The following is a 57,671-nucleotide window of genomic DNA, read 5'->3' as shown; positions in this document are numbered from 1 at the left end:
CGCGGCATCTTCTCGGCGATCACGCGTGACCTCTTGCCGCTGCGTGATCGGCAGGGCGAGGTCGGCGACATCGTGGCGAGCGCGATGCGGCACGTGACGGCGGCGTCGGAGACGATGGCGGACCTCGCGCGGCTCGGCGCGTGCCCGATCGGCGAGCTGCCGCGGCACGTGGACATCGCGGAGGCGCTGCGGGACGTGGTGCGCGACGACATGGGGCGCGCGGCGCGGCACGACGTGCGCGTGAAGCTGAACGCGCCGCAGAGCGCGTACGAGGTGGCGCAGATCGGAGCGCTGACGGTGCTGATGCATGCGCTGCTCGATCATGCGATCAGCGCGTCGCCGCCGGGCACGGAGGTGGTGCTGACGCTGTCGGAGCATGCGAGTGGCGGGTATGCGCTGACGGTCGACGACGCCGGGCACCCGCTGCCCGAGGCGGCGAGGACCGGCGTGCTGAGCCGTGATTTCGAGGTGCTCGCGGCAGGTCGTCCGGCGGGGATCTCGCTCATCGCCGCGACGGCGATCGCGGCGCACGTGCGCATGCAGCTCGAGATCGAAGATGCCCCGACCAGCGGCGCGCGCGTGCGCCTGATCATTCCGAAGATGAGCGCCTAGAGCAGCGACTCGTTCGCTGCTCTGCGAGGTCGCGAAGCGAGCTCGCCTCGGGGGGTGAATCGGCCGGGCTTCGCCTGGCCGAGAGGGGGACGCGAGGCGTCCCCCTCGGGACTAACGACCCCGTCCGCCGGCCGCACCGAGCAGCGCGAGCGCGCGCTGGAGGTCGGCCGGCGTCACGAGGCCGACGACGTGCTCGCCCTCGTCGAGCACGAGCACCGCTTCCGCGTCCCCATTCACCAGCGCGTCGAGCGTGGCCGCGGCGTCGTCGCGCGTGTGCACGCGTGGCACGTCCGTCCGCATGGCCTTGCCCACGGTCGCGTCGGGCGCGCGGTGAAGCTCGGGTCGCGCGAGGTCCCACGCCGTCACCACGCCGAGCACGTGATCCGGATCGAGCTCGGCATGCTCGTGCTCGCCGTCGACCACGAGCGCGCCCGCGAGGTTCTGCCGGAAGAGCCGCCGCGCGACCTCGCCCGCGCGTTCGTCCGCGTGCGCCTCGCCGAGCCGGTGGTTCATCACCTCGGCCACGGGCAAACCTTCGAGGACCTGCCTCCACTGGCTACGCCCTTGCTCGCCCGCCGCGCCCATGTACACGAACACCGCGATGAGCACGAGCAGCACGTTGAACGAGAGCAAGCCGAAGAGGCCGAAGAGAACGGCCATGCCCTTGCCGATCGTCGCGGCCACGCTCGTCGCGCGCCGGGGGCCGAGCCGCGTGGACAAGAGGCCGCGGAGCACGCGGCCGCCGTCCATGGGGAAGGCCGGCAGGAGGTTGAACGCGCCGAGCACCAGGTTTGCGAGCGCAAGCGCGAGGAAGGCGACGCGCACTTCGGCGAGGAGCGGCAAGAGCGAGACGAGCCAGCAGACGACTGCGATGCCGAAGCTCGACAGCGGGCCGGCGAAGGCCATCCACGCCTCGCGCTCCGGCCGCACGTCGCGCTCCATCCGCGAGACGCCGCCGAGCATCATGAGCGTGATGGATCGGACGCGGACGCCGTTCGAAAGCGCGACGAGGCAGTGCGCGAGCTCGTGCAGCAGGATGGAGACGAAGAGCCCGATCGCGAGGATCACGCCCCACACGAGCGGCGGCAGGTGGAGCTCGCTTCGCGGGAGGCCCACGGCCTCGGCGATCGCCCTGAACTGGGAAGACGTGACGAACGCGACGTACGGGAGAAACAGGACGAGCGTGATGTGCAGCTTCACCGGGATGCCGCGAATGCGGAAGATCGTCCAGCCTCGGTCCAACATGGTGCTTCCTCCGGTGGCAGCGCGCGCGCCGGGCCGAGCTGCTCGCCCCGACAGGGGCAACACGCGTGCCCCGAGGTCGCTCGACGCGCGGCAAGCTTCGGGGCGGGTTACGCGGCCTCGTCGACCACGTCGCTGTCGATGTGGAAGCCTTCGCCATCGGGCGTGCTGATGAAGCGCAGCGCGCCCGATGCTTCGAGCGCGTCACAGAGCTCCTCGGCTTCGAGCTGCGAGATGCCGAATCGCTCGCAGAGCGCGTCGCGCATCGCCGTCTTGCCGGGAAGGTAGTCGGCGCCGACGAACGTGCCGAAGCGCGCGCGCAGCGCTCGCCCCGCGCTCGCAGGCCCGAGCACGAAGGTCTCCTCGGGCTCTTCCTGGTGTTGCATCGAAAGGCTCCCCCCGGGGTTCATGGAGACGCGCTGCCGAGGCACAAGGCCCCCTCCCGCGCGAGCGATCAACGGGGGTTCGTCGGAGCGGATCGGACGAGCGGGTGTTCGAGCTGCAGGGCGAGGTCCAGGCCGAGCCAGAGTCCACGGACGGCGCCGCTGAGGCCGTCCGCGGTCTCGAAGCGCGTGGGCCGGAGGATGGCGCCCGGGCTCAGGTGAAGGCCGAGCCAAGCCGGGCCGAACGCGCGCACGTCGACGCCGAGGAGGCCGCCCGCGCGGCCGGACCACGCGTCACGCGCGCTCGGGATGCCGTCCGTCGCACGCACGTCGCTGAGGTGCAAGAAGCCGAGCGCGGCGTCGGCGCCGAGCATCAGGCGGACCGACGAGGCGAGGTAGACGCGGTAGTCGACCGCGAGCCCGACCTCGAACCAGCGCGTCGAGCCAGCGCTCGTGGGGCCCGTGAGCCAGCGGGCGGTGGCGCGTTCGCTCACGCCGGCGCCGCGGAAGCCGAGCGAGGCGCCTGCGCCCCACAAGGTGCCGGACGAACCGGGCAGGAAGGCGAAGCTCGGCGCGGCCGACCAGACAATCGCAGGCGCGCGCCGCGCGGCGAGCTCGAGCTCCTTCGGCGTGGGCGTGCGCGGGGCCGGGGCCTTGCGCGGGCGGATGGGGCGCGCCTGCGCGCGGACGAGCTCGTTCGCGGCGATGGCCACGAGGCGCGCGGCGACGTCGGGGTTGAGGCCGCCGATCAGGATGAACCGTCGCCCGGCGGCGCGCTCGGCGAGCCTCGCTTCGATGAGGACCTCGGACGGACTCGGGAGATCGATCCAGACGTGGGCCACGTCGTCGCCGAGCGGGCCGCTCGGACCGGGCGCGAGCGTGCCCGTGTCGTCGAGCTCGATCTCCAGCAAGCGCCGCACGCGAGCTTCGCCGCCGAGCGCCTCGGCTGCGGCGCGCGCGAGCGAGAGGCGCACCTCGACGCGGCGCGGGGCCGTCGCGGCCGGAGCGGCGGCGGGCGTGGTCGTGGCGGGCGCAGGCCCTTCGGCGCGCGCGGCGCTCGGGCCGAGGGCGAACGTCACGAGGGCGGCGAGGGCCGCGCGCGGGGTAAGCGAGCGCCACGCGCGACGTGCTTCAGGGCGCGCTTGCGTCGCCGGCTCCCGCGTCCGGTGCAGCTTGGGGCTCCTCCTGCGCGGGCTCCTCGCCCGAGAGAATTCGCTCCACGTCCTCCTTGCACCGGCCATCGGGGTACTTGTTCAAATACTCCGTGCCCATGCGCTGCGCCTCATCCTTCCGACCGGCGCGGTGCTCGGCGCGCATCTGCTTGCAGAGGGCATCCTCTGCGAGGACACCTTTGAGGCTCCGCGCACGCTCGAAGTACTTTTGTGCTTGATCGGCCTGTCCCATCTTCTCGTACATGCCGCCGAGCGTGTAGGCCGCGATCTCCGCGTAAGGATCGTTCGGGAAGTGCTCGACGACGCGCTGGAGCGCGAGCAGCGCGGCGGAAGGATCTCCGCCTTTGGCGCGGGCGATGTCGCCGATCACCACGAGTTCCGCGGCGCTCCTCGACGATGCGATGGCGCCTTCGATGCCGCCGGGCTGCTGGCGCAGGAGCTCGAGGGCCTGGGCGAGCTCGCCTGCGTTGTACTTGGCGCGCCAATCGGGCGCGGCGATCGCGACCGCCTCCGTCTCGGCGCGCAGCGGCAGCGGCAGCGCGAGCGGACGCGAAGAGATGTCGATGTCGCGCGGCATCGGCGCGGTCGCGCGGCGCGGGCGCGGGACGGGGTTCGTCGGATCGTCGTGCGGGGCCTCGGCGAGCGCGATCATCGGCACGGCTTCGAGGCCGTCGCCACCCGAGAGCTCGCGCGAGCCGGCGGGCCAGGAGACGCGTGCCGATCCGCTCGCCACGCGCACGTCGATGTCCGCCTCGTTTCGCCGGACGAACACCACGCTGCCCGCGCGGGCGAAGAGGGTCGCGCTCTCGGCGACGAGCGCGATCTCCGAGGCCTTGGGCGCGCCGGCCGTGTCCATCGACGCCTCGCCGCGCAGGAGGCGCAGCGTGACGGCCTCGCCCTCGCCGCGCTCGACCTCCACGGTGGCGCCGGGCGAGAGGGTCAACGTGCCGCCGCCGGGCAGCGGATAACTCGCCTGCCGGGTGCCTGCGGCGAGCACGCTCGGCGACGTGTTGTTCTCGGCCGCGATCGCGCGGACCTCCGTCGGACCAAAGTCCTTGCTCGTGCTCGTCCCGACATAGAGACCCGTGCAGAAGGCGGCGACCGCTGCGGCAGCGACGGCGATCAGCGTGCCCGTCATGCGGGAGCGATCGGGCTCGCGGCGCCCGGGCAGATCGTGCTCGAGCCGCTCCCAGACGCGATCGATCCGCGCCGGATCAGCGTGGTCCCGCAGGTCTTGCGGGCGCAGGGGAGGCACCACGCGGCGGGTCATTGGTCAACCTCTTTGCTCACCGGTTCTTCCTTGCCGGTCGGGTCGACGAAGTGTTCGTCGAGGAAACGCTGCGCGCGCGTGATACGACGTTTCACGGTGGCAAGCGAGCACCGCGTGAGCCCCGCGACCGCTTCGAGCTCGTGCCCCTCGATGCAGCGGAGCGTCCAGGCGATGCGCTCGTCCGAGGGGAGCGTCCGCAGGAGCGCGTAGATCTGGGCGAGCTGCGCGCGCACGTGCGGCGAGGCCTCGGGGCTCGCGAGGGCGTCGAGGTCCACGGGCTCGCTCGCGCGACCGAGCCCGAGGAGGTTCAGGAGCTTGCCGCGGCGCATGCGCGAGCGCACCGCGTGCACGACGATCGATCCGAGCCAGCCGCGGAACGCCGAGCGATCCGTGAGATCCCGCAGGCGCTCGAAGGCGCGGAGGAATGCGTCGTGGACGATGTCCTCCACGTCGCGCGGCGAGCCCTCGATCCGCGTGGCGAGGTTGATCGCGAAGGCCGCGTGACGCCGGTAGAGGATCTCGAGGGCCTGCACGTCGCCCTCCGCGCCGAGGCCGACGAGCTGCGCGTCGGGCAGGTCGGCGAGCGCGGAGCGGCTGCCTTTGGGGACACGCGAGGTCTCGGGCGGACGCTTGGCCTCGGCGCGATCGTCGGGGGCCGGCGTCGCGGCCACCCCGTCGCCCTCGTTTGTGGGGCGGGGGGATGGCTCGACGAGCCGCAACCGACCGCGCTGAAGCCTGGGCGCCATTTTCGATAATCCTACGTGTCTAAGGACGCTCAGGGTGTGGCAGGTGGCTCACGGCGGCCACAAAGATTTTTTTGGGAGCTCGCGTGAGCCGTTCCGGTGACCTCAGGCGTCGAGGGAAGTGCCGCAGGTCGGACGTCTGCGGGAGCTCTTTAGCTAGTACGGAGGATCACAACATGATCAAGCACATCATCCTCGCCCTCTCGGTCTCCCTCCTCGCGGTCGCTTGCGGCGGCGGCACGCCGGAGCCGGCGGCGCCCGAGGGGGCCCCCGCGGACAAGCCGGCCGAGGGTGCTCCGGCGGACAAGCCGGCCGAGGGTGCCGCTCCGGCCGCTCCGGCGGACCAGGCTGCTCCGGCGCCCGCCGGTGGCGACCAGGCCGCCCCGAAGTGAAACGACTTACACCCCGGCGATCCGCTTTTTGCGGGTCGCCGGGGTGTCCTTTTTTGTGTGCCTGAAAGACGGCCGCGTGGACGCAGCGCGGGAAAGCCTCGTCGGGTAGGATCGAAGCTCGCTCGCTTCGATTTTCTTCGACAGGTGGATCCATGCAGAGCTCGCGGCGCTTCGTGCAGAGGTCGTTCGTCGGGGTGATGTTGCTCGGCGCGCTCGGCGCGCTCTTCCCCTTCGCCGGATGCGGCCGCACGAGCATCACGCCTGCGGAAGGGCAGAGCACCGGCGGCGACGGCGCGTGCGGCGACGGGACGTGTGATCCCGAGGAGACGTGCGCGAGCTGCGCCGAGGACTGCGGGTTCTGTGCGGGGTGCGGCGACGGCGCGTGCACCGGGATCGAGGCCTGCGAGAACTGCCCCGTCGACTGCGGCGTCTGCGCGAGCTGCGGCAACGGGACGTGCGGCGACGGGGAAAGCTGCGCGACGTGCGTGCTCGACTGCGGCGCGTGCCAGAGCTGCGGCAACAAGACGTGTGATCCGAGCGAGAGCTGCGCGACGTGCCCCCTCGATTGCGGCCTCTGCCAGACGTGCGGCAACGGCGCGTGTGATCCGAGCGAGACGTGCGCGTCGTGCCCCGGCGACTGCGGCGCGTGTTCGAGCTGCGGCGACGGGTTTTGCACGGCGCCCGAGGACTGCCTTTCCTGCGCCCCCGACTGCGACGCGTGCCCGAGCTGCGGCGACGGCGACTGCGACGCGGGCACCGAGAGCTGCTTCACGTGCCCCGGCGACTGCGGAAAGTGCCCGGGCTGCGGCGACGGGATCTGCACCGGGACCGAGACGTGCGCTTCGTGCCAGACGGACTGCGGCGTGTGCTCGGTGTGCCCGAACGGCAAGTGCGAGGCGTTCGAGACGTGCTCGATCTGCCCCCAGGACTGCGGGACGTGCCAGGCGAAGGGATGCCTCGAGGTGGTCAGTTGCGCCCTCGGGTGCATCGATCTCGGCGCAAATCCCCCGAAATTCAGCGTGACGTGCGTGGCGAACTGCGTGGCCCAGGGCTGCGCCGACGTGCAGTTCTTCGTGGATCAAGTGCTCACGTGCGCCGTCGACGTGCTTCCCGTCTGTGGCGGAGACTTCGGGTGCATCCAGACCGAATGTGGTGAGGAATTCGCGGCCTGCATCGGCGCGAAGTGCAACTGACGCCCGTCCCCGGGTGAACGACGGTCCTCCGCTGCCCAGGGCTTGCTCGATCGACGGGCAAGCCGTGTAGCATCGAAGCGTGGCCGAGAACGACGAGCGCCCCGACGAGCCGAAGGCCGAGGACAAACCCGCCCCGCAGGCAAGGCCCGCCATGATGTCCGTGGACGCGGGTTGGGACGTGGCAGACAAGGGCAAGCCCGCTGCGCCCCCGAAGCCCGCCCCGCCCGCGCAAGCCGCGCAGCCGCCGCAAGGCGTGTCCGCGCCGAAGCCCGCGCCGCCCGGCAAGATCGTGCCCGCGGGGGGGCCGCTGCCGCCGAAGCCCACGACAACCGTGGTGCGCGCAGCATCGGAGCCTGCCGTCGCGCCCGCGCCGCTGCCGCCGATGTCGCCGCCGCCGCTACCGCCGATGGCGCCGCCGCCGGTCCCCGGACGTCCCGCGCCGCCACGTCGCGCGACCACGGTGGCGACGGGAGCCGCGCCCGCCGCCGCGCCTGCGGCTGCGCCCGCCGCGCCCGCCGCGCCTGCTGCGTCACCCGCTGCAGCGCCCGCCGAGGCGGCTCCCAACGAGCCGATCACGCTGGGCGTCGAGCTCACGCGGCGCGCCGAGCGCATCACGAGCGCCGATCCGGTGGCCGCAGCGCGCGCCCTCGTCGAGCGGGGTCTCGTCGAGCAGCGCGTCGAGCACGATCGAATCGCGGCGCGGCGCTCGTTCGCGGCAGCACGCGCGATCACGCGTTCGCTTGGTCCGGTGCTGTCGCGGCTCCGGCACCTGTTTGAGCCCGAGGATCGGCTGGAGCGGATCTCGGTGGTCGACGACGAACTCGTGGTCGCCGAGAGCGACGCCGAGCGCGCGGATCTGCTCTTCGAGCGCGCGCGGGCCACGGCCGAGCTCGGGCGCTGGCCCGAGGCGCGCGCGGCCTACGGGAAGGCGCTCGAGCTCGTGCCCGCGCATCCGCACGCGCTGCGTGGCCTCGAGGCCGTGCTCCGTCGCGAGCTCGAGCGCGGCAAGGGGCGTGATCTCGCCGAGTCGCTCGCGAAGCACCTCGAACGCATGGCCGACGCATATGCCCCCGAGGCCGGTAAGCCCGATGGGGACGCGAGGCTCGCCGCGTGGCTCCACGTCGAGCGCGCGGCGGTGCTCGACGACATGCTCCAGCAACCGGCGCTCGCGACCGCGGCCCTCGAACGGGCCGTGAGCTTCGAGCCCGCGCCCGGGCCGGTTCGCGCGGCGCTCGCGCGGCATCACGTGCGCCACGACGATCCGCGCGCGTTCTGCGAATCGCTCTCCGCCGAGGCCGAGCACGAGCTCGACGACGATCGCGCCTCGCGGCTGCTCTACACGGCGGCGCGAATCCAGTATGAGCGGCTCAAGGATCCGCACGAGGCAATCGCGCTGCTCGGGCGCGCCACGGCGCGTGCGCCCGCGGGGACGCCGACCTCGCGGCGGATCCTCGCCGAGCTGAGCCGGCTGCAGGAGCAAGAAGGGGCGCTCGATCAGGCGTCGATCACGCGCAAGCGCGAGCTCGCGATGCTGACGGGGCAGGAGGCGATCGCGCACGCGCACGTGCGGCTGTCGGAGATTTACGACGCGCTCGGGCAAGCAGAGAACGCGGCCGTGCATGCCGAGCAGGCGCTCCTGCATGATCCCGTGGACGAGTCGACGCGGGAGCGGCTCGACCGCGCGCTGCAGCGCCTCGGCCGTCACGAGCGCCGCGTCGAGGTCTGGGCCGCCGAGGGCAACGCCGAGCGGCCCGCGCACCATCGCGTCGCCTCGCTCATGCGCGCGGCCGACATCTGCGAGCGGCACCTGCGCAAGCGCGAGGACGCCATCGTCTACCTGAAGGCCGCGTGGACCGTGAACCCCGGCGACGCCGCGGTCTTCGACGGGCTCACCGCGCTCCTCGAGAAGCCCGCGCGCGAGCCGGACGCGGGCGTGCGCGCGCGCATCGATCTCTACGCGCAGTCCGCGCAGGCCCAGGTCGAGGCGCCGCGCAAGATCGCGCTGCTCGAAAAACTCGTGAGCATCTGGGAGGACGAGCTCGGACAGCCCGAGCGCGCGATGGAGGTGCTCGACCAGATCCTCGCGCTCGATCCCGTGCGGCGTACCGCGTTCCTCGCGATGCAACGGAACGCGCAGCGCGCCAGCGATTACCGCAGGCTCTGGCAGGCGCTCGTGGCCGAGTCCGAGCTGACCGAGGATTCGGCGCTCAAGCGCAGGCTCCTGCTCCGCGCCGCGGACGTGGTCGGCGAGCGCGTGGGCGATCGGGATCGAGCGCTCGAGCTCGTGGATCGAGCGCTCGCCGTGAAGGCGACGGATCCGGACGCGCTGCGCGCGCGCTTCCGCCTGCTCACCCGCGCGGGCCGGAACGAGGAGGCGAAACAAGCGCTCCTCGGGCTCATTCGGAACGATCCCGCGGCGGCGTTCGGCCTCTGGATCGAGGTCGCGCGCTTCGACGAGCTTCGCCTGAAGCGCCCGCAGGACGCGGTGAAGGCGTACGAGGAAGCCGCGCGCCTACGCCCGGATCACCCGATGCCGGGGCTCGAAATCATGCGCCTGCTCCGCGCCACGGGGGATCATCGCCGCCTCGTCGCCTCGCTGAAGAAGCTCGCCGAGGGCGCCTCCGGGCCCATCGCACGCGCGAGCTTTCTGTTCCTCGCCGCCGAGGTCGAGGAGCTCTTGCTCGGCGATGATCAAGCCGCGCTCGCGACCCTCTCCGCCGCCGACGCGCTCTCCGCCTCTCCGGAGGGCGCCTTCGATCCAGCCGTCGTCGAGGCGATGGAGCGCATCCTCGTGCGGCGTCGCGCGACCGACGAGCTCGCCTCCCTCTACGCGGGTTGGCTCGCGCGCCACCCGCCTCCGTCCGTCGATTACGCGCTCCGCATCGCCTTCGCCGACGTGCTCTGCCGCAAGGATCGGCGCGAGGCCGTCGGGCTGCTCGAAGGGCTCATCGCCGTCGTGCCCGATCACGTCCCGGCGCTGCGCATGCTCGAACATCTGCACCGGAGCGCGCAGGCCGTCGCGCTCGCCGACGTGCTCCGCGGGCAGGCCGCCGCCGCGCGATCGGTCGTCGCGCGCACGGGCGCGCTCGCGCACCTCGTCACGCTGGAGGAGCGCATCCCGAGCGAAACGCTCCTCGACGCGCTCGGCCGTGTCGTCGCCGAGCGCCCGGCCGACAGCAGCGTGCACGACGCGATCATCCGCATCGCCGGTCGCCTCGTCGAAGGCGCCGTCTCGCCCGCCTCCACGGGCCCCGCGGGCGCGCTCCTCCTCGCGTCGATCACGGCCCGCAAATCCCTCGCGCGCGAGCCCGTCGCCCGCGGCTTCTTCCAGCTCGAAGAGGCGATCCTCATCGAGGGCAAGGCCCGCGGCGACGCCTCGCTCGCCCGCGCCTCGCTCGCTGGCTACCGCGACACGCTCACGCTCTTCCCCGACAGCTTGCTTGCCGCGCGGGGCCTCGATCGACTCGCCGGCGAGCTCGGCGATCGCTCGGCGCTCATCACGGCGAACCGCTCGCTCGCCCGCATCGTCGAGGGCGCTGCTCGCCGCGCTGGACACCTCGTCCGCGCCGCGCAGCTCACCGCCGAGGAGCCCGGCCTCATGGGCGAGGCGCTCGAGCTCTACGAGAACGCGCTTCGCGAGGATCCCGACTGCGACGCGGCTGCCCGCGCGCTCGCCCGCGGCCTCGCGCCCGATCCTGCGCGCCTCGCAGATCGCCTCGGCGCCGCCCTCGAACGCGCTGCCTCCTCCGCGCAGATCGTCCTCCTCGGCACCGAGATCGGCCGCGCCGTCCTTCGCCATCACGAGACCGGCGGCGCCTCGCCTGATCCGAGCATCGGCGTCGCGGCCATGCGCCGCGTCCTCGTCGAGACGCCCGACGACGTCCCCGCGCTCATGCTCACCGCGCGCCTCTACACCGCGCAGCGCCTCCCGGCCGAGGCTCGCGACGCCTGGCAACGCATCGTCTCGATCGCGGCCGTCCCCGAGGCGCGCACGGCTGCGTACTTCGAGCTCGCGGCCCTCTACGAAGGCCCGCTCGCCGACCTCCCGCGCGCCGAGCAGTGCGTGCAGGCCGTCCTCGCGATGGAACCCTCGCACGCCTTCGCGCTCGATCGCCTCTACCAGATCGCCGCCAAGCGCGGGGATCACGCGCTCGCCGTGCATGCGCTCACGCGCCTCGCCGACGCATCGCCCGACGCGCGCACCCGTGTCGACGTTTGCCTTCGCCTCGCCGAAGCGCAACGCGAGGCCGGCGATCGTGCCGGCATCGTGCGCGCGCTCTGCGACGCCGTCGCGCATGGCCCGACCGACATGCGCCCCTGGACCGCCCTCGCGCGCCTCTACCGCGTCGAGACGCCCGACGGCGCCGCCCAGTATGTCGCGGCGATCGGCCAGGTCCTCGAGATCGCCTCGGCGCGCCGCCTGCCCATCGATCCTCGATGGCTCACCACGATCGGCCTCCTCGAGGTCACCGTCCTCGTGCGCCCGCGCGACGGCGTCGCGCACCTCCAGCAGGCCGTCGGGCTCCCGAGCGCCGGCCCCGAGGCTCGCGCCGCGCTCGGCCGTGGCCTCGACGCGGCCAACCGCAACGGCGAGGCCGTCCAGGTCTTGCGTGACGTCCTCGCGACCGACATCGACGCCCTCGCGAAAACCGGCGAGCTCTCCGCGGCCCTCGCCGCGCTCGAATCTGCGCTTGCCAAGGATGGCCGCGCCGAAGAGCGCCTCACCGTCGAGGAGGCGCGCGCTTGCCTCGGCGACGTCAAACCCGAGCGCATCACGCGCCTCCGCGCGCGCCGCATGCCCCCGGACGCGCTCCACCCCGGCGTCTTCGCGGGCCCCGAGCTCCACCGCCTCCTCCTCGCCGAGGCGCAGAGCCCCATGCTCCTCGCTTCTGCGGCCATCGCCCCCATCGCGCACAAGGCCCTGCGCTTCGAGCTCTCGAGCCTCGGTGTCTCCTCGCGCGACCGCATCGGCTCGCGTGACAACAGCTTCACGTACCGCCTCGCCGATCGCATCGCCAAGAGCCTCGGCGTCGAGGGCTTCGAGCTCTACCTCTCGCAGACCTGGCAGGGCATGCCGCGCGTGTATCCCGGCGATCCTCCGGCCATCGTCGGCCCTGTCGCGTTCGCCGAGCTCCCCGAGCCCGAGCAAGCCTTTGCCCTCGGCCGCCTCTTCGTGCGCATCGCGCTCGGCCCCACCTGGCTCGACGAGCTCGCCCTCGAATCGTGCGACGCTCTCCTCATCGCGGCCCTGCGCACCGTTGATCCCGCCTTCGGCGCGCGTGAGATCGGCCCCGTGCGCGAGCAAGCCGCCCAGGCCTTCGGCGTGCACGTGCAGCGCGCCATCGGCCGCAGGCAACGCAAGCTCCTCGAAGAGATCCTTCCCTCGGCGGCGCCCGGCTACGACATCCGCCTCCTCGCGGCCGGCGTTCGTCGCAGCGAAAACCGCCTCGGTTATCTGCTCTCCGGCGACCTCGTCGCCGCGATCGATCACCTCTGCCGCATCGATCGGGACGTTGCGCGCGCGGCCGAGGATCCTCGCATCGTCGTGCTGCACCCGGTCACGGGCGACCTCCTCCGCTACGCGCTCAGCTCGCCCTCGTATGCCGAGCGCCGCCGCGCGGGCACGGTCTGGACGAACGCGTAACGTTCTCGATCAGCGCCGACGCCAGAGCTCCGACGCGTCGCCGTCCGAGCTCGGCGGCGGCGTGCTCGGCATGCTCGGCGTGCGCGGCTCGGCGGGCAGCGTCGAGATGCGCGCGGGCGTCACGCCGCTTGCCGGCGGGTTCGTCTTCGTCTCGGTCCTCCATGCCGACAGCAATTCTTGCTTCGACGAGGACGCGGGCGGCGGCGGCACCGACGACATGTCCCCGCGATCCCCGAACAGCGCGTTCTTCAGCGCCGATCGACCCATCGCGGGCGGCGTGAGCCTCCGCGCGAGCCCTTGCGCGCGCTCCGTGAGCTGCGTCGTTCGTTCGAGCTTGACGGCCATCTCGCACGTCGGCGCGCCTGCGAGCATGCACCGGTTCTCGTCGACGAGCACCGGCTGCTCCAGGTTCGCGCCGAGCCCGCGCACGACGCCTTTGATCAGCGCGCAGCCCTTCAGGTGCGACTGGTACACCAGGACCACCTCGCCATCGCGACCCCAGCGCGCGGTCACCGGTGAATGTGGCGCGAGGTCGCCGCTTCGTTGCGCCATCCGCTCGATGAGTTCTTCGCTGTGCACGAGCACGTCGAGCACCCGCCAGCGCGGATCGACGAGGTTGCCGTAGACCCTCAAGAGCTCCGACGCGAGCTTGTCGCCGAAGCTCTCGAGCACGAGGGCGGGCGACATCCCTGTCAGCCGCGACATGCTCGTCGCGAGCGCGTGCAGTTCTTCGCCCGGGTACGTCTGGGAGGGCAGGTACACCCGTTCGGCGACGCCGGCTTCGTTCCGGATCGTTCGCCAGAGCTCCTCGCCGAGCCGCTCGCGTACGTAATTTTGGAACCCGAGGAGAATGACGCCCAGCACCACGTCCCCCTGCCTCGCGCGTTACGGTCGCGCGAGGCCTGAATAGGTCAAGTATGCAAGATCAGCGCCGTAACCGTCTCGAACGTTCCTTGCAGTGTTCTTCCCGATCCCGGCTTCTTCGTCAGCTGCCCGTGGGGCGAAGGCCCACGTTTTTGCGCCCATTTCTGCAACCGATGGATTGCGACTTTGCAATGCAAGGGCGCGCTACTTGTCCCAGTTGACCTTGTCCCAGTTGCGCTTTTTGCTCTTTTTTGATGACTCGGTGCCCGTCGTCGGCGCGCCCGATCCGGCGTTCGCCTTCGTCGAGCTCGTGCTCGCGCCGGCCCCGGATTCGGTCGAGGGCTCGTCGTGCCCGCGGAACACCGCGATGCCGACGAACAGGAGGATCAAACACACGAGCGCCCCGATGAGCGCCGGGATCAGCGGGATTTTTCGCGGCTCCGAGGGCGCCGCGGGGGCCATCCCGATCAGGCTCTTCGCCATCGGCGGCGGCGTGTGCGCGGGCGATGCGGGCGCGGGCGTCGGCTCCGAGGCGCGCTGCGGCGGGGCCGCTGGCGCGCCCGTCGGCGTCGACGGGAGCGATGCGCGTGACGGGTTTGTCGCCGGCGGCGGCGTCGGCTCCGACAAACCCAGGCTCGCCACGCTCGCCATCACCGTCGGCCCGTACAGGATCGACGCGTTTGCCTGCGCGGCCGTCGCCGATCGTGGCCCCGTCCCAGTCGGGTTGCTCGGCGGCGACACCGACGTCACTGCACTCACTGCGGTCGGCGCCGAGATCGCGCCGGGCATCACGATACCGATCCCGGCCGCGGTCGGCGCGTCTGCACCCATCGGCGGCGGCGGCACCGTCGGTGCTTCGCCGAGATCGACGTTCGTCGGCGCGGCGGCGGGCGTCGTGATCAGCGCCGTCGGCAGCTCCCCTGCGGCGAGCTTTTCTAGCGCGTACGGCGGCGGCTCTCCGCGCAGAAGCGCGCGCACGTCGCGTTGCATCGTCGCGGCGTCCGGGTATCGCCGATCGGTCCGGAACGCGAGCGCGCGATCGACCACCATGCACACCTGCGGCGACACGTCCTTCACGAGCGTCGCGAGCGGCGGCGCTGGCTCCGTCGACATCTTCACGAGGATCTCGGCCTCGGTCGTTCCCTCGTGGATGCGCCGCTTCGCGAGCAGCCGGAACATCGTCGAGCCGAGCGCGAACAGGTCCGCGCGCCCGTCGATCTCGACGCCGCGGATCTGCTCGGGCGGCATGTACGGCAAGGTCCCGAGCATCGAGCCGATCTTCGTCTGCACCGCGTGCTGGGAGTTTCGGAGCCTCGCGATGCCGAAGTCGAGCACCTTCACGTGCCCGGTGTTCAGCACGAACACGTTGTCGAGCTTGATGTCGCGGTGAACGATGTTCTGCGCGTGCGCGGCGCCGAGCACCGACAGCACCTCGTCGACGTACTTGAGCATCTCGTCGACGGGAATCGAGCCGAGCCGCTTGAAGCGCGCGGCGAGCGACTCGCCTTCGAGCAGCTCCATCACGATGAAGGGCAGCCCGTCCTCGGTCGTGCCCATGTACAGCACCTCGACCGCGCCCGGGTGACGGAAGCTCGAAAGCACGCGCGCTTCCTGCTCGAAGCGGGCCCGCAAGTCCTTCTGCCGCGCCACCTCCGGGTGGAGGATCTTCACCGCGTCGCGCCGGCCGATCTGCTGCGCGCCGACGTACACGGCGGCCATCCCGCCGACGCCGATGAGGCTCTCGAGCCGCCACGTGTCGCGCAGCGTCGTCCCGATTCGCCGCTCCCAGAGCTCTCGATCCTCCATGCCAGCGCCTCCGATATGACCGTTTCCCGGCGACCTGGTCAAGCGGGGCTTTCGCGTGGGGGTGGTCTCCGCGCTTCCCGCTCGCGCCGAGCGCAGGGAGGCCCGCAAAGCTCCAGCCGCAACCGAAAAACCACGATCCTACGGCAGACGCCGCGAGAATCCAACCATTCGTGAACGGAACCGGGTAGGATACGTCCCAACCGGCTTGCTTGACGCTGGCTGAAATGCTTGGAGGTGTGGACGTGCGGATGCAATCGAATTCGCGGGGGCTCGTGGCGCTGGTGGCGCTCGCTGGGCTCGCCTTGATGGCACCTGTTGCAGGGTGTGGTGGGGACGAAAGTCCGATCACGCCGACCGGCTCGGGTGGGGCGGGCGGCACGGGCGGAGAGGGCGGAGGCGGCGGCGCCACGTGCGGCAACGGCGTCCTCGAGGGCAACGAGGCGTGCGACGACGGCAATAAGGCCGCCGGCGACGGCTGTGAACTCGATTGTTCCTTTACCTGCGACAACACGAACCCCGACACGGGCGACGCGAAATGCGACGACGGCAACCCCTGCAACGGCGCCGAGACCTGTAGCGACAAGCACACCTGCGATCCCGGGCCGAACGCGGCCGACGGCACGACCTGCGGCGCGAGCAAGATCTGCAATGCGGGCGTCTGCGTCGACGACATCTGCGGCGACGGCTTCGTCAGCCCGAGCGAGGAGTGCGACGACGGCAACACCGCGGACGGCGACGGCTGCGACACCTGCAAATTCAGTTGCGTATCGGACGACCCGACGCGCGACTGCTCGGGCCTCGACCCGTGCGTTGCCACCGCGTGCGACGAGGCCACGCATACCTGCGGCAATCCCGTCGGCGACGGCCAGGTCTGCGCGATGGCCTCCGTTTGCGTGAATGGCGCCTGCGCCCCCATCGTGTGCGGCGACGGCATCGTCCATCCCGGTGAAGAGTGCGACGACGGCAACGTCGTCGACGGTGACGGCTGCCAGGCCGATTGCACGCTTCCTTCGGCGTCGGTCTGCGGCAATGGCGTCCGCGAGACCGGCGAGCAATGCGACGACAGCAACACGAAAAACCTCGACGGCTGCGATTCCGCGTGCAAATTCGAGCAGGTCCAGCGCGCGACCTGGCTCAAGATGCAGTTCGCCGTCGACGCGGCCTTCTGCCCCGCGAACCACCTCGGCGGCGCCATCGCTGCCGCTGCGCAGGGGCAGCTCCAGACCTCGCTCGACCAGGGCGTCCAGAACGGCTCGATCAACATCCTGCTCAAGACGCTCGGCCTCGGCGACCTCAGCGGCACCGAAGACCCGGCGATCGAGATCGGCGTCATCAAGGGCAATCCCGTCATCCCGATGGGCGCCATGTACAATGGCACGGCTGATCTCGATTGGTGGTACACGATCGACCCGACCTCGATCAACGCGAATCGCGAACCGCTCGACAAGCTCACGGGTTTCATCAGCGCGAGCACACTCACTGCGGGCCCGGGCAACCTCACGATCGGCATCAATTTCGCGGGCGCGCCTGCGGCGCTCAAGATGAGCAGCGCGCGGCTCACGATGTCCGTCGGCGCTGTGAGCACACCCCTCGCGTCGACCGGCAATACGCCGGGCCACCTCGCCTCGGAAAACCTCGACCCGGCGCTCCAGACGTTTGCGAGCACGGGGCAACCGGACGACAGCGGCGCTGGCAAGCTCTGCGGCAACGTCAGCGCCACCTCGCTCGACCAGGTCCCGGTCCCGGCCGACCTCGCCGCGGGCGGATCCATCGCGTGCGGCCAGGGATATACGACGCAGAACTCCTTGCTCGACGTCATCGTCGGCGGATGCACCGTCTTCAACATCGTCACGGTCATCACCCCGAGCCAGCCTGATCAGACCGACCCGAACGCGCCGGTCGCGGGCGCTGGCGGACCCTACACGCTCACGACGAACGCCATGACGAAGCAGGTCAACGGCTGCCGCGACAAGGACAACCAGACCGTCGACTTCAATACCTGCCTCAACGCCGCGGCGTACTCGTCGTTCTTCAAGTTCGCGACCGGCCGCGTGATCGCGAAATAAGGAAGCTCCCCTCTTCCCCCCTTCCGCGGTTTCGACTAACCGACCTCCCATGGAGCTCGGGACCGCGGTTCGTCACGACGTCACTCGCCTCACGGAAGAGGATTTTTACCTCTTCGCCGAGGGCACGCACACCCGCCTCTACGACAAGCTCGGCGCCCATCCGATGGTCGTGGACGGCGCCGCGGGCACCTGCTTCGGCGTCTGGGCCCCGGACGCCGAGCGTGTCTCCGTCGTCGGCGATTTCAATGGCTGGGATCGTGATTCCCACCCCCTCGCGCGCCGTGGCGGCTCTGGCATCTGGGAAGGGTTCGTCCCGGGCGTCGGCAAGGGCACGGTCTACAAGTACTTCATCGCCTCCCGCTTCCACGGCTACGTCGTCGAGAAGGCCGATCCCTTCGGCTTTTTGCACGAGATCCCGCCGAAGACCGCGTCCATCGTCTGGGACCTCGCCTCGCTCGACAAGGAGCCCAAAAAGCCCCGCCAGAAGCGCACGAGCCCCGACAAACCCGTTTCGATCTACGAGGTCCACCTCGGCTCCTTCCGCCGCGCCGTCGAGGACGGGAACCGCCCGCTCACCTACCGCGAGCTCGCCGCCGAGCTGCCCGAGTATGCCGCGCGCATGGGCTTCACCCATGTCGAGCTCCTCCCCGTCATGGAGCACCCGTTCGGCGGCTCGTGGGGATATCAGATCACCGGCTATTACGCGCCCACCTCGCGTTTCGGCGTCCCCGATGATTTCCGGTACCTCGTCGATGCGCTCCACGACGCCGGCCTCGGCGTCATCCTCGACTGGGTCCCCTCGCATTTCCCCTCCGACGAGCACGGCCTCGGCTATTTCGACGGCACCTACCTTTTCGAGCACGCCGACCCGCGCAAGGGCTATCACCCCGACTGGAAGAGCCTCATCTTCAACTATGGCCGCAACGAGGTGATGAGCTTCCTCCTCTCGAACGCCCATTTCTGGCTCGATCGGTACCGCGCCGACAGCCTGCGCGTCGACGCCGTCGCCTCGATGCTCTACCTCGATTACTCCCGCAAGCACGGCGAGTGGATCCCGAATCGCTATGGCGGCCGCGAGAACCTCGAGGCGATCGATTTCCTTCGCCGCCTCAACGAATCGATATCCCGCGCCTTCCCGGACGTCCAGACCATCGCCGAGGAGTCTACCTCCTGGCCCATGGTCTCCCGCCCCGCGTACGTCGGCGGCCTCGGGTTCGGCTACAAATGGGACATGGGGTGGATGAACGACACGCTCAAGTACATGCAGAGCGACCCCGTCTATCGCAAGTTCGTCCACAACCAGCTCACGTTCCGCATGATGTATGCGTTCAGCGAGAGCTTCGTCCTGCCGCTCTCGCACGACGAGGTCGTCCACGGCAAGGGCTCGCTGCTCGGCAAGATGCCTGGTGACGAGTGGCAGAAATTCGCGAACCTGCGCATTCTCTTCGCGTACATGTGGGCCCAGCCGGGGAAAAAGTTGCTCTTCATGGGCGGCGAGATCGCCCAGCGGCGCGAGTGGAACCACGAATCGAGCCTCGACTGGCACCTGCTCGACGAGGGGCCCTACCATGCCGGCATGAAGCGGTTCGTCCAGGCGATGAACCGCCTCTACCGCGACTATCCCGCCCTGCACGAGCTCGACACGAGCCCCGAGGGCTTCCAGTGGATCGATTGCAACGACGCCGACAACAGCGTCGTCGTCTTCTACCGCCGTGCCCGCTCCACCGACGCCCTCGTCCTCGTCGCCCTGAACTTCACGCCCATGCCGCGCCAGCGTTATCGTGTCGGCCTGCCGCGCGGCGGCCGCTGGAAGGAGCTCGTCTCCAGCGACGCCCTGGAGTTCGGCGGCAGCGGCATGGGCGGCGGCGGCGACGTCGTCGCGGAAAACATCGAATGGCATAGCCGGAAAACCTCCGTCGAGATCACGCTCCCGCCGCTCGGCGCCGTCTTTTTCGTGCACGAGGGCCTCGCTGTCTCCGAGCGCCCGCTCGGCGCCGTCCACCTCGGCGAGGACCGCGCCCGCTTCCGCGTGTGGGCTCCGAACGCGGACAAGGTCGAGCTCGTCCTCCAGGGCAAACTCGAGCGCAGGATCCCCCTCGAACCCGAGGCGAGCGGCTATCACCAGGCCCTCGTCGACGGCGTCGCTCCCGGCGCGCGTTACCATTACGACCTTGGCGGCGGCAAGCTCCGCCCCGATCCAGCTTCACGCCTCCAGCCCGAAGGCGTCCACGGCCCGAGCGAGGTCGTGCGGAGTTTTTCCGACCACACCCCTGGCTGGACCGGCCGCCCGCTCGACGAATACGTCATTTACGAGCTCCACGTCGGCACCTTCACCCCCGAGGGCACGTTCGACGCCGCCATCTCGCGCCTCTCGCACCTCCGCGAGCTCGGCATCACGGCCGTCGAGCTCATGCCCGTCGCCGCGTTCCCCGGCGAGCGCAACTGGGGCTACGACGGCGCGTATCCCTTCGCCGTCCAGGCCTCCTACGGCGGCCCCGAGGGCCTGCGCCGCTTCGTCGACGCTTGCCATGCCGAGGGCATCGCCGTCATCCTCGACGTCGTCTACAACCACCTCGGCCCCGAGGGCACCTACCTCGCCGATTTCGGCCCCTACTTCGCCTCGTATTACCGAACGCGCTGGGGCGACGCCCTCAATTTCGACGGCCCGCATTCGGACGAGGTCCGCAAGTTCTTCATCGAGAGCGCGCTCCATTTCGTCACGCAGATGGGCATCGACGCCCTCCGCCTCGACGCCGTCAATGCGATCGTCGACAACTCGCCCCTCTCGTTCTTCGAGGAGCTCGGCGAGGCCGTCCATCGCCGCGCCTCCGAGCTCGGCCGCCTCGTCCACCTCATTGCCGAGAGCGACGACAACGACCCGCGCCTCGTCACGCCCTCGTCCCAGGGTGGCCACGGCCTCGATGGCCTCTGGAACGACGACGTCCATTACGCGCTCCTTGCCCTCCTCACGAACGAACGCATCGGCTACCTCCAGGACTTCGGCCTCGTCGAGCAGCTCGCCAAGACGTTTCGCGAGAACTTTGCGTTCGCCGGAGAATACTCCAAATACCGCCAGCGCCGCCGCGGCCGCCCGGCGGCGAGCGTCGACCCGCGGCGCCTCGTCACGTTTGTCCAGAACCACGACCAGGTCGGCAATCGCCCGCGTGGCGAGCGCCTCTCCGCGCGGGTCTCCTTCGACAAGCAGAAGCTCGCGGCCGCCGTCGTCCTGCTCTCGCCGTTCCTGCCCCTGCTCTTCATGGGCGAGGAATACGGCGAGATCGCGCCGTTCCCGTATTTCACGAGCCACGGCGATCCCACGCTCGTCGAGAATGTCCGCAAGGGCCGGGCTGCGGAGATGGCCAAGCTCGGATATTCCGAAAAACCGTTCGATCCGCAGGACGAGGCCACGTTCCGCCGCGCCAAGCTCGATTTCAAGCTTCGCACCACGGGGGATCACGGAAGGCTCCTCGCGTGGTACAAAGAGCTCATCCGGGCGCGGCGTGAGCTTTTCGCCTTCGCCGCGGAGGGCGGACGGCAGGCCGTCGCCTTCGAGGACGAGCGCCTCCTTTACGTGCGGCGCTGGAACCGTGACTCCGAGGTATTCGTGATTTACCATTTCGGCGACCACCCCGTCACCGTCACCTTGCCCGTGCCTTCGGGCACCTTCCGCCGCTCGCTCGCCTCGTCCGAGGCCCGCTTCGGCGGCAAGGGAGACGTCTCTGCGCCGGAGGAGATCACGTCGACCGGCCTCGTCCGCGTCACCCTCGGCCCGTCCGAGGCCGCGCTTTACGTGAGGGCTCGATGAAGGCTCCCGAGCGGTACGTCTGCGTCCACGGCCATTTTTATCAACCCCCGCGGGAAAACCCCTGGCTCGAAGCGATCGAGCAGCAGGACTCGGCCGCGCCCTGGCACGACTGGAACGCGCGCATCACGGCCGAGTGTTACGCGCCAAACGCCGCCGCGCGTGTCCTCGACGGCGAGGACCGCATCACGCGCATCGTCAACAACTACTCGCGCATCAGCTTCAATTTCGGCCCCACGCTCCTCGGCTGGATGGAGCACCACGCGAAGGAGACCTACCGGGCCATTCTCGCAGCGGACGAGGCGAGCGCGCGCCGCTTCGGTGGTCACGGCTCGGCCATGGCCCAGGCCTACAACCACCTCATCATGCCGCTCGCGAACCAGCGGGACAAACTCACGCAGGTTCGCTGGGGCATCGCCGATTTCGCAGCGCGGTTCCGCCGCAAACCCGAGGGCATGTGGCTCCCCGAGACGGCCGTCGACACCGAGACGCTCGAGGTCCTCGCGGCCGAAGGCATCGCCTTCACCGTCCTCGCGCCTCGCCAGGCCGCGCGTGTCCGCCGCATCGGCGGCAAGGAATGGATCGACGTCCGCGGCGGCCGCGTCGACCCCTCGATGGTCTATCGCGTCGAGCTCCCTTCCGGCCGCTCCATGGCCGTCTTCTTTTACGACGGCCCCGTCTCCCAGGCCGTCGCCTTCGAGCGCCTCCTCGCGAATGGCGAGCATTTCGCTGGACGGCTCGCCTCCGCCTTCGACAGCAAGCGCACCTTCCCGCAGATGGTCCACATCGCCACGGACGGCGAGACCTACGGCCACCACCACCGCTATGGCGAAATGGCCCTCGCCTGGGCCCTCGGCCACATCGAGGCGCATGGTTTGGCCAAATTGACCAATTACGGCGAGTTCCTGGAACGCCACCCGCCGACGCACGAGGCCGAGATCCTGGAGCGCACCTCCTGGAGCTGCGCCCACGGCGTCGAGCGCTGGCGCGCCGATTGCGGCTGCCGTTCCGGCTCCCCGCACGGATGGAACCAGTCCTGGCGCAAGCCCCTCCGTGATGCCCTCGACGCCCTCCGCGACGAGGTCGCGGGCCCCTTCGAGCGCGCGGCCGAGCGCCTCTTCCACGACCCCTGGGCCGCCCGTGACGCTTACATCGAGATCGTCCTCGAGCGCTCCCCGGCCACCCTCGCGCGCTTCTTCTCCGCGCACGCGACGCACGCGCTCTCGGCCGAAGAGCAAAGCGAGGCCCTCGCGCTCCTCGAGCTCCAGCGCAACGCGATGCTCATGTACACGAGCTGCGGCTGGTTCTTCGACGACCTCTCGGGCATCGAGACCGTGCAATGCCTCCAGTATGCCGGCCGTGTCGTCGAGCTCGGCGAGGCACTCTTCGGCAAGAGCCTCGAAGGCCCGTTTCTGGAAAAACTCGAAAAGGCCCGCTCGAACCTCCCCGAAATGGGCGACGGCCGCCGCGTCTGGGATCGCTTCGTCACCCGGGCGCGCGTCGATCTCCCGGCCGTCACCGCCCATTTCGCAACGAGCCTCGTCCAGGACGCCCCCCCGAGCACCTATTGTTACGACGTCCACGTCGAGGACCTCGAGACCCACGAGCGTAATGGCGCCAAGCTCCTCCTTGGCCGCACCCGCGTCACGAGCCGCCTCACGCTCGCCTCCGAATGCCACGACTTCAGCGTCCTCCACCTCGGCGATCACCGCGTCGCCGGAGGCGTCTTGCGTGATCCCGAGGGCGACGAGCACGTCGAGCGCCGCGCCGAGCTCGTCCGCACCTTCGAATCGGGCGACATGGAGGGCACGATGCGCCTTTTCTATCGCCGCTGCGACCGCACGATCGACTCGCTCGACTCCGTCTTCCGCGACGATCAGCGCCGCATCGTCGAGCGCCTCCTCGCCTCCACGCTCGCCGAGGTCGAGGCGGCCCAGCGCGCCCTTTTCGAGCGATATGCGCCGCTCCTCCGCCGCCTCGCCCCCTTACGCAGTCCCACGCCGCGCTCCTTGCTCGTCGCGGGCGAGCTCGTCCTCGGCGCCGACCTTTTGCGCGCCGCCGAGCGCACCCCGCCCGACGTCCTCTCCATGCGTCGCCTCCTCGCGCAGGCCAAGGAGCAAGACCTCCACGTCGACCGAGCCGCCGTGACCTTCACCCTCGGCCAGAGCCTCTCCGCGCTCGCCGAGCGCCTGCGCGAACGCGTTGTCGACGATCGGGGGCTCCGCTCCGGCGAGCGGAGCTCCGCCCCCGAACCCCCGCTGGATCCGCTCCTCCTCGCGGATCTCGACATGGCCGTCGAATTCGCGCATCGCGCCGGGTTTTCCGTCGACCTCTGGAAAACACAAAACGTGTTTTACCGACTCGCACATACCATCTACCCCGAGATGCGCACCCGCGCCGACGAGGGCGACGCCGCGGCGCATTCGATGTGCCTCGCGTTCCAGAGCCTCGCCGAGCGGCTCCGCGTCCGCTTGCCCGAGGGCGCCGCGCTGCCGCGCCTCCGCTCCCTGCGCGGGGAAGAAATCGAGGAGATCCCGTGAGCGCCCGCGGCGCGACGTCGAAATCGAAAAAAAAGCCGGCGAAAAAGGCCACGAGAACGCCCCTGAAGACGCGGGCTCGGATCTCGCGCGCCGAGCCCGACGACGCCGTCGAGCCGGTTTCCTGGTGGCAAGACTTCTACCGCGTCGTCCGCCGCATCCCCCGCGGCCGCGTCACCACCTATGGCGTGATCGCCGCCCTCGCCGGGCACCCGCGTTCCGCACGCCACGTCGGATTCGCCCTCGCCGCGCTGAAGGACCCCGACGGCGGCAGCACCGTCCCGTGGCAGCGGGTCCTCGGCAGCCGTCCTCGCAATCGCGCGGCCGTCACGATCAAGGACCCTGTCGGCGGCGCCCTCCAGCGCGCGCTCCTCGAATCCGAGGGCGTCACGTTCGATGCGCGCGGAAATGTCTCCCTCGATCGTTTCGGCTGGGCCGGCCCCGGCGCAAAAAAGCCCGCTGCCGCGCCTCGCAAACGCACGCGCGCCTGAGCCGCTCGTCCCCGGCCCGAATCTTGCGATCCTGCGTCGCCTGGATGCAGCCATTGCGTCCCCATCCCGCGTGGCCTCTGCGCCACCGCGACCTTCGATGCATCGAGGCAGGCACAACATGACCCACGCGAAACATCCTTCTCCTCTCTCCGTTGCGCTTTTCACGCGAATCCTGCGGGCCGCGGGGCTCACCGCGGGCGCGACCCTCGCCGTCGCGGCGGCTGCGTGTGGCGGCAACGTGGTCATCGATGCGGGCACAGGCGAAACGGGCGGCACGGGCGGCACGGGCGCTACGGGCGGCTCGGGCGGCGGCACCGGCGGCGTCCTCGGCAGCGCCGTCAGCGTCGTCAGCACCAGCGTCGGCGTCGGCGGGACGGGCGCGGGCGGCTCGCTCCCGTGTGAGAACCCGCCGCCCCCGGATGCCGAATATCGTCTCCTGTGCCTCGAAGGCTCCGTCGGCGGCAATTGCCCTCCACTCGCCGACGTCCAGGCCGAGCTCATGAAGCAGGTCCACGGCACCGACGAATGCGTCGGCTCGGGGACCTGCTGCTACGACCTCCCCGGCCTCGGCTGCCAAGAACTCGCGATCAGCGCCCAGTGCTGCTACTACGTGCCCATCGTCTTCGAGTCCTGCGAAGGCCGGCCCTTCGTCGTGGATGGCGAAGCGCGCACCGCCGACCCCGAAGCCCGCGCCGATTGGCTCCTGCAATCCGGGCAAGGTTTGGCCGAGCCACCCAATCTCTCGAACCTCGACCCCGCTACGCGCCGCGCCCTCGCCGACCATTTTACGCGCTCGGGCCTCTACGAGCACGCCTCCATCGCCTCCTTCGCGCGGTTCGTCCTGGAGCTGCTCGGCGCCGGCGCCCCGGCCTCGCTCGTCTCCGCCGCGCAAGAGGCCTTGTCCGACGAGGTGCGGCACGCCAAACTCTGTTTCGGCCTCGCCAGCGCCTACGCAGGCGCGCCGGTGGGTCCGGGCACGCTCCCCATGCCCGAGCTCTCGATCCGGCGGACCCTCGCCGACATCGCGCTCGCCACGGCCCTCGAAGGCGCCGTCAACGAGACGCTCTCCGCGCTCGTCGCGGGCGAAGAGGCCCTGCGCGCGACCGATCCCGCGGTGAAGGCCACGCTGGTCTGGATCGCCGAGGACGAGGCCACGCACGCCGAGCTCGCGTGGCGCACGCTCGCGTGGGCGCTCGAAGCGGGCGGCCCCGAGGTCGCGCGCGCCCTCGAAAAGGCATTTTCCGTCGCCGTTTGCCCCGAGCCCGAGGACCTCGCCGCCCCCGGCGCGGACCCCGACAAACTCGCCGACCATGGCTGCCTCTCGGCCGCGGAAAAACGCGACGTCATGCGCCGCGCCATGGCCGACGTCATCCTTCCCGCCGCGCGCACGCTCCTCCGCGCGCCGCGCGCCCGCCGATCAGTGCGAGATGACGCGCACGAGCTGGACAATCTCGCGTAACGCCTCCGCGACGCCCTCCGTCTCCGGGTGGCGGACCAGCACATACCCTTCGCCCTCGTAACTCGCCGACCGCGGCTCGCCGACCTTGGGCCATTTCACGTCCGTGATCATCCCGCCGAGCTTGCGCTCCGCCTCCTCGATTCCCCACACCTCGCGCACCACGCCCGGCGCCTGCCCGCGCAGGAACGCCGCGCCCGTCGCGTACTTCCGCTCGCGCGGCGCCTCGAACGTATCGAACGTGATGAGCCGCGCGACCTGCTGATACATGTCGAAATCGTGGGCGCGCGCGTTCAGGTTCATGAGCTGCGCGCCGCCCGGTCGCGCGGCGACCTCGGAGAGCACGATCCGCCCGTCCTTTTGCCGGAACCACTCCATGTGGCAAATGCCCGTTTCCAGCCCGAGCACCGAAAGCGCCCGGAACCCGAGCTCCCTGATCGGAGCGAACTCAGGCCCGCTGATGTCGCGCGGCAGAAGCACGCACCACTGGATCCACGGGTTTTCCACGACCTCGATCGGATTCGGCAGGTACCGCGAGATCGAGTACCAGACGGGCTTGCCGCCGATCACCACCGCGTCGAACGTGTGCTCGGCCCCGCGCACGAACTCCTCGAGCAGCACGGGCGACGCCGGGGTCGGGGAGCTCTGCGCGAGCACGCGATCGAGCTCGGCCGCGTCCTTCACGACGAACGTGCTCGCCGAGCCCACGCCGGCCGGCGGCTTCGCGACCAGCGGAAAACCCACCTCGTTTGCGAAGCGCCGCGCCTCGGCCTCGTCCGGGGCGAGGTGGTGACGCGCGCAGGGCAATCCCGCCGCGCGGAGCACGTCTTTCATGCGCGGTTTGTCGCGGAAGTTCCGGATCACCTCCGCGCCCGGCCCCGGCAGCCTCAGCACGTCCCGCGCCTCGGCGACCGCGACCTGTACGAACTCGCTCACGGCGAGCAGCCGGTCGACGGGCGCGACGTTCGCGTCGATCCAGCGCGTCGCCGCCACGAGCTCCGCCGCGTCCTGCACGTTGCTCACGCGAAAATGCTTCACGACCCGTTCGAGGAGCACCGCCGGCAGGTTCTCCTCGACGTCCTGGCTCACGACCGCGAGCCCGAGCTCCGGCACGTCGAGCAGGGCGGCGATGAATCGGATGGCGCTCTCGTTGAAAAAAGGCGTGACGAAGACGGCGAATCGCATGGCGGGCGCCACCATACTCCGTTCGTCCCGGTCTTCAAGGCGTCGTGCGTGACGTCTGCGTGGCAGCGTCCGCCTCGCTCGCCGAGGTCGCCCCTCCGACCACGATAACCTCCGTGTCCCCCGCCTCCGGGGGCGCCTGCAATCGCGCGAGCAGCTCCTCGTAACGACGCCGGAAGGCTGGGCGATCCGGCGCGTTTCGTGCGGCTCGATACCGCGCATCGAGCGCCCGCTGGAAATCCCCGCGTGTGATCCACGACTCCGCGATCCGATCGAGCGCCGTCGCGTCCTCGGGGTCGAGCGCGAGCGCCGCCTCGTACGCCGCGTGCGCCGCGTCCTTCTCCCCGCGCGCCTCGCGGAGCCGCCCGATCGCCACGTGAATCCGCGGTCCATCCCGCCCGAGAAGCGCGAGCCTCCGCGCCGCGGCCTCGACCCGCGCGAGGTCCCCGGCCGCCGCCGCGCGCCGGATCCCCATTTCCTTTTCCGAGGCCGCGACCGCCCAGGCGCCCGCCGCCACGAGCCCCACCCCGACGAACGCCGCGCGCAACACCCACGCGCCAAGGCCCCGCGCTGCCGGGGCCGCTTGCGGCGCCGCGCTCGTTTGCCCCACGAGTACATTCCCGACCGTGCCGTCCCGAAGCTTCCAGATCGCGCCGTCGAGGATGAAGTGGTGCAAATTCACCGCTGCCGCCACGAGCAGCCCGAGCCCCGATTCGAACGGCAAGATCCCGAGCGCGCCTGGCGCGCAGACGATCGCGGGCAGCACCCAGATCGCCGAACCCGCCAGCACGGTTTTTCCGAGATACGAGAGCCCCGCCGGCGCCGCCTTCGCCACGCTGCCGGAGGCCCGCGCATAATGGAACGAGATCCACAAATATTGCACGCTGTGCGCGATCGCGACCCAGATGAACGCGAGCGCCGTCGCCCCGCCCGAAGCATACAGCGCCGGCCGCATGAGGCCGAGCAGCACGGGCAAAACGAACCACGCGGCCTGGCTCGCGACGAGCGCGAGCGCGGGCACGAGCCGCGCAATCCCGGCGATCTGCACGAGCCTCCGGATCACGAGCCCCGTCACCACCACGTACGAAGCCCCCACGACCGCGAGCGCGCCCAGGGCAAACCCTGCGGGAATCCCGAGCGGCGCGAATCGATAGGCGGCGCTCGCCGCTTGCAGAGGATCGGCTCCGCCGGCCGACGCGGAGCCGTGGATGTTCGCGAAGACGAGCACGAACGACAGGACAAACGAGATCCAGACGAGCCGCCGGAGCGCGGGCGCCACCGTGATCCCCGCGCGGCGCAGGAACATCATCACGAGCCCGAAGTTCTGGGCCGTGTAATGCCAGGGGCTCCACGTGAGATAGAGCGTGATGAGCCACGTCCCGAGCCGCGGCGCGGCGAGCGACGCCGCGAAGGCCCCCCAAACCAGGAAACCGAGGGGGAAAGCATAAAGAAAATACCGCCGCCGCCCGGATTCTGTCCCATAGACCCGGAGCAGCGTCGCCCCGTAATGCGGGATCCCGGTCACGAGCACGACGAGCGGCAGCCACCCTTCGAGCGAGCCCATCGGCGCGCCGATCGCGGCGAGCGCGACGACGACGAGCCCGTACCCGATCCCGCATCCGAGCAGGAGATCGGGCCAGGGACCGAAGAGCCAGGGCCGGGGCGCCGCGACGGCGGTGGACATCGCGGCGCATGCTACCGCGACCGAACCGCTCGGGCCATCCTGCGAACGCTCTTCAGCTCCCCTCGACCGCGGCCTTCAGCGTGTCGACGAGTCGCTTCTGGTCCGCGCCCGCGGGCACGCCCTCCTTGGCGAACATCACCTTGCCGTCCTTGCCCACCATCACCACGCTCGTGATCTCGTTCTTCAGCTTGTAGGCCGAGCGCATCCCGCCGGTCCAATCGCAATAGACCGTCGTTCCCTGCTTCTTCGTCTCCTCGCGGACGGCGTCCTTCACGCTGCCGCGCGCGGGCCAGAAATCGTAAGGGCTCACGTCCGCGACGAGCAGGAGCGACACCTTCGACGCGTACGGCCCCGATTTCAGGAGCTTGACGAGGTCACGCCGGAATGCCTCGCTCTTCGGCGCCGACGTCCGATCGTCGTAGACGATGACGATCGGCTTTCCCTTCAGCGACTTGATCTCGACCGCCTTCCCGTCGGCGTCCTCGACACGCGCGTTCGGGGCGGCGCTTTGCTCCGAAAGCACGGCCAGGGCGGTTGCGCTCGGCAGCGTCGTCGCCGCAAGGAGGGTGATTCCGAAGGTGAGAAGGGTTCGTCGGGCAATAATCATTACCCATCAAACAAACCGCTTTTTTCGGATGCTGTCAAGCGCTCCACGATCGGCGGGGATCGGGAGAGTGCGCGCCGGCCGCCCCGGACATCAATTTTCCGTCAGGTAAAAAAACGCGATGCACATCTCGTCGTTCGTGCCCTGGCCCCAGGTCGTCGTCGTGTCGCGCCCGAACGTGTCGTACGTGCACGTGATGCGCATCATGTCGCCCCACGAGAGGTCGATGGGCTTCGTGTAATGGGCGAACCCCTGCCAGTGGAAATCCCAGTTGTTCACGCGGGCCAGGCATTTCTCCTCGCCATCCTGCAAAGCCGAGACGTGCATCCCCTTGCCGAGCTTGTGCATGTGCGGCCAGAGCCCCCACAAAGTGACGTTCATGGGCACGGGCATGCTCGCGCTCTGGTCGACGCTCGCCTGCTTCGGCGGCAAGAGCAGGTTCGTGGCCGCGATGCGCTGCACGGTAGCTTCCTTCGGGACGCTCTTTTCGAGCATGAGGTCGATCTGGGTGCGATCGGCGTGGCGCCCATTTTCGTTGTTGTAATGGATCTGCAAGATCGTCTTCCGCCCCGCGCGCATGCGGAGCCCCGTGCCCTCGGGAAAGCGGAGCGCCCCGCTTCCCGGGCCCGCGCCGACGAGCCACCGCGCGTCCGTCACGTGGATGTCGTCGATGCACGAATACCCGAACCCGGGCTCGCTCGCGTCGCGCGCCTCGGCCTCGGCCTCGGATTCCTTCGTGTCGATGGCGTAGAGCGTGAGGTGGTGCAGCATCGACGTGACGCCCGGACGAACGTGGAAGCCGGTGACGAACATGTCCTCCGTGAGCCCGGGATCGAGCACGAAGCACCGGTAATCATCGAGTTTCGCGGCATCTGGGGTATACGTGTCCTTCATGTCGATGGTCAGGTCGACCCGATCGAGCTCTGCGAGGGCCTTCGGCGCGGGGGGCGCGCCCACCGGCTTCTCGCCCTCGGGCGCGCCGGCGCGGGCCCAGGCCTCGATCGTGTCGATCTGCGCGTCCGTGAGCCAGCGGCCCTCGACGTACGTGTTGCATTCGCCGCTGTTGTCGAGGACGAACGGGGGCATGCTGCGCGACGCCGTGGCGATGCGGATCGCCTCGGCGGTGCGGCGCGCGTCCTCGTAATCGACGAGGGGAAACGGGGCAATGCCGTCCTTCTCGTGGCAACTCCGACAATGCTCGGCGAGGATGGGCGCCACGTCCTCGTGATACGTGGGTATCCGGAGCGGGGCGCTCGCGTCCCCCTCCTTGCTGCCGCACGCGACGAGCGAAAACATCAAAATCGTACCCAGGATCCACTGTGTCCGCATCATCGAGCCCTCCTTCGTGGGTCGGGGGCGACCTGTCGTGGTCGGGAGCGGCCGCTGCACGACGCGTTCCACGGCCCGGCGCGTCGCCTTCGTGTTCGGCGTCTCCCCCGGCGCGCCGATCTTCTGGTATTGTCCCCCTCGTGGACCGCTACCGAAGTTTACGTCTCTCCCTCCTCGTCGCGATCGGCGGAGCCGCGTGCTCGGCCTCGCCTCCGGCCTCGTCCGGCGCCGGTGAGGGCGCCGTCGTCGCCATCCCCACGTCGCCCGCGAGCGCGACGGCCGAGCCCCCGCCCGACGGCGAGCCCGAGCCGGAAAAGCCGAAGGGCATCGGCTGGGTGACCGAGAAAAACGGGAACATCCACCGCGCGACCCGCGTGACGTGCGACGCGACGATCGACATCCCCGCCTGCACGGGCACGGAGAAACACCAGTCCTGCAAGACGGACGCCGATTGCACGGAGCACCCGCACGGCAAGTGTACGAGCGGGGTCGGGCAGGTCGGGACGTATTGCGGCTGCACCTATTCGTGCGAGACCGACGACGACTGCGGCTCCGGAAAGGCCTGCATCTGCAAGGGCACGGGAGCCCTGCGCGCGCGCCACGCCGTCTGCGGGGACGCGTCCTGCGGCACCGACGCCGATTGCAAAGGGAGCACCTGCGGTTTGTCGACGTATTTCAATGGATGTTACGAGCAGGTCACGCTCGCTTGCCGCACCAAGGAGGACAAGTGCAAGAGCGACGCGGATTGCGGGATCTCCCCGCTCGGCTCGTCCTGCGTGGCGACCGGGCCGAGGGGCGCGAAGCCGACCTGGCAATGCGCGTCGATGTCCTGCGTGATCGGCCGTCCCCTCGTCGTGGAAGGCGAGGTCCGCGCAGCACGTCCCCGCGCCCGCGCAGACTGGCGAGCGCCGCTCGTCTTCGACGTGGAACACCTCGCCGCCCCGGCGCGCGAGGCGATCGCGGCGCACCACGCGGCCATCGCGGCCATGGAGCACGCCTCGATCGCGAGCTTCGCGCGGTTCTCGCTCCAGCTCCTCGCGCTCGGCGCGCCGGCGGAATTGCTCGCCGAGGCGCAAACCGCCGCCCGTGACGAGGTGGAGCACGCGCGGGTCGAATATGCCATCGCCTCCCGGATCGGCGGGCGAATCATCGGGCCGGACAAACTTCCGGACGCGACGGCGCGGCTCGCGACGGACGTCGTTTCGTTCGTGGAGTCGCTGGTCGTCGAGGGTTGCGTGGGCGAGACGCTCGGCGCGGCCGAGGGGCAGGAGGTGGCGCGCGCGGTGAAGGACGAAGGCCTCGGGGCCGCGCTCGCGCAGATCGCGGAGGAAGAGGCGCGGCACGCGGCGCTCGCGTGGAAAACGTTGCAATGGGCGCTCGACGCGTTCGGCGACGAGGCGCGTGAGGCCGCGGCGCGGGCGTTCGAGCGGGCCCGAGCGATGCATGAAAAGGATCCGCCGAAGATGCCGGTGGAAAACGAGGAATTCGGCGTACTCGGGGCGCGGACGCTGGGCGCGCTCCGGCGGCAGGCGCTCTGCGAGGTCGTCGCGCCGTGTGTTCAGAAGCTCGGGCTCGTCGCCTGGTCTTGAGGTTCGGCCCTTCGCAAGGCAGACTCCGCGCGTGGGAAGCAAAGGACGACCGTACCGCACCGTGACCGTGGAGGGCTTCGAGATCCTCATCGGCCGCGGCGCCGAGGACAACGACTACCTGACGTTCGACGTCGCGGCGCCGCACGACGTATGGCTGCACGTCGCAGGCGGGACGCCGGGGAGCCACGTCATCGTGCGCAACCCCGATCGCGTCGAGGTCCCCCGCTCGGTCGTCGAGGTCGCCGCCGCCGCGGCCGCCTGGTATTCGAAAGCGCGGGGTGCCCCGAAGGTCGAGGTGCATTTCTGCCGCGCGTCCGAGGTCTCGAAGCCCCGTGGCGCCCCCGCGGGGCTCGTCGAGATTTCGCGATACAAGAGCGTGAAGGTCAAGCCCACGGCGCCGGCCGGCGCGACGGATTGACAGGTCACGCTGACGTTCCGGCCGCGTGAACGCGAATCTTTTGCGTGATGTGGCCTCTGCCAGGTAGGACGTGCTACGCCTCGGGCGCCACGCGGCCGACCTCGATGGCCCGGCTCTCCCCGATCGACCGAAGGAATGGAAAGACTTCTCATGACGCCCCCCACGCTTCCGATTCTCGAGTTCATCCTGAAGAACTACAAGAACTTCAATGCGCGCGCGACGCGTGACGCGTTGATTGCCTACGTTCGACACATCGAGAGCGGCGGGAAGATGTTCTGGGCCCTCGCGGGAGCCATGTCGTCGGCGCAGCTCGGCATCACGCTCGCGCCTGCCATCCGCGCGGGGCTCATTCATGGCTTGTCCGTGACGGGGGCGAACCTCGAAGAGTCGCTCTTCCGGCTCGTCGCGCACGCGAGCTACAAGGATTTCCCCGACTATCGTTACTTCACGAAAGAGGACGACACGAAGATCCTCGAGGACCGCATGCGACGTGTCACCGACACGAGCATCCCCGAGGACGAGGCGTTCCGCGCCGTCGAGAAGTACCTCGTGCCCATGTGGAAAAACGCGAGCACGGCCGGCGAGCGGCGCTTCTGGCACGAATACTTCTACGACCTCATCCAGCGCCTCGAGCCTTCGCTTCACGAAGGCGACCCGGACGCGTGCTGGCTGCTCGCCGCCGCGCGCAAGAATCTCCCGATCGTGGTTCCCGGCTACGAGGATTCGACGTTCGGCAACATCTTCGCCTCCCACGTCAAGTTCGGCGAGTGCAGCGCGAGCATCGTCAAGTCCGGCATCGAGTACATGGCCGCGTTTTATGACCAGTATCGTGAGCTCTCGTCAGGATCGGGCGTGGGCTTCTTCCAGATCGGCGGCGGCATCGCCGGGGACTTCCCCATCTGCGTCGTGCCGTCGATCAAGTACGACCTCGAGCAGCCCGTGAAACCCTGGGCGTATTTCTGCCAGATCTCGGATTCGACGACGTCGTACGGCTCGTACTCGGGGGCGACGCCGAACGAGAAGATCACCTGGGACAAGCTCACGAAGGAGACGCCCATGTTCGTGATCGAATCCGACGCGACCATCGTGGCGCCCCTCCTCCTCAGCGCGTTGCTCGAATACAAGCAACACCCGGAGGCGGCGAACGTGCTCTTGTCGAAGCTCTCGTAGGAGGGAGCCATGGCCGAAGCGATCCTTTCGGCATGGGGGCGACTCGCCTTGCCGGGCGTCGAGCTCCTCGGGGAGAACCTCGAATCGCTCTCGCGCGGCACCACGCTGTCCAGGGGCATGGGTCGCTCGTACGGCGACTCGTCGCTGCCCGCCCGTGGTACCGACAGGGTCGTGTCCACGCGGCTCGCGAACCGGATCCTCGCGTTCGACGCGCGGACGGGCGTCGTGCGCGCCGAGGCGGGCATGAGCCTCGTCGAGCTCAATCGATTGTTCGTTCCGCGCGGCTTTTTCCCGCCCGTCACGCCTGGTACCAAGTTCGTCACGCTCGGCGGGATGGTCGCGAGCGACGTGCATGGAAAGAATCATCATCGCGAAGGCTGCTTCGGCGCGCACGTACGCTCCCTGCGCATGCGCCTCGCCGACGACAGCATCGTCACGTGTTCGCCCACGGAGCACGCTGATCTCTTCCACGCGACCATCGGCGGAATGGGCCTGCTCGGGCATATCCTCGAGGTCGAGTTCACGCTGCACCGCATTCCGAGTCCGTGGATTTTCATGGAAAGCGAGCGCGTGCGCGACATCGACGAGTTCCTCGCCGCCCTCGGACGCGCCGCGCCCCGGTGGCCCATGACCATGGGCTGGATCGATTGCCTCCATCGGGGGCGATCGATGGGCCGTGGGATCCTCATGGCAGGCCGATGGGCCGAGCCGCACGAGGCCCCCAAGGCGCCGCCGCGCGCGGCCGCCGAGTTGACGTTCCCGGTCGAGCTCCCCAACTGGGCGCTCAACCCGGCGACGGCGAGCCTCTTCAACATGGCTTATTATTGGCGACACACGCAGCAACGAGTGGAGACGATCGTCGCGCCGGAGCCGTTCTTCTATCCGCTCGACGCAATTCTGGATTGGAACCGCGTGTATGGTCCGCGGGGTTTTACCCAGTACCAGTGCGTCCTGCCGCGCGCGGCCGGGCCGGCTGCCGTGCGTGAATTCATGGAGCTCTTGACGCGGCTCGGCGGTGCGTCGCCGCTTTGCGTGATCAAGGACTGCGGGCCCGAAGGCGAGGGGCTGCTCTCGTTCCCGCTCGAAGGGACGTCGATCGCCGTGGACATGGCGATCTCGCCGGACATCCAGCGAATCGTCGATCGCCTGAACGAGTTCGTCATCGCGGCGGGCGGGCGGATCTACCTGACGAAGGATCGTTTCACACGGCCAGAGCATTTTCGCGCGATGGAGCCGCGGCTCGAACGTTTCCTCGCGGCGCGAGAGAAATGGGACCCTCACAGGCGGCTGCGGAGCGCGCAGTCCGTGCGGCTTTTTGGAGATCGGGCATGAAGGCGGTCGTTCTCGGTGGCACGGCAGGCATGGGACGCGCGGTCGCGCGAAGGCTCGCGGAGCGGGGAGACGAGGTCTTCCTGATGGGACGCGACGCGGGCGACCTCGCCCGGAGCGCGGCCGATCTCGAAGCGCGGCAAGCAAAAAACGCCCGCGTGGGGTACGCCCTATGCGACCTCGAAAAACCCGAGGGCTTCGCCGCTGCGCTCGACGAAGCCGACCGAGCGCTCGGCGGGTTCGATACGGTCGTCGTCACGGCGGGGATGTTCGCGACCCAGGAGGCGCTGGAGGCGGACGTCGAGCTCACGCGCCGTGTCCTCACGGTGAACTACACGAATACCGTCGTCTTCTGCGAGCACGCGCGCAAACGACTCCTCGAACGCGGGGGCGGGCGGCTCACCGTCTTTTCGTCGGTGGCGGGCGATCGGGGACGCAAGCCGGTCGCGCTTTATGGATCGAGCAAGGCCGGCCTCTCGCATTATCTCGAGGCGCTCGACCACAAGTTTCACGCGAAGGGGCTCTCCGTCCTTTGCGTCAAGCCCGGATTCGTCAAGACCGGCATGACGGCGGGGCTCAAGCCGCCGCCGTTCGCCGGTGAGCCGGACGAGGTCGCGAAGGATGTCGTGCGAGCGATGGTCGCGCGCAAGCCGCTCCTCTACACGCCCGCGATCTGGGCGCTCGTCATGCTCGTGATTCGATGTCTGCCGCGCTTCGTGATGCGCCGGATCGGCTTCTGAATCGCGCCCTCAGCGCCCGGAGAGGAACGGGAGCTTCTGGAAAAGGGCCTCGGGCATCCGCCGCACCACGGGCATGATCAGGCCCCACCTCGCGGGCACGTAGGCCTCGGGCGTTCCGTCGTCCATCGCGCGCACGATGTCCTTCGCCACCGCGGCGGGCTTGCCGAAAAGAGCGGTCTTTTCGTGATCCCGCGTCATCGGCGTATCGACCGGGCCGAGCTTGAGCGTCGTCACCGTCACGCCCGAACCATAGAGGCGCGTGCGCAGCCCTTGCAGATAAACGTTGAGCGCACCTTTGGCCGCGCCGTAGGTGTAGTTCCGGGGGCGCCCGCGATCTCCGGCGACCGAGGTGATGACGCCGAGTCGACCTTTCCGGGCGGCCTCCATGTGATTCGCGAGCGGGATGAGCAGGGAGACGACGCTGGTGAAGTTCGTACGGACAATCGCCTCCGCTTCGTCGAAGGAACGCTCGCTGGCGAGCTGATCGCCGAGGTCTCCGTGCGCGATGAGCGCAGCGTCGATGTTGCCGAGCGCCGTGATCGCGTCCGTGATGACGCGCTCGTTCGCGCCGAGCTCACCGAAGTCGCTGGTCGCCACGGAGACCGTCGCGCCCGTGCATCGCGCGGCCACCGCGGCGAGCTTTTCGGGGTTGCGACCAACCAGGTGGAGGCGATCGCCGCGAACCGCGTGAATTTGCGCGACCTCCGCTGCAATTGCGGACGTGGCACCGAGGATCAAGACACGTTGCATGGAAAATCCGGGCGTATGCGCGAGCCGCGCTTGCTTTGGGCGGCGATGCTAGCCTCCCCGTCTCCCTCGTTCAAGGCCTCGCCGGGTGAAGGCAAGGCCGGTGATGCCGCGATGCAGCACGATCTGCCTGCGACTTGAGGTGCGGCACGACACAACTTCATCGTGCTACTCTCCCGCCCGCTCGTCCCGTAAGCGGACCACTCCCCTCTGGATTTCCTCTCGCCCACCCCTATCGAACATCATGGCGCACGAAAAGCGTGACAATGCACCCGGCTCGGCACACCTCCCTCCGCGCGGCGCGCGGGAGCCGAGCACACGTATCATCCCCCGCTCCGCCCCGCAGGCCACGGACGCCGAGAGCCTGGATGGCTGGGGTTTTGCCGATACTCGTTTCGTCGTGAAGCCGAACGGCAACGTCGTTCTCACCGGCGGCCGTTACAACATCAGCAACGTCGATCTCCCCTCGCTGCTGCCGTGGATCTCGGCCACGCTCGCCGCGCCTCTCTCCTATGGCAACCGGAACGAGCCGCATTACCCTCCGCCGGTCCCCGACGCCAGGGAGGCGACCGATCTCGTCGCCGCGCTGCGCGTCTTCCTCAAAGAAGATCAGATATCGAGCGATCCGCTCGTCCGCCTGCGCCGAGGCCACGGGCACACGGGCGCCGAGATCTGGGCCATCCGTTACGAGCGTCTGGAGCGCGTGCCGGATCTCGTCGTGTTTCCCACGTCGCATGACGAAGTCGTGAAAATCACCGAGGCAGCCAAGCAACACGGCGCGTGCCTCATTCCTTTCGGCGGCGGCACGAACGTCACGGATGCCTTGCGCCTCTCGGTCCACGAAGAGCGGTTCGTCATCGCGGTCGATATGCGGCGCATGAACAAGATCCTCTGGATCGATCCCGTCAACCGCATGGCCTGCATCGAGGCCGGCGCGACGGGCCGGCATATCGTCGCCGAGCTCGAGAAGTACGGGCTCACCATGGGACACGAGCCCGACAGCCTCGAGTTCTCGACGCTGGGCGGATGGATCGCGACCAACGCGAGCGGCATGAAGAAAAACCGCTATGGCAACATCGAAGATCTCGTCCTCGACATGCAGATCGTCACCGCGCGCGGCGTCGTCGAGCGGCCGCAGGTGGCGCCACGCGAGAGCATCGGCGCCAATCCGAAGAACTTCATGTTCGGGAGTGAAGGCAACTACGGCATCGTCACCACCGCCGTCGTGAAGCTCTTCGCCATGCCCGAGGTGCAGCGCTACGGGAGCGTCATCTTCCCCAACCTCGAGCGTGGGCTCGCGTTCCTCTATGACTTGCAGCGCGCCGGCGCCGTGCCCGCGAGCGTGCGCGTGATGGACAATACGCAATTTCATTTCGGCCAGGCGCTCAAGCCGAAGAAATCCGGATTGCTCGCGCATGCCAAGAGCCATGCGGAGAAGATCCTGGTGACACGGCTCAAGGGCTTCGATCCGAACCAGCTCGCCGTGGCCACCATCGTGTTCGAAGGGACGAAAGAAGAGGTCGAGTTCCAGGAGAAGACGCTCTACCGCATCGCTCGACAGCACGGCGGCCTGAAGGCCGGCGCGGCGAACGGCGAGCGTGGGTATCAGCTCACGTTCGGCATCGCGTACATCCGGGATCTCACATTCGAGCATTGGGCCATCGCCGAGAGCTTCGAGACGAGCGTCCCGTGGAGCCGCGCGCTGGAGCTGTACGACCGCGTCCACAAGCGCATCCTGCGCGAGCACGAGCAGCGGCGCTTGCCGGGCAAACCCTTCTTCACCGGCCGGATCACGCAGGTTTATCCGACGGGCGTCTGCATCTACTTCTACCTCGGCTTTTATGCCAAAGGGGTCGAAGATCCCGTACGTCAATATGCCGAGCTGGAGCACGCCGCGCGCGAGGAGATCCTGGCCGCTGGGGGCTCTCTGTCCCACCACCACGGCATCGGCAAGATCCGGCAGGATTTCGTGAAGGACATCTACTCGGAGGGCGCGCGCACGTTCATGCGGGACGTGAAGCAGGCCGTCGACCCGGACAACCTCTTCGGCGCGGCGAACCACGGCGTGCTCGGCCAGGTACGGCTCGAGCGCGACGAAGGGTAATCGAGGAGGTGCCGCGATGAACGAAACGGGCCGAGGAGTTCTCGCCAACCGCCACCGCTGGATCGACGGCGCTCGTGGCTCTCAGCTTCCGCCCTCGTCCGCCCCACGGAAGCCGTATTTCCGCAAGAGCGTCCTGAGGTGGCTGCGGTCCATCTTCACCCGGCGCGACGCCTCGGAGATGTTGTCGTTCGTCGCGCGGAGCAGCGCCCGCACATAACGCCGCTCCCATTGATCCGAGGCCTTTTGTTTGCACACGCGGAAAGGCACTTCGAGGTCGATGTCGTCGTCCCGCTCCTTCATCCCGGGGCCCGACTCGACCTCGTTTCCGAGCGCCAGGACGGCCGGATCATTGAGGAGCACGGCGCGCTCGATCGCGGCGCGTAGCTCGCGCACGTTGCCGGGCCACGATTGCCGGCGGAGCGACTCCAGAAGCTCGTCCGGGATGGGTTGGTCGGGGACGAGCTCGGCGTGGAAATGGCGCGCGAGGCGCTCGATGTCGCCGGTGCGCTCGCGCAGCGGCGGGACGTGGATACGAACCACGTTGAGCCGGTAGAAGAGGTCGGCGCGAAACGTGTTGCGGTTGACCTCGGTGCGCAGGTCGCGGTTCGTCGCGGCGATCACGCGGACGTCGAGCTTGACGCGCTGGTTACTGCCGACGCGCTTCACGCTGCGCTCCTCCAGGGCGCGGAGCAGTTTGGGCTGCATGTCGAGCGGCAATTCGCCGATCTCGTCGATGAAAATGGTGCCGCCCTTCGCCTGCTCGAACGCGCCCGCGCGGTCGTTCTGCGCGCCCGTGAACGAGCCTTTGACATGCCCGAAGAGCTCACTCTCGATGAGCGTGGGCGCGATGGCCGCGCAATCGAGGACGACGAACGGGCCCGACGCGCGCGGGCTCGCCTCGTGAATGGCCGCCGCGAGGACGCCCTTTCCCGTGCCGGTCTCGCCTTCGAGGAGGACGGTGCTTTCCGATTGCGCGACGCGTGGCAAGGCCGCGAAAATGCGGCGCATGGCGGCGCTCGCCCCGAGGAGCGGGCCGAAGCCGTCCTCGGGGCTCAGCGCTTCGCAGATGTCCTCGTTCACCTGATCGACGAGCAGCGTCGTGCGGCCGACGCGCACGCGGGCGCCGGGCTCGACGTAGCCCGAGAGGACACGCATGCCGGAGACCCAGGTGCCGTTCGAGGAGCCGAGGTCCTTCAAGAGATACCCCTCGGACGTCGCCGAGAGGCTGAAATGGTGGCGGGAGACGGTGGGATCGGGGAGCACGAGGTCGTTTCCCTGGGCCGTGCCGACGGAGACCTCGCTCATCTGGGCGCGCAGCGAGGTGCCGGCGCCGGGGCCCTCGATCACGGTGAGCGAGAATCCGTCGAGGCGCAGCTCCTTGGGCCGGGAATGAAGGGGCAACGTGCTTTTCGCCGACATGGCCGCACAGCCTACCACGGCGAAGGCCCTGCGTGCGCATCCCGTGGTATCCTCGGCCCGAGGGTGCAATCATGCAAACAGGGAAGGCGGCGCGGATCGCCCTGCTGGTGTGGGCCTCGGGCCTCGTGGCCTTCGGTTGCCAGTTCGTCGCGGGGATCGCGGGGCTTTCGGCGACGGACGAACCCGGCGAGACCTGCGACGAGGAGGCGTGCGGCTTTTATGCCTGCAATGCGGAGGGGACGGATTGCAACACGAATTGCAACCGGATGATGGGGGGGTGCAAGGACGACGCCGTTTGCATCGCGCCGATGAACCAGCCCGGGACTTGCGAGGGATGCGGATGGGCGGCCCTGCCCGGAGTTTGTCCGAGCGCCGAATGCGATTCGTGCGCCGGGAACGTGTGCTTGCGCGTGTGCGATCAGCCGAACGAGTGCATGCAGGCCGACATGGACGCCGGGACCTTGACCTTGCCCCTCGATACGAAGCCGTCACCCATCCGGCTCGAATGCAAGGACCAATGCAACGACGTCCTCGTGAACTGCATGGGTGGCTCTCCCTGCGAGGTCGTCTGCGAGGAGGGAGGTTGTCACAACTTGACCGTGAAATGCGGCCCCGACGGCCAATGCAGCCTCGTCTGCAAGGGCCAGAGCTGCGTGGGCGCGACCGTGATCTGCGGCGACAACCGCTGCACGGCCACGTGTGATACCGCCGTGGAGATCGATCAGGTCTGCGGCGGCTCGTGTGATTGCAAGTCGGAGACGTGCCTCTGACCGTCAGAAGGTGCCGCGGAGCCCGAGCACGCCGGGCCCGACGAGGGGCGTGACGGAGACGGCGTGCGGGGGCGCGTTCTCACGTTTCGGCGCGAGCGCGACGCCCGCGATGCCCACGCCGAGGCCGAGGACGGCCACGCCAAACCCGATGTTCGAAACGTTCGCCAGGGTGTTCGCGGTGGCGAGTGCATCGGCTTGTCCGGGGCATGACGAGCCATTGCAATTCGGCAAGATCTCGCTCGCCTTGGCCAATGTGACGATCCCCGTCACCGCCCCCACGAGGAGCGCCGCGCCGCCGCCGCCGAATCCGGTGACCATGAGGATGGCGGAGGCGCTCGGGCTAGTCGGCGCGGGTATGGAACGCTCCGCGGGCGGCGGCTTCGGCTGCGAAATGGGGGGCAAGGGTTCGGGCGGCGGGGGCTTCGGCGCCTCGGGCGGCGGCTCCGGCGCGTCCTCGAGGGCGGGGATCACGACGGGAATCTCGCCCGGCTGCGAGGGGACGACGACCTCGCCGGTCCAGGCCCGTTTGCCCGGAGCAACCACCGTGACAGTGTGTTTGCCCGGGTCGATTGGCAAGGGGACGTTCAGCGCGGCGACGTCGATGGGTTTGTCGTCGAGCTTCATGCCGAGTCCGGCGGGCGGAGCTTCCATGCGCAGGACCACGTAGGCGAGCTTCTTCTTGAGCTCGACGACGTGGTCGCGCGCGAATTGCTCGCGGTCCTTTTGCCCTTTGCCGCGGGCGAGCGAGACGGCCGACGTGAATTCGGCCCAGGCCGTCGCGATTTTTCCTTCCTTCTCGTGGCAGACGGCGAGGTTCAGCAGCGTGCCGAGCTTCGGGTCGAGGCGCTGGCTCTCGGCGAGCTTCATGCAAGCCTCGGCATAACGCTGCTCGTCGAGGAGCTTGCGGCCCTGCTGGAAGAGCGCCTCGGCGACGGCGATGGATGGGCCTTCTGGCGATTGTGCACGCGCGGCGGAGGCGGTCACGGCAAGCGCGAGCGAAAAGGCAATCGCAGAGCGCCTCATTCGCGCTCCCCGAGGATCGGATCGAGGTTCGGCGTCTTCGACGGCGGTTTGGTCTTTGCAGGTTTGGCCGGGCGTGGTTGCGGGGCCACTGAGGCCGAGGTCGTCGTCGTGGGCGCGGGCGCGGGGCTGATTTCGGGCGGCGCGGGGGAAGGCGCGGCGGTCGGGATTCGCTCGGGCTCGGGCGATTCGACCTGCATGCCGGAGCTCGCGCCGGGCCCGAAAGGTTCGTCGCTCGGGGCAGGGCTCCGCGCCATGAGCGAGGCCGTCCCGCCGATTGCCGCAATGCCGAGCGCGGCGAAGAGCCACCGCGCGGACGGACCATTTTTTCGGTTTACGCTCGACGAATCGAGGGCGGACATGCGCTCGGTGGACGAAGGCTCGGAGCGCGCGTGCGGCGTCTCCGCAGGAGCCGATCGACCCGCCTGCGCCGTGGCGCGGAGGCCCTCGCTTTCGAGCGGGGCGCGGGCGCTCTCGACACTCGACGGCAAGGGGGGACGGGGCACGAGCTCGAGCAGAGCGGCCTGCGCGACGAGGGCCGCGACCGCCTCGCCCGCCGACGCGGGGCGATTGCGCGGCCGCTTTTCGAGCATGGCGAGGACGGGCGCGTCGAGCGCGGGCGGGAGGTCCGGACAAACGCTCGCCATGGCCGGCGGCGGCTCGGTGTCGTGCTTGAGGACGACGTCCATCGCGGAGTCGCCCGCGAACGGCACCACGCCCGTGAGCATTTCGTGGATCATGACGCCGAGCGAATAGATGTCGGACCGAGCGTCGACCTTTTTGCCGCGCGCTTGCTCGGGGGACATGTAGAGCGGGGTGCCGAGCAGGACGCCCGAGCCGGTCTTGTGGGCGACGTCGTCGTCCATGAGCTTCGCGATGCCGAAATCGAGCAATTTGGGGAAATGGGAGCCGTCGCGCTCGGCGGCGAGGAAGACGTTCTCCGGCTTGAGGTCGCGGTGCGTGATGCCCGCCTCGTGCGCGGCGTCGAGTGCGGAGGCGACGCCCTGGGCGATCTGGAGGGCTGTCGGGATCGGCAGGCGGCGCTTCTGCTGGATGAGCGCGGCGAGGGTCTGGCCCTCGACATACTCCATCACGAAGTAATGCCGTCCGCCGGGGAGCGTGTTGAAAGAAAAGATGTCGATGATGTTGCGGTGGCGGATCTTGTTCACCGCGCGCGCCTCGGCAATGAATCGGGAGACGGCCTCCGGGTCCGAGGCGAAGCGCCGGTTCAGGACCTTGACGGCGACCTTCTTGCCGATGAGCGGGTGCTCGCCGGCATAGACGTCGCCGAACGTGCCGCCGCCGATCTTGCGGTCGATGCGGTACTCGCCGACCATCGTGCCGGGCTCGAGCGTGTCGTCCGTCGGAAAAAAATCGGGCGATACGAGCGCCGCGCCATGCGCCGGGCATACGGGCACGTCGTCCTCGTAGCCCTCGCGGCACTCCGGACACATTCGCATACGAGGCCGGAGCTTACCGTTCCCAGGCGTTCCTTGGCTACACCTTCGACGAGGCGATCAGGCCCACGAAGGGACGCTTGCCGAGCCCGGCGAACGCGCCATGATGCGCGAACTTTCCAGGCAGGGATGCTTGGAGGACCAACGGCAGGGGAGGGGTACGTGACGAAGAAAGGCCATCCTTTCGCGGTCTTGGGCGCGTGTGTTCTGGCGGTGCTCTGCGGGTGCAGTGACGACGTCGCCGAAAACCCGGAGGGCGTAAAGGACGGGGCCCGGGCGACGGCGGAAATCACGCCCTCGACGGGCCAGACCGTCACGGGGACGGCCGTGTTCACCGAGGAGAATGGGCTCGTGCGGCTCAACCTCCACTTGAATGGCCTCGTCCCCGGCGTCCACGCGGTGCACATCCACGAAATGCCCGACTGCGGGATGGACGGAAACAATGCCATGGGGCACTGGAACCCGACGAACGAGGCGCACGGGGAGTGGGGAAGGCCGCCGTTTCATCGGGGCGATATCGGCAACGTGAAGGCGGACATGATGGGACAGGCGTCGTTCGCCCTCCGAACGGATCTCTGGACCCTCGGGGACGAGTCCACGACGGACGTCGTGAATCACGCATTCATGGTGCACGCAGATCCGGACGATTTCATCTCGCAGCCGTCGGGCAATGCGGGCGCCCGGATCGGCTGCGGCGTGATCAAGCTGAATCCGTAGCAGCGGCCGGCTCGCGCTCGGACGTGGGCTCGGGCTCGCTCGCGAGCAGCTCCAGCACGGGGGGCTCGGGGACGAGGACGAGCGCAGGGGCCGGCGCGGCGAGCTCCGGGGGCGCGGGGGCCTGGGCGGCGGCCTCGGGCTTGGGTTTGTGCGTGAAGTAAAGCGCCATTCCCGTGAAGAGGCAGCCGCCCACGAAATTGCCGGCCGTGACCGGGAGCTGGTTCTTGAGCCACCAGTCCGCGAACGTCACCTTCGCGCCGAGCATCATGCCGGCCGGAATGACGAACATGTTCACGACCGAATGCTCATAGCCATGCGCGAAAAACACGAAAACCGGTAGCCAAGCGGCGGCGATCTTGCCGACGGTCGACGTGGACGTCATGGCCATGACGACGCCTAGACAAACCATCCAGTTGCAGAGGATGCTCCGGACGAACACGCCGAGGAGGCCGGCGAGGCCGTACTGGGGGAACTGGGTTTTCGCCTGGGCGATGGCGACGATCTTGTTCGCGACGGCGTCGGGCGGGACGCTGCCCGCCATCGTGAGCGAGATCGAGAGCAGCCACGCATAAAAGAGGCTGCCCACGAGGTTCGCGGAGAATACGACGCCGAAGTTGCGGAGGACCTGCCAGAGGGTCACGCGCTTGTCGAGCATCGCCATGGGCAGAAGCGCGAAGTTGCCCGTGACGAGCTCGAACCCGAGCAGGACGATCATCACGAAGCCGACGGGAAAGACGAGCGCGCCGGCGACCGGGAGGGTGGTCTGGACGGTCGTGGTGACGGCCAGGCTCGTGGCGAAGCCGAGGAGCGCGCCCGAGAGGAAGCCGCGGATCACGAGGTCCCGGAGCGACGCCGCGGCCTTGGCCGCGCCCGCGTCGAGCATGGTGGAGACGACCTTCGACGGAGCGACGTAGTCCATGAACGGAGCCATCATCACCCGCGCGCGCCGCCCTTGGGAAGCCCCTCGCCGGAGGATCGCAGGAACCCACCAAGAAACGGCGTGTCGCTCCGTCTATCTGCGGTCCGCGATCCCGGCCATCCGTCCGGGGGCGCGGGTGTGATACAACAAACCAGGCATCGAGGTGCACATGAACCCGAAGCGGTGGAGCTCGCGTGTGATTCTGGGGGTGTCGTTACTCGTCACGGGGGCCGCGGGCGCCGAGGACACGCCGGCGCCGGCGCCGGCACCGAAGGCGGAAGGGGCGGCGGCGGCCGATCCGGCGGCGGATGCGGAGGCGTTCCTGAAGACGTGGAACGAGAGCGGCAAGCCGCTTTGCGAGAAGAACGAGCCGGGTTGCGCGGCGGCCGGGCAGGCGCTGGTGAAGGCGGCGGCAGCGTTCGAGGCGGCGCACAAGCGAGACAAGGCGATCGCCGTGCGGAAGATGATCCTCGACCCGAAGAACCGGCTCGATTACACGGATTACGGCAAGGAGGCGGCGTTCCTCGTCGCCACGAACCTGCAGTCGATCGGTGAATTCGCCGAGGCCGCGAATTACCACGAGGCGGCCGCCCGCAAGTTCCCGCAAATGGCGCAGGCGCCGGCCGCGCTGGCCGAGGCCGTGATGCTGCGGAGCGGGCTGAAGGACCAGAAGGCGGCCGCCCTGGACGTCGAGCTTTTCGCGAAGAATTACGGGGCGAAGCAGCCGGAGGAGTCGGCGCGGCTCGCGGTCGTGATGGCGGATTTCCTGGTCGGCGAGGAGAAATGGCTCGACGCGCGCGGGTGGCTCCAGAAATGGATGGCGGCGGTGGACAAGGGGGGTGGACTGCAGGATCGGATCCACGCGCACACGCTGCTCGGGCGCTCGATGGCGAAGCTCGACGACAAGAAGGGCGCGGCGAAGGAGTTCGAGGTCGTGCGCGCGGCGTGGAAGAATCCCGAGGCCAGCTTGAAGGAGCTCGCGGCGCAGGGGGGCAGCGACCAGGACCAGGCGCGGCGGGTCGGGCGGGCGGTGACGGACGTGGGCGAGGCGTTGTTCTTCTTCGCCGAGGAAAAACGGGTCGAGGCCGATGCGATCCGGTATCCCGAATACAAGGGGCCCGCGGACCGTGAATCGGTGATGAAGCACATCAACACGAAGGTCGTGGATTGGGTGAAGAAGAAGCGGCCGGCGATCGAGGAGGTGGAGAAGGCCTACGGGCAGGTGGTGACGCTGAATCCCGCGCCGCCGCCGAAGTGGGTGATTGCCTCGGCGTCGCGCGTGGGGATGTTGTGGGGCAAGTTCGTCGCGGAGTTCCGCGCGGCGCCGATCCCCAAGGAATGGCGGGGGAACGGCACGATCCCCGGGACGACCCTCACGTACGAGGAGCTGCGGAAAGCTTATTACGAGAAGCTCGACGAGGCGAGCGAGCCGCAGAAGCTGCAGGCGAAGAAGGCCTTCGAGGTTTGCGTGAATTACTCGGCGAAGTATCAATACTTCGATCAGTACGCGCGGAATTGCAGCGTGTGGCTCGCGAAGAACTACCCGAAGGAGCACGTGCTCGTGGAGGAGCTCGTTCCGCGCCACGCAGGCGCGAGCTCCGTGCTCCAGCCGTCGCCGGTCGCGAAGGCCGCGCCTTCTCGTTAGAAGAGCCGAAGAGCGACGAGGGCGCGCGCCGGGCCATCCCGACGCGCGCCCGGCCGTGCTAGGGAGAGCGCATGACCCCCGACGAACCCTACCTCATGCCCTCCCACGTGAGGCTGCTCGTCTCGGACCCGGCGCGCTCGACGGCGTTTTACGAGTCGCTCGGTTTCCACTGCGTGAATCGCGACGGCGTGTTCGTGCACCTGCGCTGGGCCCGGTACGCCGACGTGTTCCTGGTCGGGATGCCGAGCGGCGTCGAGCTGCCGGGGCAACGCGGGCTCGGGGTGATCCTGTGTTTCTACGCGAGCGACGAGGTGTCGCTCGACGATCTGCGCGCCCGGGCCGAGGCCTCCGGCGCTGCGGTGGACGGGCCGCGCAACCAGCCGTGGTTCACGCGTGAGCTCGTGGTGACGGATCCGGAAGGGTACAAGCTCGCATTCGTGACGCCGAGCGAGCGCGTGGAGGCGTAGCGCTCACTGGCACGCGAGCCGGCAGCGCGACGCGGCCGAGAGGCACTGCGCCTGGCAGGATTGCCAGCGGCCGTACTCGCTGCTCAGCGTCGGCTCGCTGCCGCAGCCGCGATTGCATTGTTTCTGCGTGGCGGAGCAACGGTCGACGCAGGCCGTGCCATTGTCCGGGAGCGCGGGTTTGTCCGAGGTGGCAGGCGCTTTGCGGGGCTGGGTCGCGGGCGCGGCGCGGGCCTTTGCGGGCGCGGGGGTGTCGGCAGGATTGGCGTCGTCGGAGGTAGGGGGCGAGCCGCCGGGGGCGTCCGCGGGGCGCGAGGAGCGGCCGATCGAGGGCGGACGGCCGATCATGGGGCGCATGCCGCATTGCTCGTAGGCGCTCTTGAAGAGGTCGGTGCTCGGCTCTTCGTTGGGTCCGAGAGGCAAGTCGCAGCCACGCGCGAGGTTGCCGAGGCTGCGACGTACGGCGTCGGCCGCGAGGCGCGAAGGGCCACTTTCGCGGAGAGGTCGTTCGCCCTTGGCCTGCGCGTCGGTGCCAGCGAGGAGCGGGGCCGGGCCAGACGAGTTCGCACCAGCGCGGCCGACGAGGAAAGCGCCAACGGAGGCGACGACGATGACGATGCCGGCGATGGCGAAGAGCAAGGTGAAGCGGCGGCCGTCGACGGGGCGGGCAGGCTCGCGCGAAGCCGTGCCGGGCCAGACGGGCGCGTACGGATCCCGAAGGAGCGGGGCGTCAGGGCCGCGGGGAGGCTCGACGACGGTGGGAGTGGGCGCGGGAGCGGGAGCGGCAGCGGGCGCGGAGGCGGCTTCGGGCGCGGGCGCGGGAGCGGTCTCGGGTGCGGGAGCGGCAGCGGGCGCGGCAGCGGGCTCGGCAGCGGGCGCGGCAGCGGCCTCGGGTGTGAGCGGCGCGAGCGGAGGTGGCGGCGGGAAGGCGGGCGCTACGCCGGCGCGCTGGAGCGGCGCGGGCCACTCCATGAGCGGTCGCGCTTGCTTCAGCGCTTCGACGAGACGATCGAGCGAGCCTTGTCGCTCGAAGTGCCGGATGACCTCACGCGCAACGTCCTGGATGCCGCGACCCTCGCCGGGCAGGCCGGTCGCGCCGAGGCCCTCGGCGAGCTCGCGTAGATCCTTGGCGCTGAAACAAAGCGTGATGCATCGGCGCACCTCGGCCGGGTCGTAGCTCGGCCGTTCCCCTTGGTCGCTCACGCCGGGAGCTTACCCCGGCCCGCGGCCCATGGGCACCGGAAGCGCTCCCCCGCCCGTTCGAAACGAAACGATCGGGGTTCGGGGCGCAGCTCGGCTCGTCCGAGCGTAGCCCCGAGCGTTGAAAGGACTCGGCACGCGCCGTGAAGGGGTCGGGGAAGGACATGAAGCAAGTTGTGCCCGCGCCCGCCCGGACCGAGCAGAAAGCGTACTACGCGGAGCCCACCGAGGCCGTACTCGTAGCCCTTGGGAGCTCCGAAAACGGGCTGCTCTCCACGGAGGCCACACGAAGGCTCACGGAGCATGGACCCAACGTGCTGCCGAGGGCCGCCCGGGAAGGCCCGCTCGCGCTTTTGTTCCGGCAGATCAAGAGCCCGCTCATCTACGTGCTCATCGCGGCCGCGGCGCTCGCCTTCGCGCTCGGGAAGTACACGGACGGCGCGGTGGTGCTCGGCGTGGTCGTGCTGAACACGCTGATCGGCTTCATCCAGGAGTACCGCGCAGGTCAGGAGATCGAGGCGCTCTCGGCCCTCGTGCCCGAGCTCGCGACGGTGCTGCGCGACGGCGGAAAGATCACCGTGCCCGCGGAAGAGCTCGTGCCCGGCGACGTCGTGCTGCTCGCGGCCGGTGACAAGGCAGCCGCAGACATGCGGCTCCTGCACGTGAAGAACCTCGCGGCCGACGAGGCGCCGCTGACGGGGGAGTCGGTGCCGGTGCGCAAGCACGTCGAGCCAGCGCCGAAGGACGCCGCCGTGGCCGATCGGAAGAGCATGGTCCACGGCGGCACGTTGATCACGACGGGCACGGGGCAAGCCGTGGTGGTGGCGACGGGCGCGCAGACGGAGATCGGGAAGATCTCATCACTGCTGCGCGAAGCCACGGAGCTCGAGACGCCCCTCACGCGCTCGCTCGCGCGCGTGGCGCAGGTGCTGACGGTGGCGATCGCGATCGTGGCGGCGCTCTTGGTGGCCGTCGCGCTCGTGCGCGGCTACCCCTTCCTCGAAGCGATCCTCGCGGGGATCACGCTGGCGGTGGCGGCGATCCCGGAGGGCCTGCCGGCGATCATCACGATCTCGCTGGCGATCGGCGTGCGACGGATGGCAGCGCGGCGCGCGGTGGTGCGGAAGCTGCCGGCCGTCGAGACGCTGGGACAAGCGGGCGTCGTGTGTACGGACAAGACGGGCACGCTGACGCGGAGCGAGATGACGGTGTCCGCGATCTGGACGCCGTCGGACGCGTACGAGCTGTCGGGCGTGGGGTACGAGCCGAAAGGCGAGCTCAGGCGCGACGGGAAGCCTTTGGGCGCGACGCCGGACGACGTGCGCGCGCTGCTCCGCGCCGCCGCGCTGTGCAACGACGCGCGGCTCGTGCAGCGTGAGGGCGGGGGCTTCGGGATCACGGGGGATCCGACGGAAGCGGCGCTCGTCGTGGCCGCGCAGAAGCTCGGGATGACGGGCGACGCGTTGCACGAGGAGGCGCCGCGACGCGACGCGATCCCGTTCGAGTCGGAGCACAAGTACATGGCGACGCTGCACGCGTCGGCCGCGGGCGAGCAAGAGATCTTGATGAAGGGCGCGCCGGAGGTGGTGCTCGGCCGCGCGAGTCGGCTCGCCGGCGGAGCAGAGCTCGATCGACAGGTCGTGCTCACGCACGTGGAGGCGATGGCGTCGCGCGGGATGCGCGTGCTCGCGGTGGCGTCACGCAAGCCGGAGCAGCCGCTCGTGGGGCTCGGCGAGGCGGAGGTGGCGTGTGGGCTCGAGCTGCTCGGGCTCGTGGGGATGATCGATCCGCCGAGGCCGGAGGCGATCGAGGCGGTGAAGGCGTGTCAACACGCGGGGATCACGGTCAAGATGATCACGGGCGATCACCCCGTGACGGCGAAGGCAATCGCGATCGAGCTCGGGCTCATCGGACCTGCGGACGAGGTCGTCACGGGCCGCGAGCTCTCCGCGATGTCGCACGCGGATCTCGCGAAGGCGGCGCGGACGCAGAACGTGTTCGCGCGCGTGGCGCCGGAGCACAAGCTCAGGCTCGTGGAGGCGCTGCAAGCCGCGCGGCAAGTCGTGGCGATGACGGGCGACGGCGTGAACGACGCGCCGGCGTTGAAGCAGGCGAACATCGGCGTCGCGATGGGGATCACGGGGACGGCCGTGGCCAAGCAAGCGGCCGACATCGTGCTCACGGACGACAACTTCGCGAGCATTCGCGCGGCCGTGGAGGAGGGCCGGCGTGTCTACGACAACCTGATCAAGGCGCTCGCGTTCGTGCTGCCGACGAACATCGGCGAGGCGCTCGTGCTGCTCATCGCGGTGCTGTTTTTCCCGCTCGAAGGCGGGCGGCCGCTCCTGCCGATGGCGCCCGTGCAGATCCTCTGGATCAACCTCGTCGCCACGGTGACCTTGTCGCTCCCGCTCGCGTTCGAGGCCAAGGAGCCGAACCTGATGGAGCGGCCGCCGCGCCGCACCGACGAGCCCATCCTCGGGCGGTTCGTGCTCGCGCGGACGGTGGTCGTGGCGCTCCTCATGACGGCCGGTGCGGTGGGGCTCTTCTTGATGGAGTACCGAGACAAGCTCGACGCCGGACTGCCGCCGGACTTCGCGCTGCGCGAGGCGCAGACGATGGCCGTGACCACGATGGTCCTGTTCCAGGTGTTCTACCTCCTGAACTGCCGCTCGCTCCACGGATCGTCCCTGGAGATCGGGCTGTTCTCGAACCCGCTCGTGTACGTCGGGATCGGAGCGCTCCTCTTGCTCCAGCTCGGGTTCGTGTACCTGCCGTTCATGCACACGCTCTTCGATTCGGCCCCGCTCGGCGCTTCGGAGTGGGCGAAATCCACGGCCGCCGCCCTCGTGGTCCTGCCGGTCATCGGCCTGGAGAAGTGGTGGCAACGGAGGAGGTCGCTGCGCCGTACCGGGCGCACCCCGGGCGGCCCGAGCTTCCGGGTCTTCCGCCCACGGCTCCGGCCGTCTTAGTCCCGAGGGGGACGCCTCGCGTCCCCCTCTCGTCCGGGCAGAGCCCGGCCGATTCACCCCCCGAGGCGAGCTCGCTACGCGATCTCGCGGAGCAGCGACTTGTCGCTGCTCCAGGCTTCCCGAAAGGCATCGGGGCTCGAAATGCACCCGGCGCCGCTTTCCTCGGAGCGGGCAAGGCTATACCCTCGCCGCGTCGGAGAAAAACCTCCCTCGCCAGACCTCCGCGGAGCTCGATGGAGACCGAGAGACCAAACGTCAGTGCGCCACGCGCGCCCGCGTGTCCGCTCGTGGGCCGGGACGAAGAGCTTTCCCTGCTCGCCGAGAGCCTCGCCGCCGTCGAAGAGCGGCGCGACACGCGCATCGTGACGATCGTCGGACCCGCAGGCATCGGCAAGACGCGGCTCGTCGCGGAGTTCGTCGCGTCGCGCAAGAACGAGGTCCGCGCGTTCGAAGGCAGCGCGCGCGACGGTTCGGTGTCGTTCTCGCCCTTCGCGCGGCTCATCCGCTCGCGCTTCGGCCTCGTGCGCGGCATGGACCCGGACGAGGCGCGCAGGGCGATCCGGCAGCAACTCGAAGGCGTGCTCGAGCCGCGGCGCGTGAGCGACGCCGTGACGTTCCTCGGGCAGCTCCTCGGTCTGACCGAAGAGGAGAGCCCGCTGACGCGCGCCGTGAGCGACGACCCGCACGAAGCCGAGCTCGTGCGCCGCGCCGTGGTGAAGGCGTTCCTCGAAGCGGACGCGCAGAAGGGTCCGCTCATCCTGGTGCTCGAAGATCTGCACGAGGCGCACGAGGACGCGCTCTCGCTGCTTCGCTACCTGCTCGAATACCTGACGGGCCCGATCCTCGTGATCTGCACGGGCCGCGATGATCTCGTCTACCGGCAGGAGGACTGGGCGCGCGTGGGCGAGCGAAGGCACACGCTGCTCTCGCTCGGTCCGCTCGGCGACGCGGACAGCGCGCGTGTGTCGAGCGCGATGCTCGCGGTCTTTGCGTTCGGCGGTGAGGTGCCCGCGCCGCTCATCGAGACGGCGTGTGCGTTCGCGCGAGGGAACCCGGGGCTCCTCGCGCAGATGGTGGAGATTTACGCGGCCGAGGGCGTGATCGCCGAGGCCACGACGGAAGAGGGCGAGACCCGGCTCGTGCTCCACCCGGAGCGGCTCAGGGCGGCGCGGCTGCCGGCGACGGTCGAGGACGCGGTCGAGGCGCGCGTGGCCTCACTCGACGAGGAAGAGCGCACCGTGCTCGAGCAGGCGGCGGCGATGGGCGCCGTGTTCTGGAGCGGCGCGTTCGTGGCGCTCGCGCGCACGGGGCTCGAAGCGCCGGACCTCTGGGTCGAGGAGGAGACGGGCGACGTCGCGCGGATCGGGCGCATGCTCGACGGCCTCTGCAAGAACGGGTGGATCGTGCGCCGCGCCGGGACGATTTTTCCGGGCTCGGTGGAGTACGCCTGGGCGCGGAGCGAGGAGCGCGAGGCGATCGCGTCGGAGACGAGCACCGACGCGAAGAGCCTCTCCAACCGCGTCATCGCCGACTGGATGGAGCATCAGCCCGGCGTGCGCACGAGCGAGGAGCGGATCGCGTCGCTCGCGCGGCACCGCGAGCAAGCCGGCGAGTCGATCCAGGCGGGCCTCGCGTACCTGGAGGCGGCGGCCGTGGCGCGGCGCAGGTACGCGAACGGCAAATCGTGCGAGTACTACCAGCGAGGCCTGGAGTTGCTCGGCGACTCGCACGACGGCGCGCGGATCGACGCGCTGCACGCGTACGGCGACGTGCTCCAGTCGATGGGCTACATCGACGACGCGATGGCGGCGTTCCGCGGGATGCTGACGCTCGCGTACCGGCTCGACATGAAGAAGAAGGGCGGCGCCGCGCACAACCGCATCGGCCGGCTCTTCCGCGACATGGGCTCGCTCGACGAGGGCGAGCGGCACCTGACGACGGCGATGTCGCTCTTCGAAGCCTCGGGCGACGAGCGCGGCGTGGCCTCGACGATCGACGACCTCGGCAAGATCGCCTGGCTCAAAGGTGAGTACGAGTCGGCGCTCACGAGCTTCCGCGACGGCCTCACGCGTCGGCAGAAGCTCGGCGACAGGCGATCGATCGCGCTGTCGCTCAACAACGTGGGCCTCGCGCTGCAGGACTCGGGGCAGTTCAAGGAGGCGCTCGAGGCGTTCGAGCAGTCGCTCGCGATCCGGCGCGAGGTCGGCGACCTCGTCGGCGTGGTGACGACGCTGAACAACCTCGGGACGATCGCCGAGGAGCGCAGGAATTTTCAGAAGGCGCTCGTGATGTTCGAGGAGGCCCTCGAGGTGGCGCAGCAGATCGGCGATCGGAACAAGATCGCGCTCGTGCTGACGAACATCGGGACGACGTACTACCGCAGCGGCGAGCCCGAGAAGGCGATCGGCGTGCTCGTGCGCGCCGAGGGCCTGTGCGACGAGCTCGGCGATCGGCTGAAGCTCGCCGAGACGCTCCGCGCGCTCGGCAAGGCGTACCTGATGCAAGGCGACCTCGGCAAGGCGCGCGACTGCATCGGCCGCGCGGTCGACCTCTTCGCCTCCGTGCGCAGCAAGGTGCACCTCGCGGCGGCGCTCCGGACGCTCGGCGAGATCACGGCGGCCGGCGGCTGGGGCCACGCGCATACGACGAGCGCGCGTGAGTACTTCGACCGCGCCGTGGCGATCTTCGAGCAGAGCGGCAACGAGGTGGAGCTCGCGCGGACGTTCAAGACCTACGCGCGTTTCCTGCGGAAGAACCCGGAGCTCGCGGGCAACGAAGAGGTGCAGAAGGAGGCGAGCACGATGGATGCGCGCGCCGAGGCGATCTTCGGGCGGCTGCAAATGACGAGCGCGAGCAAGTCGGAGCTGCCGCCCTCGCCGGAGGCCGAGATCGAGGTGGGGTGACGGGAGCCACGCCTCCGTGGTACCCGGCATCCATGTCGACCCTCGCCGCCTCGCTTCCTCCCCGCAACGTCAGCGACTCGATCACGACGATGACCGAGTACGTGCTCCCGACGCACGCGAACGCGCTCGGGAACGTGTTCGGCGGGCAGATCCTCGCGTGGATCGATCTCTGCGCCGCGATCTGCGCGCAGCGTCACGCCGGCCGGCTCGCGGTGACCGCGGAGTTCGACGACGTCTCGTTCGAGGCGCCCATCAAGGTCGGGCAAGTCGTGCTGCTCCGCGCCCGCGTGACGGCGGCGTTTCGGACCTCCGTCGAGATCCTCGTCGACGTCGAAGGCGAGGATGCGCCCTCGGGCAAGCGCTGGCGGTGCGCGCACGCGTTCGTGACCTTCGTGGCGATGCAGGAGGTCGACGGCACGCTCAAGCCCGCGCTCGTCCCGGCGCTCGTCTGCGAGACCGAGGAGGATCGGGCGCTCGCGCTGGAGGCGAACGATCGGAGGAATGAGCGTCTGGCGCGGCGGAAGCGCGCGCGCTGAGGATCAGCTCGACGACTTGGGGTGAGTAACGGGGCTCGAACCCGCGACAGCTGGTACCACAAACCAGCGCTCTACCAACTGAGCTATACCCACCGTGGTACGACCCCTGAGGGGCAACACCGGGCGCGCACTGTACACGGTTCGCCCTAGCGTGCAACGATTTTGTTTCAGATCCCTCGCCAGCGCTCGGCGGCCGTCGTCCGGGCTTGCGTGACCTCACCCGTGTGCCGGAAGGAGGCGGGCGGCGCGTTGCTCGACCTCGGCTCGGCCGAGACGGCGGACGCCGCGCTGATCAGCGTCTCTGCGAGCGAGCTCGACAGCGCCGAGAGGTCGTAGCCGCCTTCCAGGAAAAACGCGAGCCGGCCCTCGGCGTTCCGCTGCGCCGCGCGCGCGATCAGCGTCGCCATCGTCGCGTAGCCCTGATCCGACACGCACATGTCCGCGAGCGGATCGCGCTGGTGCGCGTCGAAGCCCGCCGACACGAGGATGAGCTCCGGCTCGAACGCCTCGAGCACCGGATCGACGATCTGCCGGAACGCTTCGGCGTACACCCGATCCCCCGCGCCCTGCGAGAGCGGCACGTTCACCGTGTAGCCCTCCGCGTCGCCGCCGCCCTTCTCGTGCACCGCGCCCGTGCCCGGATAGTACGGGAACTGGTGCAGCGAGATGTAGAGCACGCGCGGATCGGTCCAGAAGATGTCCTGCGTGCCGTTGCCGTGATGCACGTCCCAGTCGAGGATCGCCACGCGCTCGAGCCCCTTCGCGAGCGCGCTCGCGGCCGCGACCGCGACGTTGTTCAAGAGGCAGAAGCCCATGCCGCGGCTACGCGTCGCGTGATGACCCGGCGGGCGCAAAAGCGCGAGGCCGGGAGAACGCGCCTCGCCTGGCTTCTGGCTCGACGGATCGAGCAGCGCGTCGACGAGCGTGATGCCGGCGCCTGCCGCGCGCCGCGCTGCGGCGACGGACGAGGGCGCGAGGTACGTGTCCGGATCGAGCGAGGCGTGATGGCCGGCGAGCTTCGCGAGGCTCGCGAGGTAGGCCTCGTCGTGCACGCGCGCGAGCTCCTCTTCCGTTGCGTCACGTGTCTCGACGGGCGTGATGCCGAGGCCTTCACGAGCACAACGATCGAGTGCCGCGCGCGCCGCGTGCAGGCGCTCGGGGCGCTCGGGGTGGTAGCCGCGCGAGCGGTGGTCGTCGAAGAGCGCGTCACCGACGACGAGGATCTGCGAGGCGGGGTTCGTTGCGATCATGGGACTCCGGCAGGGACGGTTGAGGACTCGCCCGGGCGGATGGTAACGTCCTTACCCCGTCGCCCGCAAAGGAGGGCGGCCTTTCATGCGCGCAAAAATCATTACCGTTTTCACGGTGGTCGTGCTGGTGGTGGGGGTGCTCGCGTTTGCCTTGACCCGGGCCTCCTTGAACCCTGGGTCGCCCCGGGCCGACGCGGCCCGAGCGCTGGTCGCCGCCGAGGCGGTTCTTCGGGTCCAGGCCGGGGAGGTCGAGCGGTGGCTCGCGTCCCAGGCTGCGGATCCGAAGGTGCGTGAGCCCTTCAGCGCAGGCACGGGCCAGGCCAGGAGCGACGGAGCCACCAGTGTGGCGAACGGTATCAAGACCGCCACCAGCAAAGCGCCTGCGATCGCTGGGCTCGGGCCCTCGCTCGTGGCGATCGTGGATGCGAAGGGCACGGCGCTCGGCCGGGACGGCTCGCCCTTCCTGCGTGGGGATGATCTGGGCGGGATTTACCCAGCGCTCCGGGCCGGGCTCGCCGAGGGGCGGGCGGGCTCGGATGTGTGGGTGACGCCGGCGCGGAACGAGCAATTGCTCGTGTCGTGGGCCCCCATCCGGGGCGAGAACGGGCAGGTGCTCGGCGGGCTCGTGCTCGGGACGGCGCTCGGCGACGCTCGCTTGACGGACGTGGCGAATCAAACGAGCGGGGCCACGCTCTGGTTCGAGGTGAAGGACAAGGACGGCTATCGAATCGTCGCGCAATCGAAGGGCGGCGCGCCGGACCTCGCCTCGGCGATCGACACGAAGCAGCTCGAAGCGGGCGCGGCGTCGGCGCTCGCGACGGGGCAGGCGGTCGACGTCACGGCCTTGCCGCCCGATTTCGGCGTGAAGGTGGGCCCGCTCGGCGGGTATGGCGACGGCAAGCGGGCGCTGCTCGTGGCGGTGGCGCGGGCGAATGCGCCGGCGGCGACGACGTTACTGTTTCCGTTTCTCGGGGCCATTGCGCTCGGCATCGTGCTCGTGGCCATGGCGGGGCATGTCCTCGGGCAATCGATCATGCGGCCCATCGAGGAGATCGAGGAGGGGCTGCTCGCGATCATGAATGGTCGGACGGACCTGCGTTTCCAGATCGAGCATCCGGAGCTCGGTGGTCTCGCCTCGCGGCTGAACAGCCTTCTGAGCCAGCTCCTCGGCATGCCGGAGGACGAAACCGGCGCGCCGCCGCCGGCCATGGCGGTGCGGGGGAAGGAGCCCGAAGAGGCGCTCGCGGTGGACGAGTCGCTCGCGAAACAGCAGGCGTCGGGCGGCGAGGCGACGGCGCTCGGCGCGGAGGACGAGGCCGCGTATCACGCGCGCATCTTCGACGATTACATCCGCGCGAAGAAGAGCGTGGGGGATCCGGTCGATCACATCACGCGGGACGCGTTCGTCGCGCGGATCGTGGCGAGCGAGAAGCAGATGGCGCAGAAGCACGGGAAACCCGTGCGGTACAAGGTCGAGGTGCGCGGCAAGGAGGTCGTCTTGCTCGCGGTGCCGCTCGGGTAAAGCGACCTTGCTGCGTGACGTTCGGGCGGAGCTATCCGAGGGCGCCTTGCGAGTCTGCCGTGCGAGGCTGCGCCGAGCGCCCTGAGGGCTGCGGAGCCTTGCACGGCCTCCCTGCTTGTATCAACCCCACCCTGTAGTAGGCAGCAAGCTGGGAGAGGGTCGCCGTACACTGCTTGAGGCTTTGTCCTCGTACCTGAGATCGGCGCCCTCGACCGGTGTTCTTGGCTCGGACGGTATCATGGGGTCCCCCTCCAGGGGGCATCCCCGCATCTACAAGCGCGAGCATGGACACCGGCTCCGAGGCTCCC

At 69.5% G+C, this 57,671-nt stretch carries 41 protein-coding genes and 1 tRNA gene (1 of these 42 running past the window's edge); 23 read left to right on the top strand and 19 right to left on the bottom strand.

Annotated elements, in window-relative coordinates; translation table 11 throughout:
• Positions 1–612: the end of a sensor histidine kinase gene (locus tag KEG57_RS25020; RefSeq protein WP_272458842.1), read on the top strand. 900 nt of this gene lie to the left of the window's left edge; 612 of the gene's 1,512 nt are visible here — the last part of the coding sequence; its start codon lies beyond the left edge, outside the window; it ends in the stop codon at positions 610–612.
• A 111-nt stretch (positions 613–723) separates the two neighbouring features.
• Here the strand turns inward: KEG57_RS25020 and KEG57_RS25015 are convergent, their stop codons facing one another.
• From KEG57_RS25015 to KEG57_RS24995, 5 genes are all read right to left on the bottom strand, one after another.
• Positions 724–1,857: a site-2 protease family protein gene (locus KEG57_RS25015; RefSeq protein ID WP_272427697.1), complete on the bottom strand. Its 1,134-nt coding sequence runs from the start codon at positions 1,855–1,857 to the stop codon at positions 724–726.
• A 107-nt stretch (positions 1,858–1,964) separates the two neighbouring features.
• Positions 1,965–2,240 (bottom strand): hypothetical protein, encoded by a 276-nt coding sequence (locus tag KEG57_RS25010; RefSeq protein WP_272427696.1) that lies wholly within the window; start codon positions 2,238–2,240, stop codon positions 1,965–1,967.
• Between the two features lie 68 nt (positions 2,241–2,308).
• The gene (locus KEG57_RS25005; protein ID WP_272427695.1) at positions 2,309–3,316 is read right to left on the bottom strand and encodes a hypothetical protein; all 1,008 of its coding nucleotides are present in this window, start codon (positions 3,314–3,316) and stop codon (positions 2,309–2,311) included.
• 52 nt (positions 3,317–3,368) lie between these two features.
• Positions 3,369–4,679, bottom strand: coding sequence for a FecR domain-containing protein (locus tag KEG57_RS25000; RefSeq protein ID WP_272427694.1), 1,311 nt, complete (start codon positions 4,677–4,679; stop codon positions 3,369–3,371).
• A complete protein-coding gene (locus tag KEG57_RS24995) occupies positions 4,676–5,425 on the bottom strand; it encodes an RNA polymerase sigma factor (protein ID WP_272427693.1) in 750 nt (249 codons plus the stop codon). Before KEG57_RS24995 ends, KEG57_RS25000 begins: the two co-directional genes overlap by 4 nt.
• A gap of 173 nt (positions 5,426–5,598) precedes the next feature.
• Between KEG57_RS24995 and KEG57_RS24990 the strand changes: the two genes are divergently transcribed.
• The 3 genes from KEG57_RS24990 (at position 5,599) to KEG57_RS24980 (ending at position 12,651) form a co-directional block, all read left to right on the top strand.
• Positions 5,599–5,814 (top strand): hypothetical protein, encoded by a 216-nt coding sequence (locus KEG57_RS24990; protein WP_272427692.1) that lies wholly within the window; start codon positions 5,599–5,601, stop codon positions 5,812–5,814.
• A 152-nt stretch (positions 5,815–5,966) separates the two neighbouring features.
• A complete protein-coding gene (locus KEG57_RS24985; RefSeq protein WP_272427691.1) occupies positions 5,967–7,007 on the top strand; it encodes a hypothetical protein in 1,041 nt (346 codons plus the stop codon).
• Between the two features lie 79 nt (positions 7,008–7,086).
• Positions 7,087–12,651 carry a tetratricopeptide repeat protein gene (locus KEG57_RS24980; RefSeq protein WP_272427690.1) on the top strand — a complete coding sequence of 1,855 codons (5,565 nt, stop codon included), beginning with the start codon at positions 7,087–7,089 and terminating at the stop codon, positions 12,649–12,651.
• Between the two features lie 9 nt (positions 12,652–12,660).
• On the opposite strand, the gene KEG57_RS24975 is transcribed toward KEG57_RS24980, so the two are convergent.
• Both KEG57_RS24975 and KEG57_RS24970 read right to left on the bottom strand, forming a co-directional pair.
• Positions 12,661–13,515, bottom strand: a complete 855-nt coding sequence (locus KEG57_RS24975; RefSeq protein WP_272458841.1) for a heme NO-binding domain-containing protein — start codon at positions 13,513–13,515, stop codon at positions 12,661–12,663.
• 204 nt (positions 13,516–13,719) lie between these two features.
• The gene (locus KEG57_RS24970) at positions 13,720–15,321 is read right to left on the bottom strand and encodes a serine/threonine protein kinase (protein WP_272427688.1); all 1,602 of its coding nucleotides are present in this window, start codon (positions 15,319–15,321) and stop codon (positions 13,720–13,722) included.
• Between the two features lie 248 nt (positions 15,322–15,569).
• On the opposite strand from KEG57_RS24970, the gene KEG57_RS24965 reads away from it, so the two are divergent.
• From KEG57_RS24965 to KEG57_RS24945, 5 genes are all read left to right on the top strand, one after another.
• On the top strand, positions 15,570–17,387 hold the full coding sequence (locus KEG57_RS24965) for a DUF4215 domain-containing protein (RefSeq protein WP_272427687.1): 1,818 nt from the start codon (positions 15,570–15,572) through the stop codon (positions 17,385–17,387).
• 49 nt (positions 17,388–17,436) lie between these two features.
• Complete coding sequence (gene glgB / locus KEG57_RS56450) at positions 17,437–21,192, top strand: 1,4-alpha-glucan branching protein GlgB (protein ID WP_272427686.1); 3,756 nt, start codon at positions 17,437–17,439, stop codon at positions 21,190–21,192.
• Positions 21,189–23,729, top strand: coding sequence for a DUF3536 domain-containing protein (locus KEG57_RS24955; RefSeq protein WP_272427685.1), 2,541 nt, complete (start codon positions 21,189–21,191; stop codon positions 23,727–23,729). The genes glgB and KEG57_RS24955 overlap by 4 nt, the downstream gene beginning before the upstream one ends.
• Positions 23,726–24,217, top strand: coding sequence for an MGMT family protein (locus KEG57_RS24950; protein WP_272427684.1), 492 nt, complete (start codon positions 23,726–23,728; stop codon positions 24,215–24,217). Before KEG57_RS24955 ends, KEG57_RS24950 begins: the two co-directional genes overlap by 4 nt.
• Before the next feature lie 118 nt (positions 24,218–24,335).
• Positions 24,336–25,676 carry a ferritin family protein gene (locus KEG57_RS24945; protein WP_272458840.1) on the top strand — a complete coding sequence of 447 codons (1,341 nt, stop codon included), beginning with the start codon at positions 24,336–24,338 and terminating at the stop codon, positions 25,674–25,676.
• Here the strand turns inward: KEG57_RS24945 and KEG57_RS24940 are convergent.
• The 4 genes from KEG57_RS24940 to KEG57_RS24925 all read right to left on the bottom strand — a co-directional run bounded on the left by KEG57_RS24940 (position 25,635) and on the right by KEG57_RS24925 (position 30,475).
• The gene (locus tag KEG57_RS24940) at positions 25,635–26,858 is read right to left on the bottom strand and encodes an ATP-grasp domain-containing protein (RefSeq protein WP_272427682.1); all 1,224 of its coding nucleotides are present in this window, start codon (positions 26,856–26,858) and stop codon (positions 25,635–25,637) included. The genes KEG57_RS24945 and KEG57_RS24940 overlap by 42 nt on opposite strands.
• Positions 26,859–26,892: 34 nt before the next feature.
• Positions 26,893–28,539, bottom strand: a complete 1,647-nt coding sequence (locus KEG57_RS24935) for a tetratricopeptide repeat protein (RefSeq protein WP_272458839.1) — start codon at positions 28,537–28,539, stop codon at positions 26,893–26,895.
• A gap of 52 nt (positions 28,540–28,591) precedes the next feature.
• Entirely contained in the window at positions 28,592–29,146 is a 555-nt protein-coding gene (locus KEG57_RS24930) for a YtfJ family protein (protein WP_272427680.1), read from the bottom strand.
• Between the two features lie 90 nt (positions 29,147–29,236).
• Positions 29,237–30,475 (bottom strand): monooxygenase, encoded by a 1,239-nt coding sequence (locus KEG57_RS24925; RefSeq protein WP_272427679.1) that lies wholly within the window; start codon positions 30,473–30,475, stop codon positions 29,237–29,239.
• 137 nt (positions 30,476–30,612) lie between these two features.
• Between KEG57_RS24925 and KEG57_RS55710 the strand changes: the two genes are divergently transcribed.
• From KEG57_RS55710 to KEG57_RS24900, 5 genes are all read left to right on the top strand, one after another.
• Positions 30,613–32,061, top strand: a complete 1,449-nt coding sequence (locus KEG57_RS55710; protein ID WP_272427678.1) for a ferritin-like domain-containing protein — start codon at positions 30,613–30,615, stop codon at positions 32,059–32,061.
• 31 nt (positions 32,062–32,092) lie between these two features.
• The gene (locus tag KEG57_RS24915) at positions 32,093–32,479 is read left to right on the top strand and encodes an NFACT RNA binding domain-containing protein (protein WP_272427677.1); all 387 of its coding nucleotides are present in this window, start codon (positions 32,093–32,095) and stop codon (positions 32,477–32,479) included.
• 150 nt (positions 32,480–32,629) lie between these two features.
• The gene (locus KEG57_RS24910; protein WP_272427676.1) at positions 32,630–33,649 is read left to right on the top strand and encodes a deoxyhypusine synthase family protein; all 1,020 of its coding nucleotides are present in this window, start codon (positions 32,630–32,632) and stop codon (positions 33,647–33,649) included.
• 9 nt (positions 33,650–33,658) lie between these two features.
• The gene (locus KEG57_RS24905) at positions 33,659–34,981 is read left to right on the top strand and encodes an FAD-binding oxidoreductase (protein ID WP_272427675.1); all 1,323 of its coding nucleotides are present in this window, start codon (positions 33,659–33,661) and stop codon (positions 34,979–34,981) included.
• The gene (locus KEG57_RS24900; RefSeq protein ID WP_272427674.1) at positions 34,978–35,718 is read left to right on the top strand and encodes an SDR family NAD(P)-dependent oxidoreductase; all 741 of its coding nucleotides are present in this window, start codon (positions 34,978–34,980) and stop codon (positions 35,716–35,718) included. The genes KEG57_RS24905 and KEG57_RS24900 overlap by 4 nt, the downstream gene beginning before the upstream one ends.
• Before the next feature lie 9 nt (positions 35,719–35,727).
• On the opposite strand, the gene KEG57_RS24895 is transcribed toward KEG57_RS24900, so the two are convergent.
• Positions 35,728–36,468: an SDR family NAD(P)-dependent oxidoreductase gene (locus KEG57_RS24895; protein ID WP_272427673.1), complete on the bottom strand. Its 741-nt coding sequence runs from the start codon at positions 36,466–36,468 to the stop codon at positions 35,728–35,730.
• A gap of 241 nt (positions 36,469–36,709) precedes the next feature.
• On the opposite strand from KEG57_RS24895, the gene KEG57_RS24890 reads away from it, so the two are divergent.
• A complete protein-coding gene (locus KEG57_RS24890) occupies positions 36,710–38,569 on the top strand; it encodes an FAD-binding oxidoreductase (RefSeq protein ID WP_272427672.1) in 1,860 nt (619 codons plus the stop codon).
• 81 nt (positions 38,570–38,650) lie between these two features.
• Here KEG57_RS24890 and KEG57_RS24885 read toward each other — a convergent pair whose 3' ends face one another.
• Positions 38,651–39,988: a sigma 54-interacting transcriptional regulator gene (locus KEG57_RS24885; RefSeq protein ID WP_272427671.1), complete on the bottom strand. Its 1,338-nt coding sequence runs from the start codon at positions 39,986–39,988 to the stop codon at positions 38,651–38,653.
• Positions 39,989–40,059: 71 nt separating this feature from the next.
• Here KEG57_RS24885 and KEG57_RS24880 point away from each other — a divergent pair, with 71 nt between their 5' ends.
• Entirely contained in the window at positions 40,060–40,758 is a 699-nt protein-coding gene (locus tag KEG57_RS24880) for a hypothetical protein (RefSeq protein ID WP_272427670.1), read from the top strand.
• Positions 40,759–40,761: 3 nt separating this feature from the next.
• Here the strand turns inward: KEG57_RS24880 and KEG57_RS24875 are convergent, their stop codons facing one another.
• Both KEG57_RS24875 and KEG57_RS24870 read right to left on the bottom strand, forming a co-directional pair.
• Positions 40,762–41,781 carry a tetratricopeptide repeat protein gene (locus KEG57_RS24875; RefSeq protein ID WP_272427669.1) on the bottom strand — a complete coding sequence of 340 codons (1,020 nt, stop codon included), beginning with the start codon at positions 41,779–41,781 and terminating at the stop codon, positions 40,762–40,764.
• On the bottom strand, positions 41,778–43,238 hold the full coding sequence (locus tag KEG57_RS24870) for a serine/threonine-protein kinase (RefSeq protein ID WP_272427668.1): 1,461 nt from the start codon (positions 43,236–43,238) through the stop codon (positions 41,778–41,780). The genes KEG57_RS24875 and KEG57_RS24870 overlap by 4 nt, the downstream gene beginning before the upstream one ends.
• A gap of 159 nt (positions 43,239–43,397) precedes the next feature.
• Here KEG57_RS24870 and KEG57_RS24865 point away from each other — a divergent pair, with 159 nt between their 5' ends.
• Positions 43,398–43,952, top strand: a complete 555-nt coding sequence (locus KEG57_RS24865; RefSeq protein WP_272427667.1) for a superoxide dismutase family protein — start codon at positions 43,398–43,400, stop codon at positions 43,950–43,952.
• On the opposite strand, the gene KEG57_RS24860 is transcribed toward KEG57_RS24865, so the two are convergent.
• Entirely contained in the window at positions 43,936–44,871 is a 936-nt protein-coding gene (locus KEG57_RS24860) for a formate/nitrite transporter family protein (protein ID WP_272427666.1), read from the bottom strand. The genes KEG57_RS24865 and KEG57_RS24860 overlap by 17 nt on opposite strands.
• A 169-nt stretch (positions 44,872–45,040) precedes the next feature.
• On the opposite strand from KEG57_RS24860, the gene KEG57_RS24855 reads away from it, so the two are divergent.
• Together KEG57_RS24855 and KEG57_RS24850 are read left to right on the top strand one after the other, a co-directional pair.
• Positions 45,041–46,516: a tetratricopeptide repeat protein gene (locus KEG57_RS24855; protein ID WP_272427665.1), complete on the top strand. Its 1,476-nt coding sequence runs from the start codon at positions 45,041–45,043 to the stop codon at positions 46,514–46,516.
• A 71-nt stretch (positions 46,517–46,587) separates the two neighbouring features.
• Positions 46,588–46,983, top strand: coding sequence for a VOC family protein (locus KEG57_RS24850; protein WP_272427664.1), 396 nt, complete (start codon positions 46,588–46,590; stop codon positions 46,981–46,983).
• 3 nt (positions 46,984–46,986) lie between these two features.
• Here KEG57_RS24850 and KEG57_RS24845 read toward each other — a convergent pair whose 3' ends face one another.
• Positions 46,987–48,183 carry a hypothetical protein gene (locus tag KEG57_RS24845; protein WP_272458838.1) on the bottom strand — a complete coding sequence of 399 codons (1,197 nt, stop codon included), beginning with the start codon at positions 48,181–48,183 and terminating at the stop codon, positions 46,987–46,989.
• Between the two features lie 161 nt (positions 48,184–48,344).
• Between KEG57_RS24845 and KEG57_RS24840 the strand changes: the two genes are divergently transcribed.
• From KEG57_RS24840 to KEG57_RS24830, 3 genes are all read left to right on the top strand, one after another.
• On the top strand, positions 48,345–51,152 hold the full coding sequence (locus KEG57_RS24840; RefSeq protein WP_272458837.1) for a cation-translocating P-type ATPase: 2,808 nt from the start codon (positions 48,345–48,347) through the stop codon (positions 51,150–51,152).
• Between the two features lie 233 nt (positions 51,153–51,385).
• Complete coding sequence (locus tag KEG57_RS24835) at positions 51,386–54,055, top strand: ATP-binding protein (protein WP_272458836.1); 2,670 nt, start codon at positions 51,386–51,388, stop codon at positions 54,053–54,055.
• 32 nt (positions 54,056–54,087) lie between these two features.
• A complete protein-coding gene (locus KEG57_RS24830; RefSeq protein WP_272427660.1) occupies positions 54,088–54,591 on the top strand; it encodes an acyl-CoA thioesterase in 504 nt (167 codons plus the stop codon).
• Between the two features lie 17 nt (positions 54,592–54,608).
• On the opposite strand, the gene KEG57_RS24825 is transcribed toward KEG57_RS24830, so the two are convergent.
• Together KEG57_RS24825 and KEG57_RS24820 are read right to left on the bottom strand one after the other, a co-directional pair.
• A tRNA-His gene (locus KEG57_RS24825) sits at positions 54,609–54,684 on the bottom strand.
• Between the two features lie 74 nt (positions 54,685–54,758).
• The gene (locus KEG57_RS24820) at positions 54,759–55,841 is read right to left on the bottom strand and encodes a histone deacetylase family protein (protein ID WP_272427659.1); all 1,083 of its coding nucleotides are present in this window, start codon (positions 55,839–55,841) and stop codon (positions 54,759–54,761) included.
• An 85-nt stretch (positions 55,842–55,926) separates the two neighbouring features.
• On the opposite strand from KEG57_RS24820, the gene KEG57_RS24815 reads away from it, so the two are divergent.
• Complete coding sequence (locus KEG57_RS24815; protein ID WP_272427658.1) at positions 55,927–57,363, top strand: HAMP domain-containing protein; 1,437 nt, start codon at positions 55,927–55,929, stop codon at positions 57,361–57,363.
• The last annotated feature ends 308 nt before the right edge of the window (positions 57,364–57,671 follow it).

It is taken from the genome of Polyangium jinanense (genome assembly GCF_028435365.1).
Note: the sequence above shows the minus strand (reverse complement) of the source record. Positions and strands in the feature narration are given on the sequence as shown.

What these genes read in the sequence shown, in the direction of transcription:
- KEG57_RS25015 (WP_272427697.1), bottom strand. Translation starts at nt 1,857, where the DNA reads ATGTTGGACCGAGGCTGGACGATCTTCCGCATTCGCGGCATCCCGGTG.
- KEG57_RS25010 (WP_272427696.1), bottom strand. Translation starts at nt 2,240, where the DNA reads ATGCAACACCAGGAAGAGCCCGAGGAGACCTTCGTGCTCGGGCCTGCG.
- KEG57_RS25000 (WP_272427694.1), bottom strand. Translation starts at nt 4,679, where the DNA reads ATGACCCGCCGCGTGGTGCCTCCCCTGCGCCCGCAAGACCTGCGGGAC.
- KEG57_RS24995 (WP_272427693.1), bottom strand. Translation starts at nt 5,425, where the DNA reads ATGGCGCCCAGGCTTCAGCGCGGTCGGTTGCGGCTCGTCGAGCCATCC.
- KEG57_RS24990 (WP_272427692.1), top strand. Translation starts at nt 5,599, where the DNA reads ATGATCAAGCACATCATCCTCGCCCTCTCGGTCTCCCTCCTCGCGGTC.
- KEG57_RS24985 (WP_272427691.1), top strand. Translation starts at nt 5,967, where the DNA reads ATGCAGAGCTCGCGGCGCTTCGTGCAGAGGTCGTTCGTCGGGGTGATG.
- KEG57_RS24970 (WP_272427688.1), bottom strand. Translation starts at nt 15,321, where the DNA reads ATGGAGGATCGAGAGCTCTGGGAGCGGCGAATCGGGACGACGCTGCGC.
- KEG57_RS24965 (WP_272427687.1), top strand. Translation starts at nt 15,570, where the DNA reads ATGCAATCGAATTCGCGGGGGCTCGTGGCGCTGGTGGCGCTCGCTGGG.
- glgB (WP_272427686.1), top strand. Translation starts at nt 17,437, where the DNA reads ATGGAGCTCGGGACCGCGGTTCGTCACGACGTCACTCGCCTCACGGAA.
- KEG57_RS24955 (WP_272427685.1), top strand. Translation starts at nt 21,189, where the DNA reads ATGAAGGCTCCCGAGCGGTACGTCTGCGTCCACGGCCATTTTTATCAA.
- KEG57_RS24945 (WP_272458840.1), top strand. Translation starts at nt 24,336, where the DNA reads ATGACCCACGCGAAACATCCTTCTCCTCTCTCCGTTGCGCTTTTCACG.
- KEG57_RS24940 (WP_272427682.1), bottom strand. Translation starts at nt 26,858, where the DNA reads ATGCGATTCGCCGTCTTCGTCACGCCTTTTTTCAACGAGAGCGCCATC.
- KEG57_RS24935 (WP_272458839.1), bottom strand. Translation starts at nt 28,539, where the DNA reads ATGTCCACCGCCGTCGCGGCGCCCCGGCCCTGGCTCTTCGGTCCCTGG.
- KEG57_RS24930 (WP_272427680.1), bottom strand. Translation starts at nt 29,146, where the DNA reads ATGATTATTGCCCGACGAACCCTTCTCACCTTCGGAATCACCCTCCTT.
- KEG57_RS24925 (WP_272427679.1), bottom strand. Translation starts at nt 30,475, where the DNA reads ATGATGCGGACACAGTGGATCCTGGGTACGATTTTGATGTTTTCGCTC.
- KEG57_RS24910 (WP_272427676.1), top strand. Translation starts at nt 32,630, where the DNA reads ATGACGCCCCCCACGCTTCCGATTCTCGAGTTCATCCTGAAGAACTAC.
- KEG57_RS24905 (WP_272427675.1), top strand. Translation starts at nt 33,659, where the DNA reads ATGGCCGAAGCGATCCTTTCGGCATGGGGGCGACTCGCCTTGCCGGGC.
- KEG57_RS24900 (WP_272427674.1), top strand. Translation starts at nt 34,978, where the DNA reads ATGAAGGCGGTCGTTCTCGGTGGCACGGCAGGCATGGGACGCGCGGTC.
- KEG57_RS24895 (WP_272427673.1), bottom strand. Translation starts at nt 36,468, where the DNA reads ATGCAACGTGTCTTGATCCTCGGTGCCACGTCCGCAATTGCAGCGGAG.
- KEG57_RS24890 (WP_272427672.1), top strand. Translation starts at nt 36,710, where the DNA reads ATGGCGCACGAAAAGCGTGACAATGCACCCGGCTCGGCACACCTCCCT.
- KEG57_RS24885 (WP_272427671.1), bottom strand. Translation starts at nt 39,988, where the DNA reads ATGTCGGCGAAAAGCACGTTGCCCCTTCATTCCCGGCCCAAGGAGCTG.
- KEG57_RS24880 (WP_272427670.1), top strand. Translation starts at nt 40,060, where the DNA reads ATGCAAACAGGGAAGGCGGCGCGGATCGCCCTGCTGGTGTGGGCCTCG.
- KEG57_RS24875 (WP_272427669.1), bottom strand. Translation starts at nt 41,781, where the DNA reads ATGAGGCGCTCTGCGATTGCCTTTTCGCTCGCGCTTGCCGTGACCGCC.
- KEG57_RS24870 (WP_272427668.1), bottom strand. Translation starts at nt 43,238, where the DNA reads ATGCGAATGTGTCCGGAGTGCCGCGAGGGCTACGAGGACGACGTGCCC.
- KEG57_RS24860 (WP_272427666.1), bottom strand. Translation starts at nt 44,871, where the DNA reads ATGGACTACGTCGCTCCGTCGAAGGTCGTCTCCACCATGCTCGACGCG.
- KEG57_RS24855 (WP_272427665.1), top strand. Translation starts at nt 45,041, where the DNA reads ATGAACCCGAAGCGGTGGAGCTCGCGTGTGATTCTGGGGGTGTCGTTA.
- KEG57_RS24850 (WP_272427664.1), top strand. Translation starts at nt 46,588, where the DNA reads ATGACCCCCGACGAACCCTACCTCATGCCCTCCCACGTGAGGCTGCTC.
- KEG57_RS24840 (WP_272458837.1), top strand. Translation starts at nt 48,345, where the DNA reads ATGAAGCAAGTTGTGCCCGCGCCCGCCCGGACCGAGCAGAAAGCGTAC.
- KEG57_RS24835 (WP_272458836.1), top strand. Translation starts at nt 51,386, where the DNA reads ATGGAGACCGAGAGACCAAACGTCAGTGCGCCACGCGCGCCCGCGTGT.
- KEG57_RS24830 (WP_272427660.1), top strand. Translation starts at nt 54,088, where the DNA reads ATGTCGACCCTCGCCGCCTCGCTTCCTCCCCGCAACGTCAGCGACTCG.
- KEG57_RS24820 (WP_272427659.1), bottom strand. Translation starts at nt 55,841, where the DNA reads ATGATCGCAACGAACCCCGCCTCGCAGATCCTCGTCGTCGGTGACGCG.
- KEG57_RS24815 (WP_272427658.1), top strand. Translation starts at nt 55,927, where the DNA reads ATGCGCGCAAAAATCATTACCGTTTTCACGGTGGTCGTGCTGGTGGTG.